Here is a 57,671-nt window from a genome sequence, read left to right as displayed (position 1 = left end):
AAACGCTTCGATCGCCCCCCGATCAATGTCATCGCGCCGCAAACGATAGTTTTCGGGTGGCTCAGGATAAAACCGTACATCTGCAGGCCCCAGAACAACCTCGCGCCCTAAATTCCGACGAGCTTCTTCCGCTCCATCGTTTTGCCCCAAACAGTGGCAGTAGGTAAATTGTAGAAAAACGAGAAATAGAGAGAGTTTTTTTAGCATGATCCAAGACACGCCACGAAGAAGCGATTCTGCTAGATCGACTCGCCATTCGGGGAAGCGTTACGGGGTTGACGTACCCTTACGATCAAGCCCTTCCCTCACAAAGGCTTCAAGGCTTAGTTAGTAAAACTTACTCTATATCTACAGTCATAAGAAATAATCAACCCATGACTATAGTGGTATATGAATACTTTTGAGGCTTTCCTTCCTTTCGTTATCCAGAGCTAAGCTAGAACTGATGAACGAAAACATCACCTTCTTTTACTTCACATGAGAACGAGCGCTATTCTAATACTCCCATTCCTCTCACTTTCCCTGCAATGCTTCATCGCCGTCCCCACGACTTCCGCCAAAGAGCCCAGGCCTCGCCACACCATGGCCCACTCCGTAACCAGTCCCAATTACGAACGGGAGCGACTAGACAACGGAGCTTGGAAAGCTGAAACCTACGCCCTGGCAATGGGCAAGACCATCGATCCCAGCGGAAAAGACGAGTCCCTCAACGCCCTCACCGTAGAAGAAATGGCGGAGATACTAGCCAATGCCCTTCACCGGCAAAATTACTTGCCCCAGTCGGATCCTCGTAAAACCGATCTCATGATCGTCGTCAACTGGGGGAAAACGATCCCCTTCGACGACGGATTGAGCCAGAGCGTCATCCAAAACCTGACCGCGACCATCGACCAGCTCGACAGCCTAGAACTCGACGGAGAAAGCGCAGGAGTCGTCACATTCAGCGCCACCCCGTCGGAAGCGAAGCTAGAGACGATGCTCACCATTCAGTCGATGGCTGAGCGAGCCCGGCGCCAAGCAAACGACTACAATGCTCAACTGCTCGGGTTCGCTCCGGACCTGTTCGAACATTACAAGGACGACACCCTTGGCGGGCCGCAGCGCTTGATCTTCGACGACCTCGTCGCCGAAGTGGAAGCCTCACGTTACTTCGTCATCCTCGTCGCCTACGACTTCAAAAAACTGGTCGAGAAAAAGGAAAAGGAGGTCCTCTGGATCACCCGATTCAGCATGCGAGCCAAAGGGCGAAACTTCGACGAAGAGCTCGCCAACATGGCCCAATCCGCCTCCAAGCTCTTTGGGACCGCCTCAGGTCGAATGCGGCGAAACTTGCTTCCCGGAAAGATCGAGATGGGCGAACTCGAAGTCATCGATACCTCCGAAGACCATAAGGACATCGAGTAAGCTACGGTCGCTGGGCTAGCGAAGGATCTCAGCAGATTCCAATCCCTCGCTCAAATTGATCTCATCGCCCTTTTTCAAATCGAAGCGCCCCCGCTTCTCCCCTAAAACAAAGGTCACGGAGCCGTCCCGATCCGCGCGAACCAGCGCTGACTTCAGTTCTCCGCCTTCCCATGCCATATCTACCGTGAACCCCTTCCGCGTCTTGAACCCTCGGAACGAGCCCGCAGGCCATGAGGCGGGTAAAGCCGGCAGTAGTTGAATCATTGGTACACCTGCCTCATCCTCTAGGTGGGCTTGCAACAGCATCTCTGCGATGCCGTTGGCCCCACCAAAATTACCATCTATCTGGAACGGTGGATGGGCGTCGAACATGTTGGTATAGCAATATCCCGGGCTGATCAAAAGCTCCAGGAGGTCGTGAGCTCGCTCGCCTTCGAGGAGACGCGCCCAGAAGTTTACCTTCCATGCCAAGCTCCAGCCCGTTCCCTCGTCGCCGCGCAACTCCAATGTCCTACGAGCCGCCTTCGTTAGCTCAGGGGTGGTGAGCGGAGAAATCTGGTTGCTCGGGTGCAGCGCATAAAGGTGGGAAATGTGACGGTGATCCATTTCCGGAGCTCCCAAGTCCCAATCGAACTGCCACTCCTGCAACTGCCCGTCCTCGCCGATCTTGAAAGGGCTGAGGCGCAGAGCGGTCGCTTTTACCTCGTCGCGAAAAGCGGCATCCACCTCTAAGACCTCGCTCGCTCGCCCAACCGCCCGAAACAGGTCCCTCAGGATTGCATTATCCATGGTGGGGCCTGCCGCGTTGGTCACCCCTGCGTGGTGAGCATTCTCCGGTGAATTCGAAGGGGCAGTCACCAAGTATCCAGTTCTTGGATCTTCAACGAGCGTATCCAAGAAAAATTGAGCCGCCCCTTTCAGCACTGGATAGTCTTCTCGAAGCGTGGCGATATCCCCGCTAAATTCGTAACGCTCCCACAGGAAGAGGCTCAACCAGGCTCCGCCCATCGGCCACATCCCCCAAAACGCTCCATCGATCGGAGCAGTCGCCCGCCAGAGGTCGGTGTTGTGATGCGTGACCCACCCCGAGGCATTATAGAAATTCCTGGCCGTTCGCTGCCCCGACTCCGAGAGCTCATGCAACATCGCGGCAAGCGGCTCTACGCACTCGCCCAACTGCAACACCTGAGCCGCCCAATAGTTCATCTCCGTATTGATGTTGATCGTGTACTTGCTCCCCCAAGGGGCCGACAGCTTGTCGTTCCAAAGCCCCTGCAAGTTCGCAGGCTGCGATCCGGGACGGGAACAAGAGATCAGCAGGTAGCGGGCGAAGTTGAAGTACATCTCCGCCGTCGCCGGGTCATTGTCCTGCGAGAAAGTAGCAATGCGGGCATCGGTAGGACGCCGAGACAAGTCGGGTCGCGGACTCTCGAGATTCAGCTCCACACGATCGTACAAAGATTGGTAGTCGGCAATGTGTCGGGACTTCAGTTCCTCGTATTCATAGCTAGACGCGGCAGCGATCTTCGCGGCGTTCCGCTCATGCGGGTCGCCGCTGACGTCCTTCCAGTTTACGTAACTCGTGTCCGCAGCCACCAGCAGCGTTACGCTATCTGCGTCACGGATTTTCAAATACCCATCCCCAGGAAGCGCCCAGCCACCCTCTCTCTTGACCGACACTTCCACTTCCCACCGCAAACCTGACTCGATCCCCTCGCTTGAACTGTTTCTACCGGCAATTCTCATTCCCTCGGCCCAATAGGATTGGCGAGCCCCATCGTGCAAGGAGCCCAACTGCAGGGTCACATCCACGCTCGACGGCTGGTCAGCTTGTATTCGAAACACAAGCACACCCTCGGGAGAGCTGGCAAAGCTCTCTCGGGTGAATCGCACCCCATTCTTCACGTAGCTCACCGCAGCAAGGGCTCTACTCAAATCGAGGGAACGCTCGTAGTCGTCAACGAACTCGTGACCGGGCACCTTCATCAGAAGGTCCGCCATAGACTGATAACTCATCTGCCGCATCGGCTTCGCCATGAAGGAACGCTGCACCAAGTCCTGCGCCTCACTGTGCTTGTTTTGAAACAGCAGCTCTCGGATTCTCGGCAACGCTTCTGCCGCCTCGGGATAGCTCGGATCGTAAGGGCCGCCTGCCCAGAGCGTATCGTGATTGAGCACGATTCGCTCGTCCGCCGTGCGCCCCATTACCAGAGCGCCAGCGTTACCGTTGCCGATCGGTAAGCCCTCGGACAAAGGCTCGAACTGACCCGGCTCGTCGTACCGGAGCAAAGTTGAATTTTTTGCTACGAGCAGCGGAGCGAAGCTCGCCAGCGCGAGTGAAATGAGAATTGAGCGATGGGGCATAGTCTTGATGAAAACAATTGATCAGTTCATAGCAAACGCTTCTAGGACGGAAAGCTCTACCGCTCGATCCTCAAGCGATAAAAGAGCACAGGTTTATCGGAATCCAAAGGTATGTTCCAATTTAGCGCCTCTCCCGTTCCCCTCTCGGGCGTTCCGACAGCCTCCCAGTCAGAATCCAAGAGCGTTTCGCAGGTTTCGACCTGATAACGACGTCCTAGAATTGTATCCTTCAGTGTGATACGCAGCTGCGACTGGTCGAAGACAAAGCGAACCTCATTCGCTTCCGCGGGATCAAGCTCAGGCCTCACGTCCTCCTGCATCACCGCCAACACTTCGCCCGCATCCAAGGCCTTGGAATAAATCCGAAAATCATCAACTCGCCCCTCGAGGTAAGGGTCAGGCCATTGCGAGCGCCCTATATAGTTTTGGCTAGTCACACCCAAGCTGGAAGGGTTCAAAGTCATCTCGCCATTGCGCCCGACTTCCTCCCCGTTGACATAAAGGATAGCGAGCGAGCCCTTCATCGTCACCGCAAGGTGCAGCCACTCTCCAAGCGGCAAGGGTTCCGAACCGTCTACCACCTGCTCTCCCGAACCATCGGTGATTGCGAAACGAACCGTGCCGCCTCCGCCATTGGGAGTGAGAAACAGGTAATTGCCCGTGCCTGAACCAAAATCGAAGATCCGGGACCAAAAATGTCGTTCGTCAAGATAGGCCCAAGTCGATATTGTAATCTCATTTAGCTCACTGACGATGCCTTCAGGCAAGAGCACATGCCCATCGCCGCCATGCAATTGAACAGCGTTTCCATCACGCCCGCTGGACCAACTGGCATCTCCAGCAAGCGCACCTTCCCAACCACTCACGGAGCTATCGACTACCGAAGCGCCGCTCGACGCGTCGAAGCCGAAACTGGCGTAGAGGAGCGGCGGACTCGATTTTGCCTCAGCGCTCTCCAAGCTCTCGGCGCCGTTGATCTGAGCACTAACGACATAAAACCAAACATCGCCCTCTTCTACATCAGAATCCACGTAGCTCGTCTGCGTCACGCCTGAGGCGATATCCGTGTAGGGCCCTCCGGATACAGGCGACCGTTTCACCTTGTAACTGCTCGCTCCCTCGGTTGCGTCCCAGGTCAATTGATTCCCCGCACCTACAGTGCCTACGCTCAATCCTAACGGAAACGAAACGGAAGCGTCTGACTGAATTGCCCACAACTGGCTCGCGCTTCCATCGTATACGTGTTGCACCACGGTAGCATCTTCATCAACCGATGCGGACATAGGAACCACCGTTAATCCACTCACCGCGCTGCGGAGTCTGAAAAATCCATTCGCCGTTGAAGTGATCAACACTCGCCGGTTGCGCACCAAGTCCGTCCAAGGTACCACCTCCATCGGATCGTCGTTATCCTGCTCCAGTCCAACGCTCCACTTCAAGTTTTGGTTCGCCCATCTTACATGATAGTTGCCAGCTCCCAGATGCGTGAGTTGCCATTCCTGGCCAGAACCTTGGTAGGTTTCCTGCACGAGCTCGTAGGAACCGAGGTCAACTCCGATCGAGTGGCCGCTCTTTCGATTGACGAAGCGGTAAGTACCATCGGGGACAGGTCCATCGGATGCGGGCGTCAACTCAAACCAATTCAGATCAATCACGCCAGAATCAACCTCTAGGCGAACCTTCTGCTGACCATAGTCGAGGAATACCACAGTCTCAGCCGTCCCCCAAATATTAGAGCCGCCAGTGCTCGGCATCACCATGGATCCCGTGGCATCGATTCGATTGAAGTCCATCCGTATTGTAGAACTCGATACTGCAGCATAACGAACCTTCAAAGCGTAGAGCCCCGGCTCCTTAACGAAAACCGTATACTCGAGCCACTCACCCGGCTCCGCGGACGTTACCGCGAACCAGCTTCCACCGTCACTTACACTGCGGATATCCACACCTTCATCAGGCCGATACTCCCCCTGATTGTTCGCCTTGTCCAAGTCATTGTAGGCAATACCTTGACCTCCGGTATCAAAATCTTCCGCTTCCACCCGCAGGGTTCCCGTAAGCTTGTTGTTTATCCATTCGCCACCAGTCTCGCGCGGCAGTCCTTGGTTTCCAAAGACGCCTCGCTGCACGGGCCATTCTCCGAAGTCCGGAACCCAGCCGAGTCCTGAACGGTTCACGATGTCCGAATAAGCAGTAGGATCGTTAATCGCTTCATTGATAAAATTGGGCGGGACGTGGAGAAAGTTGAGCCATGAAATTCCCAATCGTTCCAGGGATGCCGTCATCTCCAAATCGATGTGGTCCAAACTGTACCCCCACTCCGAAGTTGTGAATTCCGTCATGAACATCGGGTAGCCCGCTTCCAGCATCTTCTCCAATGCGGGAGTGGTTTCCTCATGCCCAGCATATCCATGAAAAGCGACTGCTGCATTGCTCCAGTCGATATCGTCGTGTATTTTAGAAAGATCATTCAGAGCCGCCTCCCAATTCGAAAAGACAGCGTAAGTCATTAGCAGCACAGGCGTATCCGGAGCATGGCTACGTATCGTATCGTAGGCATCCACCTCCATTTCGAGAACCGACCGAGAATAGGGTGGCGTCCAGGCCACCGGTTCGTTTTGGATCTCGAAGATGACGTGCGTTTCGTCGGCGTATCGGGGCGCGTAAAAATCCCAAAAATCGATAATGTAGTCGTAATTGTAATCGCCATTGTTGGCTCCGTTACCAATCGTAATGACAAGGTAAAGCCCCAGCTCACGAGTCATCTCCACCATCTGATCCATTCGCGAAGCAGAATAGCCAGGCCCCTGACTGCCCTCCGCGGGATAGTTTGGATCAAAGACTTCGCCGTAGAGATGCACTGCGTTCAGTCCAAGCTCCTTCAGCTGCGCCAAGTTTTCTTTCGGAGGTGGATTGCCCCACTCCGTTGAGGCAAACGGCCCACGAATCAGCTGACCATTGTCCGCCACGAAGGTGGTACCAGCTTCGTTAAGAACCGCTCTTCCTCTCTGCATGGACAGTTCCGACGCATCGTCCCCCAGTTCGAAAGAATCCACATCTACGTAACCAGCGCTGGGATCGGTCTCCGTGTTGTAACAGAATATCGAATACTTCTGGCCTTGAAACGTGCTGTGCGTAATATCGAAGCCCAGAGTAAATATTCCGCCAAAGCGGGTCCATGTTGCACCGTCATAGCTGTAGGAACAGATTCCCACTTCCTCCTCAAAATCTAGGTCGGCCCGCAGGTAGATGGAATTAGCCTCCACCGCGATGGGCACCGCTCCATCGTGACGACCGACGCCACGATTCTCGAAGCTGCTGCGCAACCATCTGTCGCCTTCGCTATCCACTTCCACGAAAACATTGGCATTCACCTTCCCCAAGACACCAAAGCCCGCCCGGTCACCGCTTCGCAGATTGGAAATATCCAGCTTGACGATACCGTGGCTCTGCGGCCCCTGTCCCTTTTGCGTGAGCGTGTTCTTACCATTCCAGAAGCGATCCGCTCGGAGCGGACGAAGCCTTAAGAAGCCTGGGCGTTCGCTTAAAGACCATTTGCTTTCGTCAGGATTGTGATTCCACTGCCACTGTAATCCCAAGGTCGAACTTGAAAAGTCATCCGAGGTGGCTGGCTCCCTGATCGCCTTTCCTCTAATGGGCTTTTCGACTGTATCCAAAATCACGTTCCGATTATCCGGCGTACCGAAGACTGGCCAATCGTCTTCCCAAAATACGGGCCCTAAGTTTGGAGTTCGACCAACGGCCCCATTGTCTTGATGAACGAATCCATACCAAGAACCATCCTGCAATTGGACAACAGATCCTTGATGCCCACCGGTCGTCGCCGTTAACACCACTCTGCCGGTTTCCCAAGGGCCCGCCAGATTCTGGGATCGGGAACACCGTAGTTGAAAGGGCCATACACTAGGATTCGCATTGAATACGTAATAGTAGTTTCCACGCTTGATCACGTGAGCCCCCTCACCTCCAGCGTCGAAAACACGGTTCGATTGCGAAACCACTTTCGAGTAGTCTTCGCTCAACTCCATAAGCGTCATCTCGGAATGGCCGCTGAAGATATAGCCCTTGCCGTCATCATCGAAGAAGAGACCTGGATCATAGGCAGGGCGATCCAGCTGGTGGTATTGCCAATCACCCTCCACATCATCGCTGTAATAGAGTCTAGCATTTCCAAAAGTCGGGTTCACTAACACATAAAAAATCCCCTCGTTGTAACGCAGACTACACGCCCAATAACCTTCTCTATAAGCGGTGCCGCCCTCCAAGTCATAAGCATCGCCACCATCGACCTCGATCGCGGCATGCCCCGCGATCTCCCAGTTGACAAGATCTTCCGAACGCAGGATTCGAATCCCCGGCACGTCCACAAAGGTGGTCGATACCATGTAAAAATCGTCGCCAACTCGAATTATATCTGGATCGGGATAGTCGGCGTAGAGCACCGGGTTCGCAAACCTGCCATCTCCCTGATCCGCCTGCCAAGCAAGGGCTACCTGAGACGGACTGTGCAAAGCGAGACCGAGAAGGAATACATTTACTAATATGCGTACAGTCATGGGATCTTATGTCGGAATTTGAAGTCCCGAAGCACACGCCTCTAATGCAAGCGAAACCAGGGCAAAAAGAACGCGCGTATGGGGTGTACACAAAGCTTCCCAAGCCCCCTTTGCACAACAAGCCTACAAAGGTAAGCAAATCCCTTTTACCGTAGCTATAGACGTGCCTCCGCCGCCTTTTCAACGCTTCCCTCTACCCGTACATATAACCAAAGACATATGCCATTTTTAGCCAACGCCACCTTGACGGTTCACCAACGCCACACGTTCAATCGGTAGCAGAGAAGGTCCCGGTCGACTCCGGCCCCATGGCACCCTACCCCACTTTACCCTAGCATGAACGCAAACAGTACATCCTCTACTTTTGTCGCTCATAAGCCCGTCCACCCGCTTCAAGCACCCTTCGCAATCAGCCCACTGCCGCCGTCCAACAAGAGGCTGCCTCCCGAGCCCGCTACCCAGCAGGGACGAACAAGACAGAGCCCCACCAGTCGAAGTAAAATTCTAGTCGCGGCCCAGTACGCCAACCAAGACTTCCTGCAGGGCATCGCTCGTTTCGCCAAGGAACGCAACTGGCACCTTATTACGGACATGCTGCACACCGGAGTGCTTCCCAAGCGATGGGATGGCGACGGGATTCTCGCCTTCGTTCCTTACCAATCCGACCAGCCCTCCTTCGCAAACGGCACCAAGGTGCCGAACGTGACCGTCAGCCTGGCCGACGATTGCCGCTCAATACCAAGAATTGAGCCTAACCACTTCGAAATCGGAAAACTCGCAGCAAAGCACCTTATCGAGGTAGGCTGCCAGAACTTCTTGTGGGCTCCCTTTATCGACGACCCTCAAAACCAGGAGCGTTTTGCGGGCTTTCATTCAGCGCTCAAAACCTTCGGATACCCCTGCGGCCAACTCCCTCCTCCACACGCTAAATCATTTCAACCATGGCAAGAGAACTGGACAGAGTGGCGCCAGTCCGTGCTAGAACTGCTTTCCAAGCCCCAAGACCGCATCGGCCTTTTCGCGTTCAATGACTGCCTTTCCGGTGAACTATTGACGATCGCCGACGAGATCGAACTAAGCGTTCCAGACCAAATCGCCATCGTCGGGGCAGGAAACGAAACGGTCGAATGCGAGGCGTCCCACATCAGTCTCTCGAGCGTCGACCCGAACATGGAAGACATGGCGTATCAAGCGGCCGCCCTGCTTTCCGATCTCATGGAGGGCAAACGATGCGAGACCGAATGCATCAGAATAGCTCCCAGGAAGGTGGAAGCAAGAACCAGCACTGAGGTATCTTCTCGAAACAATTCCCGTATCCATCGGGCCATTACATTCATTGCTGAAAATTATTCCGACCCTAACTTAGGCGTCAACCCCGTCTCCGACGCCCTGGGAATTTCTCGACGACAGCTGGAACGCGACTTCCGGGCGGAAAAAGGAAAAACCATTCGCGAGCACATCGAAGAGACTCGCATGAAGGCAGCTACCCGATTGCTCGTAGAGCGACGGGACGACACAGTAGAAGACATCGCTCGGAGCGTGGGCATTTCTTCGCCAGGAAGTTTCTTCAGGACTTTCCGCAAACGTTACGGCCTCACCCCCTCGGAGTTTCGCAGCGGAGCCTAGAAAAGCCGCTCAATCACCCCTCACCAGCCGCGAGGGACGACGTCTGCTCAAGCCGAGCTTTGAGCTCCCGCCGAAGCTCCGACTCGTTCCCCTCGTCAGGAACCAGGCGCAACGCCACGTTCCAAGCCTTACGCGCCTCCTCAAGCTTCCTGTTGCGGAATAGCACATCTCCGTAAACGATCAAGATGCTAGGCCGGTCGCCGGCCGCACTGAGCAAGGCTTGCAAAGCGAGCTCCGCCTCTTGGAACCGACCCGCCTGAACCGCCACTTGCGCCCTCGCCCCAAGGGCATCCATCCTTCGAGGTCGAAGCGCTAAGGACTTTTCGAAGCGTTCCAAAGCCTCGCCCACCTTCCTGCTCTTCACCGCCTCCAGCCCCAGCTCGTAGTGAGCGTCGGACAGGAGCTCGATCGCCTCGTCGTAAAACGGCGCGACCTGATACGACTGCTGCAGAAACGGAAGCGCTTCTCCAAAATGCCCCGCTTCCATGAGCACTAAAGCCGCTCTCACCATGGCCTCCGCATCCATCGGCGCCAGTTGGCGAAGCATTCGCAAGCTCTCGTTCGCTTGATCGATCTTGCCCTTCTTCATGCCCAATCGAGCGCGAGCGAAATGCAGCTCAAGGGAATAAGGGTCCGATTCGATGCCTCGCTCAAGCACCGACAACGCCTCCTCGTAGGCCCCTTGCTCGACCAGCAGTCTTGACCATTCAAGGTTCAACTCTCCGCTGGCGCCAAAACGCTCCGCAGCCGCACGAGCGGTTCGCTCCGCTTCTTCCTTGTTTCCACGAAGGTTCAGAGACTTCACCAATAAAGGATAAAAGACTTCCGCCGCGCCCCCCTTAGCCAAACCTTCGTGAAGCTCCTCTTCCGCTTTCTCGTAGTATCCAAACCCCATATACATCACTGCCCGATAGCGAGAGTATCGTGGGTTTTCGGGATCCAAGGCCTCCATTCGTTCGAGATAAGGCAGGGCTTCCTCAAAACGATTTAAAGTAAAGTAGTCGAGAAAGAGGAAATCCAAGCGCTGCACATCGTATATGGCATCGATCACTTCCTGGAACCAAGGGTCACTCTCCGGAACGCCTGCGGAATACTCGATCGCTTCAGAGGCTTCGTAGGCACGTTTTTCATCGCCAAGCCGAGCGTAAACCTGGGACAGCAAGGCCAGAGCGCTGCTATTGACCGCGTCAAATTCGAGAACGGATTCCAGTTCCTTTACCATTTGCTCGATCTCCCCTCTCCGCTCGAAAACGCGGGCCAAGCCAACATAGGCAGAGGCCAGCTCCCGATCAATCGACTTAGCCTCCTGGAAAAGCTCCGCTGACGCATCGAGACTCCCTTCCTTGAACCTGGCCTCACCCAGCTGCGCCAAAGCCAAGCCATACCCATCGTAGGCTGCGACGGACGCCTCGAGATAGGACATTGCTCCCTCCGAATCCCCTTTTTCCTTCACCAGCTGAGCAGCCAAGTAATTCAAGCGAGCGCGTTCCAAATCGTCCTCGGCAGAAGCGATCAACCAATCGTAGAGGCACTTCGCCTCCCTATCGTATTCGTTGGCATGATACAAGTTCGCAACCATTCGCAGCCTCGTACGGTCTGGGTTCGCCGCGTTCAGCGATTCCAGCAGAGCGCTTAAACGCTCTCCGAGAACCGACTCCCTAGAGAGCTCCTCCGGCAACTCCAAAACGAATCCCAAGTCGCTCGGTTCCATCAAGCTATTCTCCTTTACCTCCGACATCGCTAAGGCGCCGAAGCACGCAAAGACGAAGGCCGATAAACCCCATCCGATCCGCTTCATCTCAGTCTCCTTTGCGAGCTTGATCGCGATCCCAATAAGTCACGCGGCTTTTCTTGTCGAAAGGCGGGTAATACATAAACGCTCCGGTCACGAGTTCCACCTCGCCGTCCTCATCCATGTCAGCTCCGTCCACGGAAATTAAATGAGTCGGCTCTCGAGCCAAAACATGCCTTTCAAAGGCCATCGCTTCCTCCTGCCGATAGCAGACCAAAGACACCGCTTCCGGTAAAGTCCAGTCGTTGAATCCGCTCACCACCACGATATCCCGCTTTCCATCCCCGTCATAATCGACGACCAGAGGGCTAATGGCCCCAGGCAAGTCCGCAATACGCCGGTAATCAAAGTTACCCAACCCATCGTTGCGAAGCCATTGCACTCCATGCCATGAACGAGGGCCTGGCGTGGAGTAGTCCAGCCCATCCCCATTCGTATAGACAATGTCGATACTTCCGTCGTCGTCGACATCCGCTAGACAAATGCCGCTGCTGCCAAAGTTCTTGTTTAAAGATCCGTAAGCCACTCGACCTTGAAACCCGCCGCTACCGTCGTTCTCAAAAACATGTATTTCCTCCCAGTCCTGGGAAACAAGCGCCACGATGTCCAAGTCGCCGTCGCCATCCACATCGCAAACGGGCGCATGGATGGTACCAGATAGGTCGAGCAAGGTGTGGCTTGCGTATTCGCCGTTTCCGAGATCCTCCATCCAGCGAATTTCACCGTCGTAAAACCCGAACATTCCAACCACGAGATCCAGCCTCCCATCCTCGTTCAGATCCGCTGCGGTCACATAGGTCACCCGAGGAACATTTTCTAAGAGAACGCGTTGCTCGAAATGTCCCTCCCCTTTGTTTTCCAAAAGCAGGACCGATCCGATTCTTCCGTTATTCGGCACTACGATCCCCATACAAGCAACCAAGACGTCGAGCAGACCGTCTCCGTTTAGATCAACCGTTTCCGTAAATACCGGTCCAGGAGCCATGCTTGCGATTACGGTCTCTTCGAACCTTCCGGACTCAACCTGTCGAATCCAACTGACCTGATTGAGGCGGCCCTCGCAGACTAACACGTCCATCACGCCATCCTGGTCGAGATCGGCGATATTCACGTTGCTCACCCATGGCTCGCCCACGGCTGCCGACCCGATACTGCGACTCGCAACCGGACGAGCGGGCATGGCTAAAGCGTTTCCGACAAAGAACAACCCCGCAACCGCCCACGAAGCCACCCATATCAATTCTGTAATTGTTTTTCTCATACAACTGAAGCATCCCCAAAAAAACGCCCCTGAACGAATCCAGGGGCGAAGCATTAACAAGATACTTACTATGCTAGAACTTGAAGGTATTCGTTAAGAATATCTGCTGTGGAGCTTTGATACGGTAGGCCGCTGGCGTACCATCAGGCTGCACCGTGATCGGAACGAGCTCGTCGCCCACTCCCACATTGGAGATGTTCATCTGAATTTTCCAATCGACCCTGTCGTTGAAGATCAGCTTTCCATAACCAAGCCAAAGGTCGAAGTCCATCTGAGCGTCATCCTTGTATGGCGTGTCCAAATCGTAGGCGAGGAACTCTCTGCCTGTGAATTCAGACACCTCATAGTATGGCCTGTAAGCCAAGGTGGAAGCCGACTGGTAACGAGCGCTGCCACCGACGCTGAAGCCCTTGAACTTGCCATCGCTAAAGTCGTAGTTCGTTACGAAATTTACGTGCCAGAGACGGTTTTCCGGCACCACGGTACCTTCTTCAGCGAGACGGGCCTTGATGTCGCCGTCAGCGTATCCGTTCCAGTTGTCACGGGCATTGGCAGTACTTCCGGAGCCCCAGATGCGAAGGTCGCCCATAGCGGTAGTGTTCATGCGGTCGTTGAAATCGAGCAGATACTCGATCATGGTCATCTCACCGCCTGGCGCCAAAGTCTGGCCGAGGTTGTCTCGGTAGGACTTGATCTTGGAAGCGTTCATGGTCATGCGCCAGTTGTCGGTGATCTGCGCATGCAATTCGAGCTCGTAGCCTTCCGCCTTGATGTCATCGGTGAAGCGGAATGGGAGGCCTGCTTCCGTGAAGTCGCTTCCGTCCCATGCGAAGCTCCAAGCCTCCGCCATCATCTGTGGCAGAGGAGCCATCTCTTCGAGCCACTGGTCATAGGCAGCGATTACCGCCGTTTCCAAAGCCTCGGCTTCAGCAACCGTTTGGCCGTCGAGCGGCTGGTAGTCGAAACTCCATCTTGGGTTCGGGTTTTCGTCGGTTGGAACCGGCAGGTCACTGACCGTGCCGTCACCGTAAGTAGGACCATTGTTAGGCTGGCTGCGGTACTGGTAGTTGTTTTTGAACTGGTGGTAAGCTTGGGCGTAGATGCCGATGTTGTTACCGTAGAGCCAGAACGAGAGCCCCGTACCAACGTTGTTCTTCACGTCAGATTCGAACTGGTTCAGACGAAGCGAATACTTGCCGTCCTTAGTCGCAACCATGAGTCCGATGTCTTCCGTATTTCCTTCAGGAAGCGGCAATGGCTGACCCCAGTAGTCCACGAAAACCTGACCGGTCTGGAAGTTGTTAGACTTGTTGTAGGACAAGCTCACGTTAACAGGAAGGTTGTCCATCAACCCACCAACGAAAGGGAGATCGTTCATATGAGCAACCACCCCCCAGCTCTTGGACTCTTCCTTGAAGGGGCCGGTTTCGTTAACAGTGTAAGGAATTTCCGTCGGGTACTCCGTAGAGTCGTCCGTGTTCCAAGTGGTACGGACCTGGCCTACTTCGTCGTTGCGAATACCTGCCGTGGCTACGAGCGAACCGTCCCAGAGCTTACCCTGCCATACGATGGCAGTCGCTTCATTGTAACGGTCGTCCCATTCGCGGCTCTCCGTGAGGAAATCGCGATTGCGAGGGTCGGCATCAGTCATGAGCTGAACGTCACGCGTAACCCAGCCTACGTAGTTCGCGGGATTTTCGGACTGAGTAGACTCGATAGGTCCGTCCGCGGTGCCGACTGTTACTTGGTTGTACCAGATGGCACCCGGATCTACATAACCAGCTGCTTCGGGATCAATCGGGCGATTCCAAGTAGAGTCGAAATAGCGCAGGGTCATAGTATCCGAAAACTGAGGAGCTACCATCGGGGGACGGATTCCGAGATCCTGACCAAGCGACGCGCCTTGGAGGTTCGGACCGATATATACGTTTTGCATCGGGACGAAATCCGCCCAGAAGCGGCCGTTATTAGCCTTGATATCTTCGAACTGACCGAGGCCGTAGTAGTCGCCGATGAAAGTGCTGCTGCGCCATCTTTGGCTGGTACGAAGGTAGTCATCCTTGGAGGCCATACCTGTAACGGTATGCTTACCGAGCAGACGTGTAAGCCAGTTGTTGTCTCCCTTATCGAAGTCATGGGATACGAAAGCAGTCGCGCGCCAGCTTTCGCGATCGGTTATAGATTCACCCTTGGCATTGCCAAGGCGTACGAATGGGCGACCAGCGCCGGGATTGACTGTACCATCGGTGTACCAACCGGTTTCAGGCGTATTGGTCCCGTCAGCAAAACGGCTGTTTACATCGATGTGGATCGTATCGGAAACTGGATTATAACCACCTGAGAGGTAGCTTTCCTCGTGGTAACCGATATCGAAGCCCATGGTGTCGCCGAAGAACGTCTGGCTGAGGGAGATGTCGAGGGAATCGAAGTTCTGCCACTCCCGCTTAATGTCGCCGTCCAGCAGGTTGTTGTAGAAATCGAAGATCGCTGGATCCGTGACGAACTTGTCCTTCGTGAGGCTGGCGAATGGCAAACCTTTGTACTGAGCATAGTCGCGGTATCCTGGCAAACCGTGCGGATTCCCGTCGGCCAAGCCAAAAATGTTACCGTCGCGCCCGCCTTCCAAATCGATAAAGCCGTCCTCATCCGCCGCATCTGGAGAGAGGCCCAAGTATGCAACCGCATTGGGAGCTAGGCCGAGAACTGGCTGAGACTCGCCTGGCAGGTAGGAAAAAATCGAGCCACCGAAATAGCCCGCGTATCCCGTACCATTGGTCGCATTGCCGATCCATTCCACGTAGTTCGGATTCGGGTTCGCCGGAGTCTCCCCATCTTGGTTGGCTGCAGCGCCACGACCTGGAATTTGCCAGTGGTTGTCGTTGCCCCAAGCCACGTCGTAGAGTTCATTGTTCAGCTCGGTGAACCAAGGAGAGATGCGGTCGCGCGGTGGCAAGTTGCGCGGTCGATTGCTTTCGCCATCTCCCATTTCGTAGTTCGCCCTCAAGATCGTGCGAGCATTGTCTGAGGTAAGGAAGCTTGGCTCGTACCGAAACGCGAAATACTGCCGCTGGATGTCGTCAAAGGCAGGATCTTGCTTGAACTTGGAGTTGTTGTCCACCGCAGCAAAGCGAACCGATAGCTGATCTTCGATGAGCACGCGATTGATGTCAACCGACGCGCGAACGCTGCCAAACTCGTCGACGCGAATAGCGACCTCGCCAGCATCCTGCCAGCTCGCTTGCTTCATACGAGTATTGATCACGCCACCCGGGCTTCCTTGTCCAAAGAGGATCGCGTTCGGACCGCGCTGGATGTCGACACCGTCCACGTTGTATCCATCCCACGGGATACTGGAGAGGTACAGGTCGCGAGTGTTGTCCGCTCCTACCAAGCCACGAACGCGGTTGGTCGACTGCGGATTCAAAGCCGCGTTGGAGTCAGGATTTGTCCCTCCTCCCGATCCGGAGTAGTTTCCGTATACACCGCCAACCTCAGTACCCAATGTGTACTTCAGAAGCGTGCTGTTGTCCGTAGCGCCGACATCGTCCAAGAATTGTTCATTGTAGACGGATAGAGAGGTACCCAAGTCCTTCAAGTCAGTCTTCAAGCGGTTACCCGCTAGAGTGGCTTGGGTTGAGTAACCGCTATTCGCGTCGCCAGAGATTTCGAAGGGAGACAAGGTAAAAACCTCCTCATCGGATACGTCTGGCTCTGATTGCGAGTAGCCAATCGTAGGCAGCAACACAGAAGCGATGATCGCCCTTGTGCATCTATTTTTTCCAGGTGGTATTTTTATCATAATCAGGTAACAATTTAGTTAGCTTGTAGTTAATTTCTCCCTACAACCCGACAAACGACAGCCAACGCGAACAACAGTAGATGAAACTACCTAAAGCAAACGATTTGGGGTAACATCGCGTTTAGATTCCTGTGATAAAAAAATCTAACTTCGGGTGCAACGAGAGCTTACAGTCTACCAACAAGACAGACCTCCGGTCTACGGGCATTTTGCGACATTGATACACACATTTGCGACCTACCCCAGACAACTATAACCAAGGCTATAGAAGCTTCTATAACCATTGTCCATTTGCCCAGGACGTGCCTTCCATCAACATCCATCCCGCAGCATCCCTCTCCCCTACCCCTACCTATATAATAATAAAATAGTTCAACTATATAATCCCCAAGATACCCATCTATTTTATGAAGCCCCTACTTATTCGCTTATCGCTGCACCTACCTCTCGCCCTTTTCGCCTCAGTACACCAGCTGCACTCGCAGGCGCTAACACAAACCGAATTCTCGCCTTCACCTCCCTCAAACACCCGCAAGCTATTCGAACCCGTACACCCCGAGGAGAGCGGACTTCAAGTCGACAACCAATACGACGATCCACTCATGTGGACCCACCGCTACCGCGAGTTCATGGGTGGAGGGATGGGATCCGGAGTCTGCGCCGCAGACTTCGATCAAGACGGTAAGGTCGACCTTTACGTCAGTACCAAAACCAAACCGGGCAGGCTATTCCGCAATATTGGAAACTGGCGATTCGAAGACGTCACCGACGATGCAGGGCTCTCCGAGAGTTCCTCAATGCTGGGTTGGCTCTCCAGCGCTATCTCCGACGACGAAGCAATATGGCGCCAAGGAGCAGTGTTTGTCGATATTGACAACGATGGCTGGCTCGACCTCTACGTCTGCCGCAACCGAGCCCCTAACCTGCTATACATGAATCAAGGTGACGGAACCTTCGAGGAGGAAGGCGAGAAACGAGGTCTCGGCATTACGGACGGCAGCGTGGTGGGCTCCTTCGTGGACTACGATCGGGACGGCTGGCTGGACGTGCTAGTACTCACCAACCAAGTCGACGGTACCGAATCGCAGGGCCGCCAGGATCGTCTCTTTCGCAACACCGGGAAAGGCTACTTCGTGGAGACTACAAAAGAGGCCGGAATTCAAGGGTCAACCTTCGGGCACGCCGCCACTTGGTTCGACTTCGACGAAGACCGCTGGCCTGACCTCTACATCGCCAACGACTTTTCAGGCAACGACTATCTGTATCGAAACAATCATGACGGAACATTCTCAAACGTATTGCACGAAGTCGCCCCCAGCGCTCCCTACTCCTCCATGGGAGCCGATACGACCGATATCAATAACGACGGCCACATCGACCTACTCGTCGCCGACATGGCCACAACCTCGCGCGAGAAAGATCGACGCGGGTTGGCCGCCTCCCGAAACGATGTACTGACAACCGGCACCACGGAGGGGATTGCTCCCCAATACACACGCAACAGCCTTCTCCTCAACACAGGGCTCGGAGTCTTCGGAGAAGTAGCCTGCTGGGCCGGGATCGAAGCCACAGACTGGACTTGGTCCGTACGCTTCGAGGATTTCGACCAAGACGGCTGGGCGGACCTGCATGTCACCAACGGGATGGTTCGCGAGGCGAACAATAGCGATTTGCTCGCCCGCATGATGCGCGCCCTCTCCGACATGCAACGTATCGCCGTGATGAAGCGGTCTCCGCCCCTCGACGAATCAAACCTCGCTTATCGAAACCTCTCCGGAAACGGTTTCTCCGAAGTCACCGAGGACTGGGGGCTCACGGATATCGGCGTCACCTTCGGGGCAGCCACCGCTGACTTAGACAACGACGGCGACCTCGACCTCGTCTACCTAGACTACAACGGTGGCCTCAAGGCCTTTCGCAACAACGTCGAAAAGCATCGTAGCATCAAAATACAACTACAAGGAACCCAGTCGAACTCCTACGGAATCGGCGCGGTCGTCCGCATCGAGTCTCCGTCCGCTGGACTGCAATCACGCACTCTCACCGTGGCTCGAGGTTACGCATCCAGCAGCGAACCTGTCGCCCATTTCGGCGTAGGTAACGACGCTTTCATCAATAAGCTAATCGTCGAATGGCCATCGGGGAAGCAGCAAGTCTTCAACAATCTCGCAACCAACAGCGCCTATAAAATAGTAGAAGCCCAATCTCCCGAAAGCGTATCCAAACCGGAATCACAAAGCCTGTTCGGTAAGGGCGATACAGCGCTTGGCCTGTCCTTCCACGACAATTCAGAGCTAGCTCTCGCCGACAAAGAGCAGGCCTTCCTCCCTTTCAGAACAGACCGTGCCGGCCCCTCCCTCGTCGTCGCCGACTTCAACGGAGACAAGGTAGATGATGTGCTCTACGGAGCGACGACCGGATCCAAACATAAGCTGCTCACTTCGAACAACGCTTCGTTCCAACCACAAACCATCCCCTCGCTCGCCCAAGTCGAAACCGAAAACGGACCAATCCTAGCCTTCGATGTCGACATGGATGGCGATCGAGACCTCCTCGTCACGCACGCGAGCGCGAACGCAAGCAAGTGGCCGGACCACTTCCGCGTATCCTTGCTGCTCAACGATGGAGCGGGAAATTTCACGCCCGATACCGACTTCCCCAAGCTCAGCGTGAACGCCGGAGCCGCAGTTGGAGCCGATATCGATTCCGACGGCGACCTCGACCTGTTCATAGGCGGACGCTCAATCCCCGGACAGTATCCAGAAACTCCGGACAGCTATCTCCTCATCAACGAAAACGGTACCTTCGTAAACAAAACCAACCAACTCGCGCCCGAGCTGGCCAAGCCCGGTCTCGTCAAGAGCGCCCTCTTCCGCGACGTCGACCGCGATGGACGCCCCGACCTCATCGTGGCCCTCGAGTGGGACTACGTTCGCTACTATAAAAACCAAGGAGGTGGCCAATTCGCCGACTACACCGAATCCGTAGGATTCGAAAGCGGCGGAAAGGGCTGGTGGAACGGCCTCGCCAGCGCCGATTTCAACGGCGACGGATCGCTCGACTTCGCTGTCGGCAACCTCGGACTAAACACCACCTACCACGCCTCGCCGCAAGCCCCTGCCACTTTATTCTACGGAGATTTCGCCCGTAATGGGACACGCCTGATCGCCGAAGCCGTCTACGACAACGGGGTCCTCTACCCCGTTCGCTCCCGCGTGGACATAGGCGCCAAACTCCCCCATGTCCTCCGGACCTTTCCCAAGAACGACGACTTCGCCAAAGCGAACATGGCTGAAGTCTACGGACAAGCCCAGCTCGATTCCTCGCAGCGACTTGAAGCGAACAACTTCGAGTCTGGCGTTTTCCTAAGCCAAGCTGACGGCAGCTACGCATTCACGCCCTTCTCCGCAGAAGCGCAGACTAGCCCCATCATCGGAATGGCGGCCGCAGACCTCGACGGAGACGGCAATATCGACATCGCAGCAACTCAGAACACCGACATTGCCATCCCGCGTTTCCATGGAGGCATGGGCCTCTTTTTGGCTGGAACCGGAGAGGGAACCTTCACTTCGACACCACCCAAAAAGTCAGGAATCCTGCTTCCTAAAAACGGTAGAGCGATCGCCGTTTTCGATGCAAACGCAGACTCGAAGCCTGACTTGCTGGCGATGCAACATGGTGCAAGCAACGCCTACCTGTCTAATGAAACTGAATACGCTAACCAGTGGCTCTCCGTTGAGGTTCAGGGTCCTCGGGGAAACATAGATGCGATCGGAGCCCAACTGGAATTTCAATTCCCCGACGGGTCCACCCTCTACCACGAAATAGGCCTCGGAGGGGGGTGGCACACTCAAGGTTCACACACCATTCACCTTGCCAACTCTGAGGCTTCCCAGTCGCCCACCCTCATTGCGCGATGGCCAGACGGCACCCAAAGCTCCCACGAGGACGCCCCTTCCGCTGGAGCTTGGCGCGTCGAAGCGATCGACCCCTAGCCTCAAAAATTCTGCGAACAAACGACACCATGAACCCCACCCCATTATGGCATAAGGGAGCCGCCGCCGCTGTCATCCTCCTCACGCTCTTTTTTGCTCTAAAAACCGACTACCGATCCCTGACCTGGGCGGAGAAGCTGATCAGCCAAGGAAGCCCCGCGCCCCAGCTAGACAGCGACTCTCCTACCGGCTACGAGCTCGGACAAAGGCATTTCTTGGCAACGCGAAATCACGGCACCACCTACCGCTGGATCGCCTACACACAAGAACTTGTCGAGAATGGCCCATTCAGCTCCACGCTCTACCTGAGCGATGCTGCTCCCACCGGCCGCGTTCAACAGCTTCCCAAACTGTACGCAGGATGGCTAGCGGCGATAGCCGGAGGCATCAGCCTGACCACCGGACACCCACTCCCGATAGCGATAGAGAAAGCCGCCCTGTGGGAGCCAATCCTTTCCCATGCCATCGCGCTCGCTTTCGTCGCAGGCTTCATCGCCCGCCGTTTCAACATCGCTAAGGCGGCAGCGACTACTGCCTTCCTGGCCCTCTTTCCCTTCTTCTCCGCCCAATTCGTTCCAGGTTCCATCGACGCGGACAGGTGGGCGCTCCTTCTGGCCAGCGCCGCCATAGCCATCAGCGTACCGAATCCAAATAGAGAATACAAACTATCCGCTTCGACAGCCGTGCTCGCAGCCCTAGCCCTTGCCGTCTCTCCCACCTTCGGCTTCATTGCAGTCCTCGCCATCGCAGCGATAGCTGCTCTCACGATCTACAGCCAGGGCACAAGCTCCCAATCGCTCTTCAAGTGGTCTTCACTCGGGGCCGGAATCACCGCAATGGCTTGGTTCATCGACCAAAACCCTGTCGCTCTCGAAACAAGCGAACTACGATACAACCACCCCCTGTACGCAATCGCATGGCTCGGGATCGGACTGACCATCGACGGAAGCTTGTCCATCATCGACGGTAAAAACAGTCGTTCATCCACCCTTTGGAAACTCGGATGCGGCATCCCCCTGCTCGGCTCCCTTTTTTACTATCAAATCGCTTACAAGCACTTGGGATGGCTGTACGCTACCCCTGGCTCCCTCCGTCCCTCAGACCTGGACGCACCCCTTGTGTTCAAGAATTCATTTGCCTGGCTGAACGGCGCTGGCCCTCTGGAGATTGTATTCATCCTTTTGTTACCTGCGACAACAATCGCAGCCCTCGGGATAAGTTCCTTCGTTCGCTTCAAGCAAGGCACACGCGAATACAAGACAACTCTCAGCTTACTGTTCGTCTATGTCTCGACCGCAATCCTCGCTGTATTCAAAATACGCTGGGGTATCGCCCTTTCACTCATATCGCTTCCTCTTCTCTGGCAACTCGCCCAGAGGCAGACGCTCGACTCCGGCCGATACACCTGGACCGCAGTGGGCGTGATGCTATTCAGCCTCTTCGCCTGGAACAAGAGCCTTCCCGACCCCCTGCGCCGTCCCTCCGGTGACACTCCCCTGCGCCCCGCCGACCTTCAGGCACTAGTGCAAAGACACCTTTCGCATTGGCTCGCTACCCATAATCCCAGCCGGGAGGTACACGCCCTCGCCTCTCCCGCCCAATCCGATTCTCTCATCTTTCACGGAAACTGCACTGCCTTGCTATCAACTGCGTGGGAATCCTACCCCGGTCAGATTGCGGCCTCTCGCATTCTAAGCGCCCCGGAGAACACCGAAGTGCAAGCGGTACTCGAGAGCCGCGAGATCACTCACATTTTACTCCCCTCTTGGGACGATGTGCTGCCCCAGCTCGTACAGGAGGCCCAAGGTCCTGGCCAAAACACTTTCTTCGAAAGACTGCAAACCTGGGTCCTCCCACTGTACCTGCGAGCGATTCCCTATCACCTTCCTGCCGTTGCGGGATTCGAATCCGAGAAGCTAGCCGTATTCGAAATTTGCCCACAGCAAGACGAGGCCTTATCTATGAGTCGACTCACCGAATACTTCGTTGAAATGAAACGCATGGAGCCCGCAAGCACCGCCGCCCATACGATCGAAGAAGCCTACCCGCAAGACCCAAACGCCTCGGCCGCGCTTTCAATATTCTACAAACACTCGAAAGACACCCTCAACGCCCGCAAGCATAGCGAAAAACTGTCCGACTCCATAAAATCTGGATACATCCCCTTCGACTGGGACCGGAGGGTTGTTCAAGCCATCGCGCTTGCTCTCAACAACAAGCGACAACTGGCACGGGTTGAACTCGAAGCATCCCTGGAGACCATGAACGAAGAGTCACTCTATCAACTAACACCCCTGCAGACATACCAACTTCTAAGCCTTTCCACAACTTTTAGCATGAGCATTCCATCCGACTTGCTGGAGATCGCCCTAAAACGCTGTTCAGAATACCTTTGAAGTTCACTCACCCCTAACAATAAATGCCACGGGCGAAAAGCCCGACTCCCATACCCCAGAGAGCCGGGCCAATGCTACCGTGTGTACTATACATGACACCATGAACAGAGATATAAAAAGCAAAACGCCCCCACCCCAACGGCACGATCGACCAAAGAAACTAGATTAAAAGATAGAACCAGAGGCAAAAACCATTTTCACTATAAAGATATCGTTTTCCAAAAACTGAAAAGAAGACATTGGTTATTAATAGCCTATAGTCCTAGACATAGTTATATTCCGAAAGGGCTTTCCTCCACCACTATCAGCAAGCGAACCGGCGCGATCTCAAGAGATCCAACCCCTTGCAATTTCTTCGTCAGGCATTACTTATCAGATCGCACCCTTTGCTTGGGACTAAACCCCACCTTGCCAATGCCCTCCACCAAACCAAGTCGCTCGCAACCACGCCCCGTCTGAGCCCTCGCCTCAACCAATGCCCTCCTTTCTCGTCCACCTTAGACTCTCCCGACTTGCCTGCCTCGCACTTCTGGCGTTCGGCTCCCAATACCCTTCATGGGGGGCCTCGACCCCTTCCATCGGTCTCCCCATCGCGCGCATCTACTCGATCGAGGAAATAGGTGCCTCCCGCGGACCGCAATTAAGCTTCGATCGCCTCGGGCGCCTCGCAGTCATCAGCGGCGGAAGCTATATCGTCCTTAACGACGATTCCTGGATCGACCTCGCAATCCACAACAACGACATCCTCCCCATGCTTGAACTGGCCGTCGACTCGCGAGGTACCGCCTATTACGGAGCGCTTGCCTCTTGGGGCATCGCTGAAACGACAAACAACGGGTCGCTGCGCCCGACCTCGCTGCGCCCTGCCCAATACCCAGCATGGGTGAACGCCACGAACTTCACCCAGATTCTCTTCACTCCGACAGGCGTTCTCTTCGTCGGCACCACCGGCGTGGTGCACCTGAACACCACAACCATGGAGCACTCGTTCTTCGAGCTCCAAGTAGCCTCCGCCTTCACGCTCGACTCGGAAATCTACCTCTCCTCCGGTACGTACGGCACCGTGAGATTCGATCCACAAAGCCAAGAAACGGAGATGGTCTCCCCAGACATTGGCATATTCAATACAGCCTACTTTGGAGAAAACGGGATTGTAGCCGCCACCACCAACAACCGGCTTGTTTACTTCGACGGGACATCCTTTGTGGAACGCGACTTCGGATTTGGCAGTCGACGCCTCGGCACCATCTCCTCCCTTGAAGGCTTGCCCGATGGCGGATTCGCCGTAGCCATCGATGGCGAAGGACTGTTTATGGTAGACGGCGAGGGAAATCGGAAGATGGCGCTCACCACTACCAACTACCGCCGCATCCTAGACCTAGCAGCTCGCGATAACGGGATCCTCTGGCTAGCCAGAGAAAGCTCCGTCGAAAAACTGCTCTACAACAATCCCGTTTCCGTCGTCGATCATCGTTCAGACGTTGTCATTGGCTGGCCGCAAGTCCTGCAACGCGGAGGGCACAGCCTGATCGCCTCGAACGGCCTACTCTACAAGATGGAGCTCTCAGCTGACTCTTCGCATTACGAATTCGAGTCCTTCGAAAATCTTCCCACTTCAGGAGTCTGGGCAATCGCTACCAACGAGGAGCACCTGATCGTGGGCAACAGCGACGGCGTGTACGCTCAGGTTCCAGGAGGCTTCTCCCCCATCCTCGAGAATATCGACGCCAACCGCGTCTACTTTCAGGACGACAATACCTGCATCGTCGTCGGCAGCACCGAAATCGCAGCCCTCAAATGGGACGGGCAGCGCTGGTTCGAATGCGCGCCACGCATCGAGGGAGTCGGGTTTCCCTCCGTCGCCCACCGCACCGATGAAGCCCTATGGATCGAGCTAGGTCTCGACAGGGTCGGCCGCGTTTGGTTCGAAAGCGGCGAAATTCAACTCGAGATCATAGACCAATTCCCCTGGCCCGAGCCCGTCTGGGTAAACATCGGCGTGCTTAACCAATACATCGCCTTGAGCGGCCCCAACAACCATCGCGTGTACCTCGACAAAGCGACCGCGCGCCCCGTATCCACGCCCCCGATCGAAAGCTCGCTCCAGCAAGCGGAGCATACCGTGCTGCGCGTCACCGAAGATGAAGACGGCGTGATATGGGCCACTCATGCCAAGGGAGTCCTCACCTTCCACCCAAGCGAGAACGGCTACCGTATGGATAGCGAATCTCTCTCAAGCATCAGCGATCAATACCCGATGATTACCTTGATCAACGGTCAACACGCATGGATCGCGACAGAGTCCGTGCTTTATCATGTCGACCAGGAGTTCAAGCCGCTGACAGTCCAACCAAGGCAACCCTTTCTCGTATCCATAGTAGACGGTAAGACCGGCAACCAGCTTTACTCCGCGCACAACAAAAGCGACACCATCACCGAACTTCCCTACTCCCAAAACCATCTCGTTTTTCGGTATTTTTCTGGTGGATACACTCCCTTACAGAAACCCATCTATGAATTCTCAATGCAAAAAGGCTCCGAAAGCTGGAAAGTGTATAGCGAAGATTCGCTGCTAACCCTCCCGAGCCTAGAGGAAGGGAGCTATCGCCTTACTGCGCAGCTCACAGATCGAGACAAGCGGGTCGGCTCCCCCATACTTACATCGTTTAAAATAGCGCCTCCCTGGTACCGCTCTACCCTCGCTTACGTCACCTACTGGAGCGCTGGGGCCCTCTGCTGCCTCGGCATCATGGCCACCGGTTTCCATCGGGCCAAAAGAAAGCAGGAACAACTCGAGATGCTCGTCCAGCAACGAACCCAGGAGCTCCGCGAAACCATGCAAAAGCTCACGGAAGAAGCGAGAACTTCGGCAACCCTTGCCGAACGAAACCGCCTCGCCGGCGAGATTCACGACAGCCTCCAACAAGGCCTTAGCGGCATTGCCCTCCAACTCGACGCCACACTAAAACATGACGATTTGGATACAAATTTACACAATCGCCTCTCGGTCGCTCGACGTATGGTCTCATATACCCGTCAGGAAGTCCAACAGGCAGTTTGGGACCTCGAATCGCCATGGCTTCAAGACGAAAGCCTGCCTGAAGCGCTCCGCAACATCGCCCAAGTCCTCGGAGCTGGTACCGCAAAACTGGATTTCGAAAGTTCGGGCTCATCCTTCGTCATCCCATCCCGCAGAAAGCATCACATCCTGCGCATCGCGCAGGAAGCGATAACCAACGCAGTCAGGCACAGCGGAGCCGCAAATATTAGAATCGCCCTTAACTATTCCGATACGCAACTGAGCCTGGAGGTTAGCGACGACGGCAAAGGATTCGATCCCAACGAGGTATTCTCCGAGGGTCTCGGCCACTTTGGAATGAGAGGTCTTCGGACCCGGGCCAGCAGAATTGACGGAACCCTGAACATAGAGAGCTCTCCCGCAAACGGAACTCGCGTCACCCTCATCGTGCCACATGCCAATGAGGATCAACATCCAAGATCAAACAATGAACGACAAAAAGATTAGAATCCTTCTCGTAGACGACCACGTCGTCCTGCGCATGGGACTTGCGACAGCAGCAAACTGCGAGCCAGACATGGAAGTTGTCGGCCAAGCCGAGAATGGAGAAGAAGCCCTCGAAAAGTGTCGGCTTTTAAATCCTGACGTAGTTGTTCTCGATCTAAGAATGCCAAAAATTGGCGGAATCGAAACGATCAAGCTGCTGAAAAAGGAGAATAATTCAGTACGGGTACTGGTCTTCAGCAACTACGCCAGCGGCGAAGAGGCGACTCTAGCGTATCGAGCAGGAGCTTCCGGTTTCGTAGTTAAGGACATGCCACTCGACAATCTGATAGAAGGCATTCGCAGCGTCTACCAAGGCGACCAATACCTACCCACGGAGATCGCGACACGATTGAGCCGCCAAGCGCTCTCGCATCTCACCAAACGTGAGCTAGAGGTTTTGAGCTACGTCGCCAAAGGCCTCAGCAACAAAGAAATCGCAGCCGAGCTAGAATTGGTCGAAGGCACCATCAAGGTCCATATTACCAACATCCTCTCGAAGCTCGGAGTCTCGGATCGAACCCAAGCTATCCTGACAGCCGTGAAGCGAGGGCTCATTCACATCGAATGACCCTTGCCGCTTGATATCTGGATCTCCCGCTAGCCTACCACTGAACCCTCGGAGCTTTCTTTCCTGGAGGATCAATGGATGAATCCGGGCATAGCATCGATTGAAGAACCCACTAAACAGAGTCTTGTATTCCATGCTTCCAGCATCGCCGACTTGTCGGTATCGGAGTCTCGTTTCGCCACTTCTCGGAACTGGTGTTGAGGCTTGAGTCCTTAGTGGAGTTCTGGTTGACTGGACAAATGAGCGTTGATATTCAGCTACTTAACTGGTTCGATACCAGTCTTCCAAACTGGTTGCGTCGGTTCGATTCCGTCTACCCGCACCACTTTCTAAAAACGCTGTCCTCCCCCGGGCAGCGTTTTTTCATCTGGACCAATTAAGTAGACCAGCTCCGCGCGGAGCCTCCCCTACCTACCGCTCCGCAGAGCCCTAGCCCATCCGCTCGCTTCTAATTGAATCCCACCGCGAGCCAATTTCGCCCTCCCCTAAAGCGGCGCCACTCGTCACCAAATGCTAACTACAGAAAAGCGAGCAAGGCCTTCAACCCAATCGAGCAGCTGCTCCGCCGCATCCTTCCCAATTTACTAGGATCGGTCCCCAAGACTTCCCCCAGAATCCGGCGGCAAGATCCGCTCTATCAGATTGACGTTTCCCCTTTTTCGGACAAACGAATACGCTGCTAAATACCTTAGCGGCCCATAACCCAAATAAATATGAAAACCCTATCCGTTATCCTCATCGCCTGCCTCAGCGCCTTCATCATTCCAGCTCCCGAAGCCTACTCGAAACCGAAGGACGAGAGCAGCGAAACCCAAAAAGGGAAAAAGAAAGTCAAGAAGCTGACCGAAACCCTCGCCTACTCGCAGAGCCAAGTCCATTCCGCAGCCCTCGAAGCGCTCGCCCGAATCGGCTGCAACATCAAGGAAGACACCGGCAAAAAGATCGAAGGCAAACGCCCCAACAAGATCGGCGCCCTGGTCGGCTCGGGAGGCGAAGTCCTAAAGGTCTCCCTCGTATCCAAAGGCGAAAACAAAACTGAAATCACCGTGGAAACGAAGAAGACCGTAGTCGGGATGGCCGGCCAAAAGCTCTGGACCGAAGAGCTTATGGAAGAGATCAAAAGCATCCTCGCCGCACAATGAGCCGGAGCCTTGCCTCCCTGGGACTGCTCGTCCTGCTCCTGACCCTTGGCGCCGGCATGAGCGGATGCGCCACCTCGCGAGGAACAGCCTTCCCCATCGGTGAAATGAGCTACCCCGCCAAGGCAGCCGACTTCCCCATCGCCGTATTCAGCGATTCACTACCCGAGCGCCCCTTCGTCCGCATCGCTCGGCTCAACTACCATAGCGAAAAAACCTTCTTCGCCCCCACCCTCTACCAAGTCGCCCTCGAGGAACTCAAGGAGCAGGCGCGGAAGGCCGGAGCCGATGCCATCATCGAACTGAAGGAGTCGAAGAGCGCCCTCAACGAAACCAAGATCTACAACCTCTCCGCGGTCGGAATCGTCTACGAAGACTGACCGCCCCACAGGGTCCGCCCTCGCTTTAATCCAGCCCCCTCCGGACGCCCCTCCCGCGCCCGGAGGGGGCTTTTTCGTAGCAACTGCCAGCCGTAAAGAGGCTCGAATCGTAACCCGCCCTTCGCCCCGCCGCCTGCCAGCGGCTCTGGAGGGTTCGCTTTCGTCTCGCAAGGGCTCGGACTGTCCGCTACTGTCTCTCGAGTCCCCGCCGCGCTTCGCGAGCCCACTTCGCCCTTCGACTCCCGCCCACCGGAAGCTCCTTACACACGCCCAGACCATGAAAACGCCACCGCACCGTCCTTCCCTTCGCCTGACAACAGGTCGCACTCTTGCGGCCTGCATCGCCTTTTTCCTCCTCGCAATTCCCGCCGTCCCCCAAGACACAGTATTTACCACAGTCGTATCCGAAGGGGAAGCGATCAACTCCCTCGGGCCGCAAACGCCGCCTACCGTTGTCTTGATTGACTACATCGAATGGTCGGACGAAGCGCTCGGGGTCCGCGCCTGGGACGACGTTTCCAACAAGTACGTCGGCTTCTGGTACCCGCATGTCGGCGAACTGGAGTACGTGGCTGGATGGCAGACGCCCTTTCCCCAATTCAGCCCTACCAGCCCCACCGTCAATAGCGAAGGCGATCCTCCCGGAAACCCCATCCTTTCTTCAGCGTGGGGCTTCGTCAACGACGCCGACGAGTTCGTCATGGGGGTCAATATCGACGACAGGTCCACCGACTTCCCCGAATCCTGGCCCACCCTCCTCACTGCAGGCGCAAGCACCGGCATCCAGCAGTTCGCCCAGCGCTTCCTCACTCCAGTCGCCTCGGCGCCCAACCAACACGCCTTCTACGTCACCGGTATCGACCTGGAAGACAATCACGGCTGGGTCACCACCAGCGGCAGCGTCGAGATCCTCGTCGATAGCGACACACCCGTTCCGCCTGCGCTAGAAGACGCCACCCATTTCTTCTGGTCCGAGCCGAGCAAGATCCTCAGCGACCGCACCTCCATCCATGTCGCGAACTACAACGGCGCCCCGGCAGGCTCAGCCATCTACGCCATGTCCCCTTCCTCCGGAATCAAGATCCTACTGGACAGCAACGGGGACGTTCCAGCCCACCCAAGCCTGCCCGATGGCGGAAGCTGGAGCAGCTCCATAACAAGCATTTCGGCAAACGATTCCGGACGCATCCTCTTCTTCTCGGGCGTGAGCAAGCTAGGAGACTTCTCCCGCACCACCCTCTGGAGCATGGACACAAGCGGCCAAGAACCCAGCCTCGAAGCCTCGAGCTTCGTTGCCTACCCCACCCATGCCGACGCTACCGTCACCTTCGACCGCGTTGCAGAAGGCCGTATCGACCACGAAGGCAACATCCTCTTCCAAGCCCGCGTCGACGGCGAAAGCAAATTCGGCGTCTGGAGGAAGCAGACCGACGGAAAATTCATTCGGATCTCCCCGAACACCGACAGTCCCCTCCCGGGTTTCCCAGGCTACACAGCAAGGACCGCCAGTATCGCGGATATGAATACAGAGGGACGCTGCGTAATCGTCGTGCAAGGCGTCGGCCCAGCGACTATCAACGCATACTACCTCGAAAGCTCTACCGGCTCGCTCGCCTACCTCCTCGCCCAAGGCATCCCCTTCGGGCCAGACGAAGAGTCCGTATCGGTGACAAGCCTCGACCTATCGGACTCAGGAAGCGTAGCGATGCTGCTAAGCGTCGAGGTGGAGGGCTCGGCGATCAACGAAGATAGGGTCGTCGTCGCTCGCGATCCAAACGACGTGCAACCCTCCGGCAACAAGTACGTCTGGGACGGCGGGGCAGGCACCTCGAACTGGCACACCGTCGTAGACGGAAGATCCAACTGGGTCGACAACAGCGGAGTCCCCTGGGACTCTCCCCCCAATTCCGAAGACGCCCAAATTGAAATCGGCGTGGAAGCCGTCGTCCAACTGGAGCAAGCCATCCAGCTCTACTCCATCGACCTCGCCGCCGGAAGCCTCGAGCTCGACGCCTCGCTCCAATGCCACGGCATCATCCTAGTCCGCGAGGAAGCAAGCCTCGTCCTCAAAGGATTCGAGCTCGACGCTCAGCAAATCCTTTCGCAAGGGCTCATCCTAAAGGAAGGAGACAACACAGCCTCGCTAACCGGAGAAAGTCTCTCCGTCGAAAACTCCGACTTCATCGTCGAAGGCGGCCTCCTCCGCCTGTGGTGCGAGACCACCCTCGACGGATCCACCCTTCGCGTGGAAGGAGGCACCGTAAACACCGGAAAAATACGCTTCGAAGGCAGCTCTCCTCGAATCGAAGTTCTCCCAGGCGCCACCCTAGAAATCGAATCGCCCGAGCTCACCTTCGCCTCCGATACCACGATCTCCACTACGCAAGGAGGCGCCATAAAGATCGGCGACAGCGATGGGGAATCCACCATCGCTACGAATTTCGAAACGGAATTCGCCGAAGAGCGGCGCGTCCTGGAGCTCATCGGAAAAGGGAGCATCGAACTCTTCGATCCACTCGATATCCCTGCAAACGCCATCGTACGCAATAAAAGCGGTTTCGGAATCGAAGCCGGCCTCGTCGTCGATTCCTACGAAGGAGACAACTTGGAGGATAGCCACATTGACGGCCTCTTCGAAAACTCGGGTGTGATCGCCCTCAAGGGAGGAGGCTTCACCGGAAACTTCAGGAATACAGGCTGGCTCGAAGCCACCCCACGACAAAGCGGGGATCTCCCCGTTTCCCTCAACGGCATAAACAACGGAACCGTTTACCTCAACGCTCGCGGACTCGCCTACGACGATCTGACCTTCGCCCCCTATTCCAAGCTAATCCTAAAAGAAGGTGTATTCAAATCCATAATACCAGCATCCGACCTTACCGAAAAGAGACTTGTATTCCAGAAAGCTTCCTACATCGACGCCCTATCGGGGAACTGGACAATCACCTTCTCTTCCGACGAAAACGCGAACCTAGCCGCTCAGCTTAGCGTCGCAGACGGAGCATCCCTCGCCTTCGAAAAGGCCAATACGGCAGGCACCTCCCAGCTAAAAGCCGCAGCCACCGGAAGCCTTGAGATGGAAGACCTTACCTTCGACCAACTCAAGATCCAATCAGAGGGGGCGGTCACCCTCACCGGCGAAATAAGGGGCGTAAACGACCAGGAACACCGCAAGCTCGCGGTGGAAGCGCGATCCCTCTCCCTAACAGACGTGCGATGCATCGGCAGCGACCAAGAGGGAGCTCTTACTTCTTTCGCTTTCGGCAACTCCCAAAAACCAGCTGGAGAGAACTTCCCGCACCAAGGAACCTTCGAGAACGTCGCATTCGAAAACAACGCTAGCCTCATTATCGAACGATCCGCGCTCGTAGTCACCGGAGGCGACTTAACGATCAGCAGCGAAGCGACCGTACTCGGAAAGCTGATACTCGGCGGCGACGTCCTCGAAGCCCCTTTCATAAGCAAGCCCCTCATATACCTCGGAAACGAATCCACCAAAGCTCACCTTCAGATTTCCTCGCTTCCCGACGCGCCCATCTCGATCGCGCCGATCGTAGAATTCATCAACATCGACTCTACCGTAACCGTAACAACGAATACCGTCGCTTCGCTCATCGCCCGCAAAGAGTTGCTCGTTTCTCCCGTCGGAGTACTCGACTTCGGCAACTGGGTCATCGAAGACCACGCAAGCTGCCAACTCACCCATCTGTCGCCAATACACACCATCGGCAAGCTGGCCAAAATCCAACTCGGCAAGCCGCACCCTTCCCTCGGATCCCTGTCCAACCTGCCCACCTCAAACGTCACCCTCGTCAATCTCGGAACCCTGATCCTTCGCGATACCGCCCTCGACATGGAGGGCAACACCTTCGAGCAACAAGGCACCTTCGAAGGAAAAGTGATCGGCAACGTGCAAAGCGTGCGCAACGACGTCCAAGGTGTAATCCAACTCTCCGGAAACATCGACATCCAAGGTAACCTAACCTTGGATACAAGCCTATCCCTCGGAGCGTCACCAGGAACCGGAAGCGTATCCGGCGACCTCATACTACTCCCCGGGGCCGAGATGATCGTCGAAATCGGCGGCAGCCAACCCGGCGACGAATTCGACTTCCTAGAGGTCGGCGGCACCGCAAGCCTGGATGGCACGCTTCGACTCTCGTTGATCGACGAATACCTGCCCGCTGTCGACGCATCCTTCCCGTTCCTCAAGTTCGGATCGGCCAGCGGCAGTTTCGCCGAAATCGACCAAAGCCATATGGGCAGGCAACGCAGGTTCGACCTCGACACCCTGGCTGACGGACTCACCCTTACGGCCCGAGCCATCCAAATCTCCAGCTACGCAGAATGGCGCAGCCACTTCTTCAGCGAATCGGACGCGGCAAACGATGCCCTGTCAGGACCCGATCAGGACCCAGACGCCGACGGGCTCTCCAACCTGTCCGAATACCTCCACTCCACCTTGCCGCAACAAGCCAATCCTCCCCCCTACGCCTTCGACCTGAGCGACCCCGCTGCGCTTACGGCAGAGCTGCAATGGGCCAAGAACACCCTCGACTACGAATGGAAACTGGAAAGCTCAACCGAGCTCGAAACGTGGACAACCATTCCGTTCACCAGCCAGCAAATGGACGATTTAGGCGACAAAGTCATACATCGTATTCTCTTGCCCACTACAAATTCCAGCTCCCCCGATGTGTTCTATCGCTTTAAAGCCGTAGTGAGCGAATAGCGCCGCCTCCACTTCCCTCGCCCTAAGGTCGAACTAGTAGAAATGGGGGGCCAGCTTTGCTTGCCGCCGCGAGCAGTATGGCCCATCTCTATCTCTCACCGATAGGCATCCCACCAAACAGCGGATGCCAACGCCCCCCCATCATGAAAAAATCCCTCTTAAGCCTCGCGGCCATCGCCCTCGCTTTCTCGTCCCCGCTGGCGAGCCACGCCCAGGACGATGCCATCGACGTCATGCTGCTCACCGGCCGCTCCAACAAGTACCACAATTGGAAGGGCAACAGCGCCGCCATGGAAAAGCACCTGCTCGACGCCGGCATCTTCCGCGTCGACAAGCTCGTCACCACCCCCACCGGCGAACCCCTGGAAGGCTTCGCCCCCGACTGGTCCGCCTACGACGTCATCGTCATGGACTGGGAAGGCGAAGAATGGCCCGAAGCCACCAAGTCCTCATTTGTTGAATACATGAAAAACGGCGGCGGGCTCGTCGTCGTGCACGGCACCGACAACGCGTTTCCCCATTGGCCCGAATTCAACGAAATGATCGGCCTCGGCGGCTGGGGCGGCGCCAGGCTGCACTCCCCGCCGCTCTATCCGGACAATCCCGAAATGCGAGCCGGCCGTGACGCCACCTTCGGCCCCCGCGTCCACTGGCAAGGCTGCCAAGCCGTGCACGAAGAAGGCACGCCGGGCGAAGCTACCCACCCGCCCCGTCATGACTTTATCATGACAAACCGCAGTCCCGAGCACCCCATCATGCGCGGCCTGCCCGAGATGTGGCTGCACGCCGCCGACGAACTTTACTCCCGCCTGCGCGGCCCCGCCAAAAACATGACCATCCTCGCCACCGGATTCGCCAACCCCGCCCTGCGCAACGCCTCCCCCTACAACGAACCGCTGCTCTTCACCGTCGACTACGGAAAAGGCCGCGTCTTCCACTCCACCCTCGGCCACGTCGGCGCCAAGGAGGACCACACCGTACCCTCGGTCAACAACGTCAGCTTCATCACCACCCTCCAGCGCGGCACCGAGTGGGCCGCCACCGGTAAGGTCACCTTACCCGTGCCCGACGACTTCCCGCACGCCTACCAGAGCTCCGTGCGCCCCTCCGACGCCTCCGGCTGGCACGAGCTGATCGATCCGGAACTCAGCCAGTGGGAAACCTACATCGGCGTCCCCCACAGCAGCGTGCAAGGCTTGCCCGAAGGCACCTACCAAAGCGACAAGGTCACCAACGGTACCCCCATGGGCCTCGGCAACGACCCCAAGAAAATCTTCACCACCTACCAGCAGGACGGCGAAACCATCCTCCACATCACCGGCGAAATCTACGGAGCGATCACCACCCACCAGGAATTCGAAAACTACCACTTCCGCACCCTCATGCGCTGGGGCGACAAGAAATGGGAGCCGCGCCTCAACCAGAAACGCGACAGCGGCATCCTCTACCATTGCCACGGCGAGCACGGCGCCTTCTGGAAGGTCTGGAAAAGCAGCCTCGAATACCAAGTCCAGGAGTCCGACCTCGGCGACTTCATTACCCTGGCCGGCGTCACCGCCAAGGCCCCCTTCGTCAAAGAGGAAAAGCGCAGCGTCTACGCCATCGGCCAGAAGTACGAAGACTGGAAGGGCTACCTGCACGCCGCCATCGAGCCCGACAAGCCGCACGGCCAGTGGAACACCCTGGAGCTCTACGTGCTCGGCGACAAAGCCATCCACCTCGTCAACGGCAAGATCGTCATGTCCCTCAGCGAGGCCCTCGACAAGCACGGCCAGCCCCTCACCAAGGGCCAGATCCAAATCCAGTCCGAAGCGGCCGAAGTCGAATACAAGCAAATGCTCATCCGCCCCATCGAGCAGCTTCCCCCCATCCTAGCCCAAAAGACGGGACTCTAAGAGAGACCTGACCCCGGGGCCGCTGCCGCCTCGATGCCTTCCACCGGCTCGCTTGATCGACTCAAGCGAGCCTTTTTGTACCCGATCTCGTCGCCTAGCCATCCCGCTCCAAATAGTAGATAGCCAGCCGCACGTAGAGCGCCTCCTTCTGCTCCTCCGAAGGCAAAACCTGCAAGAGCCGCCCCCAAAGCTGCCCCTCTTCCTCCCTCGTCTCGTACTGGCTGCGCAGCGGATACCAGGTCGCAAGGTCACGACTCACCTCCAGCCCCATCTCCACGTCGACCGCCCCCGCCGCCAACGGAAAGTCAGCCAATAGCAAACCGCCTTCCAAGCTGGGAACCGGAAACAGCTCCGGCCCCAAGGGATCGAAGCCAAAGGCATACTCCGCAAGGTTGGGCAAGCCATCGCCCTCGGGATCGCCCGAGGGCCCCCGGTCCGCCTCTCCCAGAGCGCTCCCCTGGAAGGCCCGCTCCGCCCACTCGCCAAAGCTTTCGCCCGCCGCCCTGCGAAAACGCAAGCCGTCCACCCAGGCGCGGCCTCCCTCCACGCCCGATCCCATGCGGTTCAACATTCGAATCCGGAACTGGAAGGTGCCGCTCGGCACCTCGAGCTCGTACGGAACCCAATCCGAAGTGGAATAACCCCCCCTGAGCAACTTGCCGCTTCCCGTAATCGACAGCTCGTCCTTCCCGCTCGGCGAGTCCATTTTCCAATTCATCGAAAACACACCCGGCCCCGTCAGATCGAAAACAAGATCGCTCGACTCCAACGCTCCCAAGCCATCCACCGCGAGCGAGCGATCCCCCGACAGCGCTTCCTCCGTATCTACCTCCCAAAGCCCATCCCCAAAGGTTCGGATCCTGGTGCCGGGCAAGCCCGCCGCCATGCCAAAACCAGAATCCAGCAGCCGCAGCTCGCTCTCGCTAGAGTCAGCCGGTCCCCAGCCATTGTCCACCGCGAGCTCGTACACTCCTTCACCATCATCGTTCAATCGCGGAACCACCTGGCGAAGCAGGTTCCCCGTCGTCGCGGCGCTTCCGCCCAGAGCCTGCCCAGCCCGCGACCACTGATAGCTAAACGGCGGCCGTCCCACGACCTGCGCCGCAAACAAATGCGTATCGCCCCAATACAGGCCGCCCGAGCGCCCCGACTGCGAAACCACCGGCGCCTCCAGCAACCGGAAACCGGCCAACATAATGTCCGGATCGTACCGCACCCAGTCGCCGCCTCGACGCAAAGTAAGAGACAGGCGATTGACCCCGCTCTTCCCTAAAGGCAGCGTCACTCGCTGCCAGCTCTCCGACTCCAAGATATCGACGTAGCGATCCGAGTTCTCGAAGATTTGCACCAAACTGCTAGGCCCCATACCGTCAGCCCGTATCCAAAATTCCAGTGCGCGTAATTCGCCTAGCGGCACCTCAATGTCAAAAACGAGCGAGCTCAACGAGATGCCATCCCCGGCCTCGAACCGCAAGGCCCCCAGCCCTACCGGCGTCTCGACCTGAACTGGCCTCCAATTCGTTCCTCCAGAAACCATGCTTCCAAAATCCAGCCCCAACGCCTCGTAAAACCCGGTCGTCACCGATACCTCGGCTGCCTTCGACCGTGTCGCAAGCCCCGCCGCATTTTCCGCCACGCAATAATAGCTCCCCGCTATCTCTTCGCTCGCCTCGCTCAAAGTCAACTGCGCCGACCGCTCGCCCGCCAAGGCAACCTCGTCCTTGAACCACTGATACAGAAACGGTCCAGGCCCCACCATCGAAACGCTCAGCGTCGCCGAGCTTCGCTCCACCACGCGCGTATCCTGAGGATGCCGAGCGAATACCGGCTCCTGCAGCAATCGTATATTATCAAGGTAGGCCTCCCGCAACACCCCAGCTCCCGTGCTCCCTTGGTTGAAACGCCACTCGACCCGATGCTCTCCATCCCCTAAATAAACTGCCCTCTGCTCCAGCTCGACCTCGTCGAAGGCCTCAACGGAATCGCTGTAGTAACCCAACAGCTGTCCATCGACAAAAAGCCGCAGCGAAGCGCAGCAACCAGCCGCCCTCATGCCAAGATCGAACACCAAAGCCCCAGGACCGGAGACCACCGCCGAAAGCACCTTCTCCTCCCCGTCAACGACTTCCCCGCTCCGCAAGGCGACATCCCCTCCCGCCAACACCGTGCCGAACCAGGATTGTCCATCGCCCAATTCCAAGGCCACCGTCCCATCGCCCACCTCGGCAGCCAAAGAATCAAAAACCCGCACCTGCATCGTCGAGCTTCGGGCCGCCCCATGCTCACTCGTCGTATCCACATAATAATCACCCTCCGCCAACTCGCTCGCGCTCGAAACCGCATAAACGCTACTCACCGCGCCCTGAATGGGAACTCCGTCCCGATACCACTGATAAGCCAGCGTACCTGCTCCCTTGGCCTCCACCCACAGGGAAGCGTCCTCGCCGCGCTGCAATGCCAGCGATCCCGACTCCGCGTAAATGGCCGGGGCCGGCGAAAGCCGCCCTTGGTCGATCCAAACTCGGCTGTCGATTTCCAACGAAGCTTCGAAGCTTAACCGATGCCGCCCCTCCGGCACCCAAGCCCGAGCTTCGCTCCAGTCCTTCCCCGCGCTTAAGATCGCGGCCGCCTCGCCGTCGACGTAAAGCAAGACCGTCGATGGAATCCACGACGATTCCTCCCGCCAAAAAACCGAGAAGTTCGTCGGCCCCTCCACCTCTGCGAAAACCGATGTCGGAGTCCCGAAAAAGCTGCCGCCCGGTCCCGACTCCAAGGCGTCGACCCCATCCAAGCTAAACTCATTCTGAGCAAAGAAATACCCCGTTCCCTCAACCCTCCAGTCCAGCTCCGGCAGATCGATCGCCTCCCCGATATCACCGAGGACTCGCACTCGAGCCGACGCGCTGGAGGCCACCCCGAACGCATTCCGCGCCTCCAAGTAATAGCTCCCTGCGTCGGCATCCACCGCGGCCTCGCGCACCAGAGCCCTTCCGTTCTCCCCAGGAATAGCGACGCCGTCCTTGAACCATTGATACGTAAACGGAAACGAGCCTTCCACCGCTGCGGAAAGGCGCAGCGTGTCCCCGTTCTGCCAGTAGCCCGATTGCGGTTGCTTCACGAAACGGGGAGCAAGGCTCAACTCCCGCACTTCCAATCGCGCCACCGAGCTCTGCACGGCTTCCTCCATGGCTGCGTTGCTTACCCTCGCCACGTATTCACCCGCATCGGACACGCTCGCAGCAGAAATCGTAAATCGACTCGCATCGGCGCCCACGATCAATTCCCCATCCTTGTACCAACTTATCAAATACGGCAGCGATCCCTCTAGCTCGACCTCGAACGTCACGCTCGCTCCCGCCAGTACCGTCACGCTTTCCGGATGCGACACGATTCGCGCAGGAACGTCACCAACCTCGATTCGCGCCACGGTGCTTGCCGCTTCGCCAAATCCATTGGACACCACTACCGAATAAGCGCCTGCCACCTCCGACGAAGACGCAACAATCGCCAAGCGCTCCGCAACCTCGCCGGCCAAAGCCTCGCCATCCTTGAACCACTGATAGCCAAGGCCCGCCCCCACAGCTTCGACCGACAGCTCGTAGCTGGCGTTCGATCCGACAAGCCCGCCCACTGGCCCACGCAAAATGACTGGCGGCGACTCCTCCGCAGAGCCAAAGGAAACGCCATCCACAAACAGCGCATCCTGCCCGCCCGTGCCGGACCCATCCTTGCGATACTCCCACTCCAAACGATAAGTCCGCGCCTCCGGCAGCGCGACCGACTGCTGCGACCAATCGCCAGGCTCCCTCAAAAGCGCCTTCGCTTCGCCGTCCAATAAAAACGCCCCATAGTCCCAATAGCGCTCGGACGAAAGGCGCCAGCTAAAGCTCACCTGCCCCGGCCCCATCACCTCCGTGTACACCGTAGTCTTTTCGTCGTCGCCAATTTCGCCCGAACGGATGCAATCCGAGCCCAAAACCGAATCAAACCCGTAGCGCTGCCACTCCGCGTCCCCAAAACTGAATACGTCCAAGAACGAAGCATCGACCGCGTCCGCCAAACCGCGATCCGCCGCCAGCACCTGCAAGCTCACGCGAGCTCGAATCTCCCCATCTTGATTGCTCGCCACCACCCGATACACTCCAGCATCCTCCGCTCCCAGGTTCGCAATGCTTAGGCTAGGCTCCTCCTCGCCCTCCAACTTCACTCCGTCCAGAAACCACTCATAGCTCACGGGATACTCGCTCAAAACCGAGACCGACACTTCCCAATCGCTTCCCTCGGACTGGTAGCTCACCCGAGGAGGCCGCTGCGAAAAGACCGGCAACGAGGGAGCTTCCGCCAGCAAGAGCGACCCCTCCAAGCTCGGAATCACACCATAGGCAACCTCGTCCTCCAAGGCCGACAAGCGCTTCCCCCCGTAGTACAAACGCCGCAACTGCTCCTCCAATCCACTTTCTGGATACTGAGCCAAGAGCAAGGCAAGCACGCCGCTCACATGAGGCGTAGCCATCGAAGTCCCGCTAATCACCCGGTACTCCTCCTCGCCAATCCAAGTGGACAGGATGTCCGTCCCCGGAGCCGCCAGGTCCACCGAATTCAATCCGTAGTTGGAAAACACCGACAACTCCCCAAACCGGTCGACGGACGCAACCGCGACCACGTTGTCCAAATCGTAGCTGGCCGGATAGCTCGGCTGCTCGTCGTTGTCGGAGGCTGCATTCCCCGCCGCCGCGACGAACGCGACCCCGCTCTCCTCGGCCACGGCGATAGCATCGTACAAGGCCTGGGAATAGCCCCCGCCACCCCAGCTATTGCTCAGCAAATCCGCCCCCATCTCCAAGGCATATTCGATGCAAACGATCGCGTCCGAGGTCTTGCCGCCACCGTCCGCCGACAGAAATTTCAAGCCCATCAACTGCACGCCCCAAGCCACTCCCGCTACCCCCTTGCCATTGTTCCCCTCCGCTCCGATCGTCCCCGTGCAGTGCGTCCCATGCCCATTATCGTCAAAAGGATCGCCGCTCCCCACCACCACATTGATTCCATGCGCGTCGTCGATCCAACCGTTCCCGTCGTCGTCGATTCCGTTGCCCGCAATCTCAAGCGAATTCACCCAAACATTGGGTACGAGATCGGGATGCAGGTAGTTGATTCCCGTGTCGATTACCGCCACCACGACCTGGCCCGCTTCGGAACGCAAGGCCCAGCCCTCGGGCCCGTCGATATCTACATTCGCCAGGCCTCCCTCCTGCCCCGAATTATCAAGCGCCCACTGGCTTCCGTCCAAAAAGTTGGGATCGCTCGGATCCACCATCGTACGCACGATGTAGTCCGGTTCCAAATACACCAGATTCGCTGCCATCGCAGACGAACGCGCCGCGGCCAACCCCTGCGGCACCGCATCCAGCTCGCCCGACGGAAGCAAAACCTCGAAAACGCTCTCCCCCATGAGGCGACGCCCCAAACGCATCCCGAGCCCAGCCAACTCCGTCCGCAGCTCCTCCAGCTCCACTCCCGCCTCGAAACGCCCGATCAAACGGTCCGCCGCCATTTCAACGCTTTTCAAGACCTGCTCCTCCCCCGAAACCGGATCCTTCAGAAGCTCCTGCTCCACCCGCACCGGATAGCCCAGCCCCGGCACCGCGAACACCTGCTCGCGCAGCGCGGTCCCCTTGGTCGCCCCCTGCGAGAGCCGCTCATCCAACAGCTCCAAGTCATCCCCCAGGAAGCCCAAGGAAACACTTCCCTTGCTCGCCGGCTCCGCTCCCTCGCCCAGCGCCAACGGCGCGGAGTAAACGGCAACCGCAGCCTGCGGTTCCTCAGCGACCGGTCCGACAACCGCCCCATCGCGAGGCCAAAGCCAAAGGGCCAGCCCTGCTAGGAAAAGCAATCCCAGCATCCCGCAGCCCTTCCACCCTAGCTTGACCATGCACCCTCCATCTCTTGATGCAACGACCTTGCCTTACCCACGCCCAGAGTCAAATCCACAGCCCAGAGGCCAAATCCGCGCTCATCCGCCCCATCGACCAGCTTCCCCCCATCCTAGCCCAAAAGACGGGACTCTAAGCGGCAGCGAAGTTGAGCGGGCGCAAACGAACGAAGGCCTCGTCTCCGAGAGACGAGGCCTTCCATTTTCTTGGCGAAGCCAGTCAGACTTCACCGAGAGATCCAACGCTCACGCGTTGCGATCACAAGCTCGCCTGCTTCCGGCCGGCATCGTAACGGAAGGAGTGCACTCCGGACTCGTCCGCATCCCTGAGCAGGGAATTTTCGTCGATATAGCCCGCCGACGCAAACGCTTCGTCGCTGACCGATAGCACCAGACCGCCCTCGCTGACTCCCACGATACGATCCGCGCTCACAGCGTAATAGTCGAATCCCTGGCCTGTAGGGCTCGCGAAAGGCGGGGCTTGGCGAACAATGACATAGGGGACGTCTCCCGTCTCCATGTCCACGATCCAGTCATGTACTTCGCCATGGCTCTCGCCACTCGTTCCTTCCACGCGACGTCCCACCAGATCCATCATCGCGAACTCGCCCGAGCGAACTTCCGTTTCCGGATCGCGTTCGGTCTGCAAAGACTCCTCGTCGAGACGGGGGTACTTCTCCAATTCCTCCGCCGCGAGCGACGTTGTCAGGTTGAAGCGATCATGGTTCGAGATCGAGATGTCGTCGAACCCGATATAGTGTTCGCTCCCTCCCAGTCCTAAGAAACCGGTGCCTACCGATAAACCTACGATCTCCTTCTCTTCGGTCGAAAACACGAGTTCGTTGATCACGCCCGCCTCTTCACCCGATTTCAGCTTGAAGTCCATACCCTCGATGCTGCGGGCCGTCATCGCGGTCTTGGCCGCATCCTGGCTCCCTTGGGCGGACCGTCGAGCATCCTCCGAATTCCCGGCAAACAGGGAACTGGCCGCCAACAAGGCGACTGCGGTCAGGGCGCCCTTAGTCATATGAGTTCGTTTGGCTGTCTTGTATTTCATCATATCCTCCTTGGTTTAGGTTCAATGCCGAGCCGCAACGACCGCGCCACCGCAGTCAAAAAAACGGAGCAAATCGGCCTAAGCCCTTGGTTTTCCGGATACTATAAAACGCAATTTTTCCGGGCCTTTCTCGAAAGCAAAACGTCTCCGTCTATAAGCGCCCATCGCATTTGCAGAAGTCAAAGCGCGCCTGTGCATCCTGCACCTCACTTTCCCGCCTCGCCACCAAGCCCCCTTCCGGTACGACAAAAACGCCATCGCTCCGCCCAACGGATACAGGCCAGAACCCCGTATCCGCCCCAAGACTACTCGAAACGGATTACTCTTATTAAAGTGTCAATCCTTACCTCTTGCGGTCCAACCGTTAGCGCAATCGCAGCGAGGTTCGCCGCCCCTTTTCCTCCACCTCCCTAAAGCGTTCCTCAAAAACTCAACCTCGCCAACCGAGACGCGGCTCGGCAATCTCCCCCAACTGGCCGCCCCTTTCGCCAGAACAAATTCCACCCAACTCCCGCCCCGCCCCAACATGCCCGCTTTCGCCAATCCCTTCGTCGCGCTCGCCACCCTGCTTGTCGCCACTCTCCCCCTCCGAGGCGACGAATCCCCGTATCCAAACTACAACACAAGCCCCCAGCCCGCCGACTCCAGCGGCATGGAGAACCTCGCCCCCCAGATCGCCAGCAAGATCCAAGCTGGCTGGAACCTCGGCAACACCCTGGAAGCAGTTTGGTGGGACGGAGCCACCCCCGACCCCGCCACCGGCGAAACCATCTGGGGCAACCCCATCGTCACCAAAGAGCTGATACAGCTCGTCAAAGCCAGCGGCTTCCAGGCCATTCGCCTTCCCTGCAGCTGGGACCAATACTCCCACCCGGAAACCGCCGCTATCGACCCCGCCTGGCTCGAGCGCGTCGAAACCGTCGTGCAGCACTGCATCGACGCCGACCTCTACGTCCTGCTCAACATCCATTGGGACGGAGGTTGGCTCGAGCGAAACGTCACCCCCGAAAAGCAAGACGCCAACAACCACAAGCAACGCGCCTTCTGGGAACAGATCGCCACCCGCTTCCGCGACTTCGACCAACGCCTCCTCTTCGCCAGCGCAAACGAACCCCACGTCGAAACCGCCTCGCAAATGGCCGTGCTCGACAGCTACCACCAGACCTTCGTCGACGCCGTACGCGCCACCGGCGGACGAAACGCCTACCGCGTCCTCGTCGTGCAAGGCCCCCTCACCGACATCGAGCGCACCGAGGAGCTCATGGACACCCTCCCCGTAGACACCGTGCCCAACCGCCTCATGGTCGAGGTCCACTACTACACCCCCTACAACTTCGCTCTCATGACCGAAGACGAAAGCTGGGGAAAACAATCCTACTACTGGGGCGCCAACTACCACTCCACGACCGACCCCAGCCGCAACGCCACCTGGGGCGAAGAAGCCCTCCTCGACGACTTCTTCGGTCGCATGAAAAGCAAGTTCGTCGACCAAGGCATCCCCGTTATCCTCGGGGAATTCGCCGCCATCCGCCGCAGCCACCTCACCGGCGACGACCTTGCCCTCCACCTCGCCTCCCGCGCCTACTACCACGACTACCTCGCCGAAAAAGCCAACCAGCTCGGACTCATCCCCTTCTACTGGGACACCGGAACCCTCGGCAACCACGGCTCCGGCATCTTCGACCGTAGCGCCCACACCGTATTCGACACTCAACTACTCGAAGCCCTCACCCAGATCGAAACCGTACCCTACTGGGAAATCGCCGCCCAAGCCTACGACACCGCCTCCAACCCCGACGGCGACTGGGCCACTACCTTCATGGAGAGCTTCCTCGGCAGCGATCCCCACGACGCCAGCTCCATCCCGCCGCCCCCCAACTTCGCTCCCGACCCCGAAGGCCGCCTCACCTACACCCTGCACCGCTTCTCAAAGAACCCCGGCCAAATCAGCTTCGAAGGCTCCGCCGATCTCATAAACTGGACGATACTCGAGATGCAGCTCACCGAAGACTCCGAAACGCGCCTCAGTTTCGTATCCACCCATCCACTACTCGAAAGCGAGACGCGCTTCGTCCGCCCCAAGCTCGCCAAAGAGTAGAGGCGAGGTTTACCCCTCGTCCCGCAACGCCCCCCATCCATTTTCTGGGAACGAGAGCTTGCGCCTAATGGCAACTACTCATTTCGTGTAATTGTTCACAACAAGCGCCCATCCTCTAACCCACTCCTCCCTCTCATGTTACTCCGCATCGTCCCCGCGCTCCTGCTCGCCCTCTCCCTCCTCAGCCCAGCCCACGCCTACAAGTGGGAAGACATATCCCCCGACGACCTCGCCGCCACCGAATGCGAGCTCGATCCCAGCGCCCCCGCCGAGGTCCTCTACAAGGAAATCATCTACGATCTCACCGACAACAACATTCGGATCATCAAGTTCCACATCCGCACCAAGATCTACGACAAGAGCGCCCTCGACCAAGCCCGCCGCACCAAGTTCTGGTACTTCAACTACTACAAAGCCGCAAACATCGACGCTCGCGTCATCAAGCCCGACGGCAGCTACATCGAAGTCGAGGAGAAGGACATCGTCACCCAAACCGAGAGCCGCAAAAACGGCGACACCCTCCGCTCGACCACCATTTCCATTCCGCAAGTCGAAGTCGGCGACATCGTAGAGTACCGCTACCGCAAGATCATGGACGAGTACTACTACCTGCCCAAGGACGAAGTCTCCTTCCAGGAGGAATGGCCCATCCGCAAGCTTCACCTCAAGATGAAGCCCTACGTCTACCGCGGCGACGGCTTCAAGTGGACCTCCAACCGCACCGGCAAGCCGCTTGAGAAAAGCAAAGGCGGCTTCTACGAAATCACCCTCGAAAACCAGGAAGCGTATCCAGAAGAGCCCTACCAAGCCCCCGATAGCGACGCCCGCTCCTGGTTCGCCTTCTACAACGTGACCTCCCTCAAAAGCGGCGACGACTTTTGGAGAAGCGAAGGCAAGCGCCTCTATCGCGAAATGCTCTCCAAGACCAAGGCCGACAAGGACATCGAAGCCAAAGCCAAGCAGCTCGCCGCCGGCAAGAAAACCGAGGAAGAAAAGCTGCGCGCCTTCTACGACTTCTGCCGCTCCGAGCTGATCAACGCCTACCACGGCGCCGCCGACCGCCTCACCAGCGAGCAGCGCGACGAGCTCGACACCAAATGGTCCGCCAGCAAGACCCTCTCCAAAGGCTACGGATACCCCCTCAACATCAACACCGTCTTCTGCGCCCTGGCCCGGGCCGAAGGCATCGATGCCCGCCTCGCCTTCGCCGCCGACCGCAGCGAGTACCGATTCACCAAAGTCATGGAACAGGTGGACATCGCCCTGCCGCACTCCCTCGTCGCCATCAAGGACGGGGAACTCTGGACCTTCCACAACCCCGGAGCCAAATACATGCCCTTCGGCCAGCTCGACTGGATACACGACAGCGTCGGCGCCCTCGTCCCCGACAAGAAGGAGCTCATCCTGATCCGCACCCAAGCCGCCACCCCCGAGCAAAACACCGCGACCACCACCGGCGAGCTCGAGCTCAGCCCCAACGGCACCCTCTCCGGCTCCCTCACCCTCACCGCCACCGGCAACAACGCCCTGCGCTTCAAGCAAGCCATGGACCAACGCAGCGAGAACGAGCGCAAGGAAGGCATCGAAAAAGCCCTCCACGAAATGTGGCCCAACGCGGAAGTCGAAAACGTCGCCATCGAAAACGCCGACCACACCTTCGCGCAGCTCAAGATCACCTGCGAAATCCAGATCCCCAGCTACGCCGAAGTCGTCGGCGACCGGCTCTTCTTCCAGCCAAACGTCGAACAACGCTACGCCGAACCGGAATTCCCCAGCCCCACCCGCAAGACCCCCATCTTCTTCGACTTCAAGTACCGCGAAGTAGCCGAGATCTCCATCAAGCTCCCGGACGGCTACGAGCTCGAGGCCCCCAGCGCCCCGCGCCCCTTCGAGATTCCCGGCTTCATGGACTACTCGCCCAAGCTCGCCCTCAAGAAGAAGAGCAACGTCATCGTCTACAACCGCACCCTCGACTTCATCGGCGATAATTACCCGCCCGAAGCCTACCCCGCCATCAAGAAAGCCTTCGACGACCTCATCGCCCAGGACCACCACGCCCTCACCCTCAAAAAGGCGGACCACCACGCCGACAACAGCTAGCCCAGTCCCCATGAGATTACCGCGACCCATCGCGCTCGTCCTCCTCTCCACCCTCGCCCTCTGCTCCACCGCAGGGGCGAAACCCAAGTACCCCGACTGGCTCAGGCAAGCCGCAGAGCAGCCCGCCCCGCCCCGCAGAGCGGACGAAAAGCCCACCTTCGAAGTCCTCTGGGACGAGGCCCACTACGAGATCCTCGAGAACGGCCGCGTCAAACAGACCATACGCTACGCCATCCGCATCCTCGACCTCCAGGAACGCTGGCGCGCCAAGGCCAACTGCTCCTACTACTCCTCATCCGCCACGCGCCCCAAGATCAGCGCCTGGACCCTGCACCCCAACGGCGACGTCCATAAGTACAAAAAGTCCGACGAAAAGGAACGCAGCAACTCCTCCTACCTCACCCTCGAAAGCGAAGTCCGCACCGTCACCGTCGACGGTTGGGACGAAACCCGCACCGGCGATGTATTCGCCTACGAATACACCACCACCGAATCCACCATCTTCACCCAATACTACTGGGGCTTCCAGAGCAGCGGACCCGTGGCCCTCTCCCGCATCACCGTAAGCGCGCCCGCAGGCTGGACCATCGACCAGACCTACTTCGACGCCTCCCCGCAAAAGACGCGCGACGGCAACACCGTCACTTGGGAACAGAAAAACATCCTCTCCAAGAAATGGGAGCCCCACAGCCCCAGCTCCGCCGCCAAACGCGAGCACATGCGCATCGTCGTCGCCCCGCCCCCCGACTCCCGCCTCCGCTTCTCCAGCCTCAACTTCGAGACCTGGGCAGACCTCGCCGCCTTCCAGGCGAAGGTATCGGACCCCATGGCCGAACCCACCGCCGAAATCGCCGCCAAAGCCCAAGCCCTCACTCAAGGCGCCGCCAGCGAATGGGAGAAGATCCAAGCCCTCGGCGAATACGCCAAAGCTATCAACTACGAGCACGTCGGCCTCGAGCTCGGCAACGGCGGCGGCTACACCCCGCGGCCCGCCAGCGAAACCTTTCGCGTCGGCTGGGGAGACTGCAAGGACAAGTCCACCCTCCTCCGCGCCCTCCTCTCGGCCGTCGGAATCGACTCCTACGTCGTCTCCCTCAATGCCACCGACAACGACTACGCCGACGCCACCCTTCCCGGCCCCTTCTACTTCAACCACTGCATCACCGCCGTGCAAGTGAGCGACGACATCCAAGCCCCCGCCGTATACGAAGACGAAAGCCTCGGCCGCCTCCTCTTCATCGACCCCACCTGGAACAACAGCCCCATCGGCGAAATCCCCTTCGAAGCCCAAGGCGGACTCGCCGTCGTCGGCAAGCTCTCCCCCCAGCCCCTGGTCCGCCTCCCCCTCACCACCCCCGAACAAAACAAGATCAGCCGCAACATCGTAGCCGAACTTTTCGACAACGCCAGTATGCTCGGCCGCGTCGCCACCACCCGGCACGGCCAGTCCGCCGTCGCCGAACGCCGTCTGCTCAGCCGCCTCGACCGCAAGGAATACCTCGAAAGCGTCGCGGAGCGCTACGCCTCCAGCGGCAACCCCAGCCCCGTCGTCAAGGTCATGGAAGAAAAGGACAACCTCCTCGGCGACCGCAGCTACCAGACCACCACCGACTTCGCCTTCCCCGGCTACGCCAAGCAGATGCGAAACGTGCTCATGATCTTCAAGCCCGCCCTCCTCGACCGCATCGTCGACAACCCCTTCAGCGAGACCGAGCGCACCCTCCCCGTGCGCCTGCGCGCCCGCATGCTGGAAGAAACGGCCAAGATCTATACGCCCCTCGGCTACGTGGCCGACGAATTCGTTCCAGAGGTGAGCATCCAGACCGACTTCGGTAGTTACAAAACAACGACGCAGTTCGACGAAAACGACAGCCAAATCATCTACACCCGCAGCTTCGTGCAAAACGACTGCGTCGTCCCCCTCGACCGCTACGCCGAACTCAGCGAATTTTTCGCAGCCATCGTCGAAGCCGAACAGACCCCCGTAGTGCTCGCCCGAAAGTAGGGGTGTTCATCACCCTTTTTGCAGGGAGACGCTCTTCGAGCGTAGGGCTGGGGCCATGGGAGGCGTAGCTCGGAGAGCGAAGGCTGCTCCCGCCTCAACGCGGAACGAACACCATAGTTCGGTTCGGCAGCTTCGATTCGTCGATCTCCGAACCGGACACGATCGCGCCATCCGGGAACCGATAAAAAGTCGTCGCAAGGTTCCAGCGCGGCCCCACCGCGTCGTAGGCGCTGCGCGCCCTGCTCAGGAAGCCCCCATCCAAATAGCCCACCAACATCCGCGTCCCCGCCGGCAAGGTATCCAAATTGTCCCGACTCAACTCGTTCCCCTTGCGAACCCTTCCGTCCAAAAGAAAATAGATCGTATCCGCGTCGTTGTAGGCCCCCGCCGCGATTTCCCAGGCGTTCTTCCCGTCCTTCCCAATCTCCTGGACGCGATCGCTTCCGCCTTCCCGCTCGGAATCGCGATTCGCGATCGTCACCCGCGTCCCCGCCGGCAAGGAGCCCCAATCCCTAATTTCGCTCCCCTTACGAGTCGTCCCATCCGGAAAACGGTAGATCGTACCCGCCGCATTGTATTGCTCCCGGGCGATATCCCAGGCGGAACGCCCCGCACGGATCACAGCAGAGTCATTCGTATCCACCGCTACACTACTCGTCCGCGACTTCGAAGCGGCAGGATCCGGCCCGTACAGCACCCGCTCCAAGGCCGCGTCCGCGACCACCAGCCGTCCCGCCCGCACGTCCGGATCGAAGGACGGCTTCTCGTGCAAGCCAATCTCCGCCCGCAAGCTCTCCCGACCCAAATACATCGCGCACCGCTTGCGCCCGCGATGCGGCTTCGGATGCCAGCGGTTGGGCCGCCCATAGGCGACCATCGAATGCGGCAGCACCCTGCTGTCCGGCAGCTTGTACACGCTCTGCAACTGGCGCAGCAGCTCCTTGAGCGCCGTCTTCTGCGCCGCAGTGATCGGCCGGTCGTGGTAGCCCACGATCTCGATCCCCACCGATACCGCATCCAAGTTCGCCCGCCCCTGCCACATGCTGCGGCCCGCATGCATGGCGATCCGCTTGCGATCGATGATGCGGTAGACCGTGCCATCCGTATCCACTAGGTAGTGAGCTTCACCATACTTGCGCAGCTTGTCCAAGCTGCCCTTCCCCGGCCCCTCCGTAGTGTGGAGGATGATGTACTCCGTCGCCTGACGCGGAGACCGCTCCTTGTTCAAGGGGCTGTAGCGATTGACCAAGGTCAAGCCCGGCAACGAAGCCCCCGCCACGAAGCAGAAAGCCCCCAGCAAGGCCAGCAACCGAAGCGCTCTTAGCTTCCCATACCACATAAGGCCCCCAGCCTAGACGCCCCGCCCCGCATTAAAAGGAAAAATCGTGTTCAGCTACGTCCCGACGATGCAACCACGCAGGCGAACGCTTGCCCGCCCGGGGCTTAGCTAAATCGAAGTATTTCTTGCCAAGAACGCTATACCCGCTGGGTATCCGACAGAGTGGATTGAGATCTCAGAGAATCCAGCCTCCATAATATAAGTCCACGCATCTGCACCGGACTCAGTTTGCACAGCGAGGTTCATATTTCAACATAACGTGAAGGTCAGCGGAACTGGCCCGCGTTGCAACAAGCGCTTTGCTCGCTCCTAATCATTTCTTCCAAACGTATTCAAAATCTTCAGCTACGATTTTCCATATCGTACCATCGTCCCATTCGATCTCATGTCGAAAACCGTCACCTGCGACTAAGAACTGATCGTATCGCCAATCACCGTGCGAATCTCCGACACAACTTAGTTCATAGTTTTTAACCCCTTTGTAGGCGATCTCAAGATGTCCGTCATGGTATGCTCCAAGAAGTCTGAGGTAAATATCTACGGTCCTCACATCTTCTTTCCTTCCTTCTTTAATCTTTAACTCTTCGACCCAAGAATCGTGGGGACATCGATGATCTCGAAAGTCGAACCACCAACCCTCCCTAAGGAGAACGTTGATAGTTGCGGGAAGACGTTCCTTCGAAGCAACAAGGTAACTTTCGTATTTATCGAAGGCCGCTGCGCAATCAACATCACGTTGATCTGAAAGAATGTAACTCATTTATTATTAGCAACGCCGAGCTCAAGCGACAAAAGCTAAGCTATCGTTTGAATTATGTATGTGGTTATTTTCAATTGGTTCGCAATGAGAGAGGCGGGCATTTTCCGAAGTAGCCTGCGCCTTGTTCGCACAATTTTTGAGTTTTTAAGCTCGAAATTTCCAAGCTCGATACGAATCCTTTCGCCCCACTGTTATTCCGTCGATCAAGGTAGAGCTACCCGCTTCCGGGTAGCGCCTCGACGATTTCTTTCCTGCGGTTTTCATACACAGGTCTCCCCTGCCGGGCCGCGCGGTCGCTTCGACGAAGCGTCGTTTATGGTGAGGGTTTCAGATGGCATTGCTCGGGTAACGGGTACTTTTCTATGATCTTAGAATTGGATATGTCTAGGGTTTTCCACATCTGCTTGAACCTCGCCCAATCGCAGCCTTTCTTCCGGCTGCCCTCGTCAAGCGCTCGGTAGTCGATCCAGCCCACAGCGTTGAAGCAATGGCTAATCATGGGCAAGCTGCTGATCCCCCCGTGATCGTTGACGTGACCTCGAAGCCTAGCCCGCAGACTCGAGGCAAGCCACTTCCGGGGCGTACTCCTTTCCTGCCGCATCCAGTCCTTGGACGCCCTCAAGGCGCTCTGGAACTTTGGGTTCGCGCTATTTCTGTCTGTCGAATGTTTCAAATTCTAATCCCGAAATATTTTCATTCTCGACCAAGTAAGAATGATTATCGCCTCCCTTCTGGAAGGTTGCGTCTATTCCATTCAGAGCTTCTGTAACCTCTTCCATCGGCAGGTCCGAACACTCGACTCGAACGATGACCTTCTTTCCTTTGGCTTTTGGCTCCTTCTTTAGCAGGTAGCCTTCCGTTGCGTAGAGAACAGTATTGTACACTCGCTCCTGAAACCTCTCGTACTCCAGGTCAAATCGGTTTTCTGTCCATGGACCATATTCGATGATTTTCAGTATCACCGTGTCATGGTTCATGAGCGTCTCATTTATGGTGACCGTTGGTTTCATTTCTCTGCGAATCTAGCTCAGCCGACTATCGCTTGTGCTCGTTGCCGGCTTCTTGTTCGACCTAGTTCGTTTCTCCATTTTCGTTTCACCATCGACTTCTGATACTTTTACGAATCCGTACCGAGAGTAGAAACCCAAAGCCTTCTTGTTCGTTTCCGCTATGCTAGCGAAAACGCGACGACATCCTACCTGCTCCGCCCATTCGAAAACCGTATCCATGATCTTCGTTCCGAGTCCGGCCCCTCTCTGCTTCGAACAAACCCACACTTGGAAAACTTCAGCGTCTTCCATCTTTTCTTTATCGCGGTAAATCGCTGCAATGCCCGATGGCTTACCGTCACTGAAGGCTATGAAGATCGCTTGTGCGTCTCCTTCTGATGCATCGTCGGCCTGTCTCTTCCAACTCTTGTCCGAACGCTCGAGCGCAACTTCAAACTTGGTGCTGAATGCGCAGGGAGCCTCCTTCAAGGAGCCCAGCCTGACCTCCCTGTAGAGGTTCCATTCCCCAAGCTTCACCCTACGAATTGTTATCATCTTCTTTTTCAACGACTAGCTCTCAGCGCGTGGAGCTGTGCTTGTTGCGAGCAGCGCCTTGATACGCTTTGATCTCTTGATTGAGCAAGTCGGTATACTCACCATCTTCAGCTTACCTCGGTAGGGATTCTGGCATCTTTCCTGTCTTTAGAAATTCTTGATGTCTCCACGCTCGATGAGTCCAGTTCAACGCGTAGTCTTTATGCTTGCCGTCTCGGATTTCGTTCAGAGCAAACTCCATCGCTTTTAAAAGATCCGTTTCAGCCCATTGAACAACGATTTGGGAATACACTCGATCTTTTAGGTCTCCATCTTTTAGGGTAGACGCCCAAGCAAGGGCCTCATCTAGATCTTTTCTCGCAAGGTTCTTTGCAGAATATGCGACCAACCGATCACGTTGTATTCCTGGTTTCATCGCTTGAGATAAATCGAGCGCATCTTGAGGGTAGTCTCTAGAGATCGTATTGATGATAGTTCTTATACCTTCGTCGAATTCTTCGCTCGGAAGCTGGCTTAGCCAATCTATGGCGGCATGCGGATCGCTCTTTGCGATCGATCTAACGATCCGTCTCCTCGCATTCTGATCAAGGCTTGAGGGGGCAACTTTTCTGCCGTCGACAATCCGCAGCATTGGTCCAGACGAATCAACAAACTCGTATTCTTCCAACCAACGCTCTTTGCTACTTTGACCTAGGGAAAGGCTTTCAACGCTTTCACTTGTAGGTAGGTTCTGGCTTTCATGGTCCTTACTGATTGTTTGCTTGGAGGGAGCGAAAATGGTTAGGACGCCGATAAAGGAGCTGAATATGAGAAAATAAATCCACCCGATCTTTGTTTTGTTTCGTTTCACTTCGTCTTGCGTCTAGCTCAGACAACGAGCGCTTGCACACGTTGCCTGCGGCTTCTGACCCCTACTGGTTCGTCTTATCTGTTTGGTTTTTTAATGAACTCCATTTGTTTTGGATGTCTTTGAGAAAGGTCCCAAACCGTACTGATTACCGCTGTCAGTAAGGAACCCGACAGGCTCTCTAAAGACCTCAGTTCTTCGTAGTTAAAGTGGAGACTATATTCATAGAACGTTTTGGGGACAAATAAGTTCTTCGGATCGTCAAGTTCGAATGCTCTAATACGGAAGTCCATCTTCTCTTCATCGGAATGTGCAATGAAATCATTTCTCACTGAATCGACTTTCTGAAATAATAATTTATCGTTCTCGTTGAGTTTGATTCCAATGCTCTTTTTACTCAAAGTAGTTCCATTGCGTGACTTAGTGAAAGGACGCATGAAACTAATCACCATGGAAGCTTCGAAGCACCTAAGTTTTCGTAGTTCTAGTTCGGTGTACTCTTTGTCCGGGTCCCACTCTTCGAGGAGCCAGGTCAATGCCGACATCGAGAACTGTAGATCATCCTGTGATTGTAAGACTCTTAATAGTTGCGATCGGTTTTGGATCAGTCCGTCAAGAATACGCTCTCTTCTTTCATCTTTCATTTATTTGACAACGTCGAGCTCAGACGACGAGCGCTTGCGCTCGTTGTCTGGAGCGCCTGGTTGGCATCTTCTTTCTTCGTGATTTTTAGCCTCTGAAGCTGGTTCTTCAGAGCCTCAATTTCATCGATATCATTTATCTTCCCTACAAAATAAGCATTGAGATCCATAAATCTGATATGAACTGTTAGTCGACCGTTCTTTTCTTCTTCGACTAGAAGTCTACATGCTTCTTCGTCTACTTTGAAGTTCTCGTTTGCTGCGAGCCTTTCTTTGTATTCATCTGAGATAGGCAGTGAGCTGAAATCGTATAGGTCACCGATTGTATAGCGAAAGGTGCATTCCGATTCGCTTAGTTTTATCTTGATCCTCCCATGCCTAGAACCCTCTGTTCCATTCTTTGTTTTCTTGTGTTGAAAATCGGTTGGGAACTCAATTCTCATGTATCCATAGTCTCGTGTCTTTGAGATCGCGGTGAGGCTAAATGAAACAGCTAGAATGTAGAGAAATGCTATCTTCATTTTCTGCCAACGTCAAATCCACACGATGGCGGCTTTGGCCGAGGTTCCAAGTCTGTTGAGGTTGATTTTCATCGGGTCGTTACGTAAGAGGCGAGCGTTTGCCACCATTGTGTTCGATGCTTGGTTAGCACTAGATTCTATACCATTTCTTCAGCTCCTTAGACCTTTCTTCGTTCTCATCAATGATTCGTTTCATTCCATAAGGAAGCTCGGTCGTATCCGACAAATGTGCCAGCTGGTTAAGAAGGTAGAAATAGCCCTCGAGGTGCTTTTCATCTTTTCTTACTTCTTCGTATTTTCTGCATACTTCTTCTAAGAGTTCGAATCTTTCGAAACCCTGTCCTTTCCTAACCAATACAAGATCAAATGCTCCTGACGTGAAACACTCGTTGTGCTGATAAGGCGGAATCTCGCCATAGCCGATAGATTTTGCGATGCCGAGGAGCTCTTCTATTCTTTCTTCTTCCACCATTTCTTTGCTAACGTCGAGTACACGCGGCGAGCGTTTGCGCTCGTTGCCTGCTACGACTATTGTTCTAATTTTTCATTCTTTTGAATCAGCTTCTTCGTAGTCCGGAAGTCCCAAAAGCTGAAGCAAACCCCTTCTTTCTTCTACACTGATTTTTGTAAGTCGATTTGTTGAAGCTCTTCCCTCAACATTGTTTCGTCCACCTAACCAGTTGAAGCCAATCCAAACAACCAAGTTCGTTCCATTGTTGTCCTTGAATCCGATCGTATGTGTTGGAGTTGGGTACGTAGAAAATAGAAGCTCAACCATTCCCTTATTCAGGTCGGACAGAAAATTAGTAAATTTTTCGATTTTTATTGGGTCTGTAATGACCACCTCCTCACGGTAACCGTCTATTTTTGTGTCGTACGTATTTTCGACATGGGCTTCGATCCGTACTATTTCGTTCGGTTTTGGAACGGTTAGGCTTCTCATTGGTACACATCCTAGCAGAGAGGCCGAGAGGACCAATACGATAAGGAGTGCACAATGTGTCGTTCTCATTGGTGATTTCGAAGTTCAGTTTTTCTCTCTTCTTAGCGTGAAAGCCATACGCGTAGGTCATCGCGGAGCGATGGCCGGAGTTGTATGGGCTGCCTGGTTGAGCTTATTTTTTAATAGTTTCTGAGAATTCCTTTTCTTTTCTATTCGAAAGATCATCTAGGTCTAGTTCCGCCATCAATCTGTATCTGATCTCTATCTCACCTTCATTTTCAGAATGAGAGTGTGAGAAAATTGCAGTCACGCTCAAACCTGGAGGACCACATATGATTCTGCGTTGATCGGGTAGGTTGTTGTATCCAACGGCTACCGCTTTGTATGGAAGCTTATTCTTTCTGTTCATGTAATGAAGGGCTTCATCATGGTCTAGAAATCGGTCTATCCAATATTGCTCTACAATTTCTTCCATTTGTTGGTTCGATTTCCGCGACGAGTACACTTGGATGAGTCGGGGTTCACCTCCTTTGTCGCTGTAGACGAACCAGATATTCTTCTTTTTCATTATTTGCTCAACGCTAAGGTGATACGCGGCGACTTGTCGCCGATGTATCGACCGCCTGGTTCTGCTTGATTCTTCGTATGTCGTGAAGGTAGTAGAATGTATCAGGTTTTATCGGGATATCATCGTAACTAGTAATTCCAATGCTAGCGAGTAAGTCGCGGGGAAGGAGAGTTTTCGGAGGTAGATCAATGCTTAGTTTCTTTTCGGATCTTATGGCTTTGATGGAATTCGAAAGCTTACCGTCGAGAGTCAAAAAGATGTCCATTTCATTTCGGCGTGCTGTCCATACATGAAATGCATCAGGCAAATTTTCTTTGCTTCTTAATTTTGAAGACAACGCTCGGAACCAATCTAGGTCGCCTAAGCTCTCTACTTCGAAGTTCGTGAGATTCAGCTCTTTTTTATACTTCGGAATTAACTCTACCGATCTAGGTTCAAGATCAACCAACCAAGACATGAACCCAATTTGGGTGAAATCTGAACCCCCCTTTTTTCTGTCTTTTTTTCCGCCTTTGGAAATAGTCTCTTCAAAGTTGATCGTCGATCTGAACTTGCTCCTGTATAAGGCAGGCGGGCAATCGGAAAACTCACAACCTTCAAATGCGTTCAAATCCGGAGTTCGCATCCTTCCTCTCATCAGTTCGATCTGTATCTCATGGCTTGAGTAAGCCTGGATCCTGCCTTCACGGATGAGTCGACCGATTGTAAACAAGGCATCTATTTCTGATTGCTGCTCTTCAGTGCTACCGGACTTCTTTCGGACGTATCCGACAACTGGATGAGAAACTCTTCGGTCGCCCCACATCAACGAGTGATCTATTGATGCTCCTTCGAGAAGGTCAGAGTGTACTCTGGCTCCGGAATCGAAGAGAACCTTTAGTGGTGCAGATTTCATTTCTTTGCAGAACCGTGTTAGTACATGTAACTCAGTTTCAGGTATCGTGAATTTTGCCTTTGGGTTTGGGGCTGGAGGAGGTCAAAGAAACGTGACTTTTTTGCATTTGGGTTTCGGTGGGCGTTGGGGAGCGAAAAGAGCTTAGGTTTTGCAGGTAAGCTATTTGTGGGAAGGATGGACTTGTGGAATCTGGCTTCTCCTTGAGCGATACCTGAAATGGGGAGCGATTGGCGCTTTGGGGAAAATGCGAACCTGCGTTCGGGGCTTCCGTGGCTGAGTTTCGCTTTTGGCGCAGGGGGTAGTCTGGTTCCTAGGCCTGTGGCGCGGATCGGCGTTGGCGTACCGTTTTTAAATCGCTGGAAGTCGATGGATATTGGATTTTGGTAGAGCTATGGATTGCAGGTTACGGGAAACGGGGCTCTAGGGATTAATCACGAACCCTCCAGGTTTAAGAAACAATTCATCGGTATTGGGTTAGGGGACCAATTGCAAGATGTACTTAGCCATCTGGATCCATATCCAGACGGGAATAGCGGGATGGGGAGAAGCATTGCGGGGTGGGGTTGGAGGATCCTGCAATGCAGGTGGGGCTTCCGCCGTTCGCTAAAGCATACGCCTTCGGGCAAGGCTTCCGCCTTCGCCAAAGCTTCCGCCTTCGCCAAGGCTTCCACCTTCGCCAAGGCTACTGCGGACATGGCTGCGGACAGTTCTGTGGACAGGTCGGCGAGAGCAGGGCTAGGAATTGAGATGGGGCTAGCCTAAATTATTCATGACAATTCTGCTGCGCGACCACGAATCCCGCCCGGAAGTGGGGTTGCCTTGTTTCGCGACCAAAGCGGGGTTTCAACCCAGCCTCGCCCGCGAACCAGCGTCAAACCCACTTCCGTACTGGGCTCGCGAACGCTCGCTACGAATCTCATGAATAATC

At 56.2% G+C, this 57,671-nt stretch carries 32 protein-coding genes (1 of these 32 running past the window's edge); 13 read left to right on the top strand and 19 right to left on the bottom strand.

Features of this window, described 5'->3' with window-relative positions; all coding sequences use genetic code 11:
* Positions 1-207 carry the beginning of an alpha/beta hydrolase-fold protein gene (locus QEH57_RS22350; RefSeq protein ID WP_309009021.1) on the bottom strand. 702 nt of this gene lie to the left of the window's left edge, so the window shows 207 of its 909 coding nt (coding positions 1-207); its start codon is at positions 205-207; the stop codon falls past the left edge of the window.
* Between the two features lie 375 nt (positions 208-582).
* On the opposite strand from QEH57_RS22350, the gene QEH57_RS22345 reads away from it, so the two are divergent.
* Positions 583-1,404, top strand: coding sequence for a hypothetical protein (locus tag QEH57_RS22345; protein WP_309009020.1), 822 nt, complete (start codon positions 583-585; stop codon positions 1,402-1,404).
* A 15-nt stretch (positions 1,405-1,419) separates the two neighbouring features.
* Here the strand turns inward: QEH57_RS22345 and QEH57_RS22340 are convergent, their stop codons facing one another.
* Together QEH57_RS22340 and QEH57_RS22335 are read right to left on the bottom strand one after the other, a co-directional pair.
* The gene (locus QEH57_RS22340; RefSeq protein ID WP_309009019.1) at positions 1,420-3,768 is read right to left on the bottom strand and encodes a glycoside hydrolase family 95 protein; all 2,349 of its coding nucleotides are present in this window, start codon (positions 3,766-3,768) and stop codon (positions 1,420-1,422) included.
* Positions 3,769-3,824: 56 nt separating this feature from the next.
* Positions 3,825-8,345, bottom strand: a complete 4,521-nt coding sequence (locus QEH57_RS22335) for a family 43 glycosylhydrolase (protein ID WP_309009018.1) — start codon at positions 8,343-8,345, stop codon at positions 3,825-3,827.
* A gap of 336 nt (positions 8,346-8,681) precedes the next feature.
* Here QEH57_RS22335 and QEH57_RS22330 point away from each other — a divergent pair, with 336 nt between their 5' ends.
* A complete protein-coding gene (locus tag QEH57_RS22330) occupies positions 8,682-9,971 on the top strand; it encodes a helix-turn-helix domain-containing protein (protein WP_309009017.1) in 1,290 nt (429 codons plus the stop codon).
* 13 nt (positions 9,972-9,984) lie between these two features.
* Here the strand turns inward: QEH57_RS22330 and QEH57_RS22325 are convergent, their stop codons facing one another.
* The 3 genes from QEH57_RS22325 to QEH57_RS22315 all read right to left on the bottom strand — a co-directional run bounded on the left by QEH57_RS22325 (position 9,985) and on the right by QEH57_RS22315 (position 16,769).
* Positions 9,985-11,769 (bottom strand): tetratricopeptide repeat protein, encoded by a 1,785-nt coding sequence (locus QEH57_RS22325; RefSeq protein WP_309009016.1) that lies wholly within the window; start codon positions 11,767-11,769, stop codon positions 9,985-9,987.
* A gap of 1 nt (position 11,770) precedes the next feature.
* On the bottom strand, positions 11,771-12,943 hold the full coding sequence (locus QEH57_RS22320; protein ID WP_309009015.1) for a VCBS repeat-containing protein: 1,173 nt from the start codon (positions 12,941-12,943) through the stop codon (positions 11,771-11,773).
* Between the two features lie 154 nt (positions 12,944-13,097).
* The gene (locus tag QEH57_RS22315) at positions 13,098-16,769 is read right to left on the bottom strand and encodes a TonB-dependent receptor plug domain-containing protein (RefSeq protein ID WP_309009014.1); all 3,672 of its coding nucleotides are present in this window, start codon (positions 16,767-16,769) and stop codon (positions 13,098-13,100) included.
* A gap of 461 nt (positions 16,770-17,230) precedes the next feature.
* Between QEH57_RS22315 and QEH57_RS22310 the strand changes: the two genes are divergently transcribed.
* The 8 genes from QEH57_RS22310 (at position 17,231) to QEH57_RS22275 (ending at position 35,493) form a co-directional block, all read left to right on the top strand.
* Positions 17,231-20,818 (top strand): FG-GAP-like repeat-containing protein, encoded by a 3,588-nt coding sequence (locus QEH57_RS22310; protein ID WP_309009013.1) that lies wholly within the window; start codon positions 17,231-17,233, stop codon positions 20,816-20,818.
* 29 nt (positions 20,819-20,847) lie between these two features.
* Positions 20,848-23,214 carry a hypothetical protein gene (locus QEH57_RS22305; protein ID WP_309009012.1) on the top strand — a complete coding sequence of 789 codons (2,367 nt, stop codon included), beginning with the start codon at positions 20,848-20,850 and terminating at the stop codon, positions 23,212-23,214.
* Positions 23,215-23,689: 475 nt separating this feature from the next.
* A complete protein-coding gene (locus QEH57_RS22300; RefSeq protein WP_309009011.1) occupies positions 23,690-26,740 on the top strand; it encodes an ATP-binding protein in 3,051 nt (1,016 codons plus the stop codon).
* Entirely contained in the window at positions 26,721-27,347 is a 627-nt protein-coding gene (locus QEH57_RS22295) for a response regulator transcription factor (protein ID WP_309009010.1), read from the top strand. The genes QEH57_RS22300 and QEH57_RS22295 overlap by 20 nt, the downstream gene beginning before the upstream one ends.
* Positions 27,348-28,060: 713 nt before the next feature.
* Positions 28,061-28,489, top strand: a complete 429-nt coding sequence (locus QEH57_RS22290; RefSeq protein ID WP_309009009.1) for a hypothetical protein — start codon at positions 28,061-28,063, stop codon at positions 28,487-28,489.
* Positions 28,486-28,866 (top strand): hypothetical protein, encoded by a 381-nt coding sequence (locus QEH57_RS22285; protein ID WP_309009008.1) that lies wholly within the window; start codon positions 28,486-28,488, stop codon positions 28,864-28,866. The genes QEH57_RS22290 and QEH57_RS22285 overlap by 4 nt, the downstream gene beginning before the upstream one ends.
* Before the next feature lie 277 nt (positions 28,867-29,143).
* A complete protein-coding gene (locus QEH57_RS22280; protein WP_309009007.1) occupies positions 29,144-33,598 on the top strand; it encodes a hypothetical protein in 4,455 nt (1,484 codons plus the stop codon).
* A gap of 143 nt (positions 33,599-33,741) precedes the next feature.
* Positions 33,742-35,493 (top strand): family 16 glycoside hydrolase, encoded by a 1,752-nt coding sequence (locus QEH57_RS22275; protein WP_309009006.1) that lies wholly within the window; start codon positions 33,742-33,744, stop codon positions 35,491-35,493.
* 94 nt (positions 35,494-35,587) lie between these two features.
* On the opposite strand, the gene QEH57_RS22270 is transcribed toward QEH57_RS22275, so the two are convergent.
* Positions 35,588-41,425 carry a S8 family serine peptidase gene (locus tag QEH57_RS22270; RefSeq protein WP_309009005.1) on the bottom strand — a complete coding sequence of 1,946 codons (5,838 nt, stop codon included), beginning with the start codon at positions 41,423-41,425 and terminating at the stop codon, positions 35,588-35,590.
* Positions 41,426-41,684: 259 nt separating this feature from the next.
* Positions 41,685-42,452 carry a PRC-barrel domain-containing protein gene (locus tag QEH57_RS22265; protein WP_309009004.1) on the bottom strand — a complete coding sequence of 256 codons (768 nt, stop codon included), beginning with the start codon at positions 42,450-42,452 and terminating at the stop codon, positions 41,685-41,687.
* 556 nt (positions 42,453-43,008) lie between these two features.
* On the opposite strand from QEH57_RS22265, the gene QEH57_RS22260 reads away from it, so the two are divergent.
* The 3 genes from QEH57_RS22260 to QEH57_RS22250 all read left to right on the top strand — a co-directional run bounded on the left by QEH57_RS22260 (position 43,009) and on the right by QEH57_RS22250 (position 48,685).
* Positions 43,009-44,580, top strand: coding sequence for a glycoside hydrolase family 5 protein (locus QEH57_RS22260; RefSeq protein WP_309009003.1), 1,572 nt, complete (start codon positions 43,009-43,011; stop codon positions 44,578-44,580).
* A 135-nt stretch (positions 44,581-44,715) separates the two neighbouring features.
* Positions 44,716-46,680: a DUF3857 and transglutaminase domain-containing protein gene (locus tag QEH57_RS22255; RefSeq protein ID WP_309009002.1), complete on the top strand. Its 1,965-nt coding sequence runs from the start codon at positions 44,716-44,718 to the stop codon at positions 46,678-46,680.
* A 10-nt stretch (positions 46,681-46,690) separates the two neighbouring features.
* A complete protein-coding gene (locus tag QEH57_RS22250) occupies positions 46,691-48,685 on the top strand; it encodes a DUF3857 domain-containing transglutaminase family protein (RefSeq protein ID WP_309009001.1) in 1,995 nt (664 codons plus the stop codon).
* A 94-nt stretch (positions 48,686-48,779) separates the two neighbouring features.
* On the opposite strand, the gene QEH57_RS22245 is transcribed toward QEH57_RS22250, so the two are convergent.
* From QEH57_RS22245 to QEH57_RS22195, 11 genes are all read right to left on the bottom strand, one after another.
* Positions 48,780-50,024 (bottom strand): N-acetylmuramoyl-L-alanine amidase, encoded by a 1,245-nt coding sequence (locus QEH57_RS22245; RefSeq protein WP_309009000.1) that lies wholly within the window; start codon positions 50,022-50,024, stop codon positions 48,780-48,782.
* Between the two features lie 313 nt (positions 50,025-50,337).
* Positions 50,338-50,784: a hypothetical protein gene (locus tag QEH57_RS22240; protein ID WP_309008999.1), complete on the bottom strand. Its 447-nt coding sequence runs from the start codon at positions 50,782-50,784 to the stop codon at positions 50,338-50,340.
* A gap of 647 nt (positions 50,785-51,431) precedes the next feature.
* Positions 51,432-51,794, bottom strand: a complete 363-nt coding sequence (locus tag QEH57_RS22235; protein ID WP_309008998.1) for a hypothetical protein — start codon at positions 51,792-51,794, stop codon at positions 51,432-51,434.
* A 12-nt stretch (positions 51,795-51,806) separates the two neighbouring features.
* Positions 51,807-52,340, bottom strand: a complete 534-nt coding sequence (locus QEH57_RS22230) for a GNAT family N-acetyltransferase (RefSeq protein WP_309008997.1) — start codon at positions 52,338-52,340, stop codon at positions 51,807-51,809.
* Positions 52,341-52,440: 100 nt separating this feature from the next.
* Entirely contained in the window at positions 52,441-53,178 is a 738-nt protein-coding gene (locus tag QEH57_RS22225) for a hypothetical protein (protein ID WP_309008996.1), read from the bottom strand.
* Between the two features lie 74 nt (positions 53,179-53,252).
* Positions 53,253-53,819, bottom strand: a complete 567-nt coding sequence (locus tag QEH57_RS22220) for a hypothetical protein (protein WP_309008995.1) — start codon at positions 53,817-53,819, stop codon at positions 53,253-53,255.
* The gene (locus tag QEH57_RS22215) at positions 53,816-54,337 is read right to left on the bottom strand and encodes a hypothetical protein (protein WP_309008994.1); all 522 of its coding nucleotides are present in this window, start codon (positions 54,335-54,337) and stop codon (positions 53,816-53,818) included. The genes QEH57_RS22220 and QEH57_RS22215 overlap by 4 nt, the downstream gene beginning before the upstream one ends.
* A gap of 130 nt (positions 54,338-54,467) precedes the next feature.
* On the bottom strand, positions 54,468-54,809 hold the full coding sequence (locus tag QEH57_RS22210; protein ID WP_309008993.1) for a hypothetical protein: 342 nt from the start codon (positions 54,807-54,809) through the stop codon (positions 54,468-54,470).
* 72 nt (positions 54,810-54,881) lie between these two features.
* On the bottom strand, positions 54,882-55,280 hold the full coding sequence (locus tag QEH57_RS22205; RefSeq protein WP_309008991.1) for a hypothetical protein: 399 nt from the start codon (positions 55,278-55,280) through the stop codon (positions 54,882-54,884).
* A 172-nt stretch (positions 55,281-55,452) separates the two neighbouring features.
* Complete coding sequence (locus QEH57_RS22200; protein ID WP_309008990.1) at positions 55,453-55,848, bottom strand: hypothetical protein; 396 nt, start codon at positions 55,846-55,848, stop codon at positions 55,453-55,455.
* A gap of 13 nt (positions 55,849-55,861) precedes the next feature.
* Entirely contained in the window at positions 55,862-56,743 is an 882-nt protein-coding gene (locus QEH57_RS22195; protein WP_309008989.1) for a hypothetical protein, read from the bottom strand.
* Positions 56,744-57,671: the final 928 nt, after the last annotated feature.

The sequence above is a fragment of the Pelagicoccus sp. SDUM812005 genome, from assembly GCF_031127875.1.
Taxonomy (GTDB): domain Bacteria; phylum Verrucomicrobiota; class Verrucomicrobiia; order Opitutales; family Opitutaceae; genus Pelagicoccus.
This window is presented reverse-complemented; position numbering and strand designations above follow the sequence as displayed.

Bases quoted from the DNA above. Each gene is read 5' to 3' on its own strand.
- QEH57_RS22345 (WP_309009020.1), top strand. From the start codon at position 583: ATGGCCCACTCCGTAACCAGTCCCAATTACGAACGGGAGCGACTAGAC.
- QEH57_RS22340 (WP_309009019.1), bottom strand. From the start codon at position 3,768: ATGCCCCATCGCTCAATTCTCATTTCACTCGCGCTGGCGAGCTTCGCT.
- QEH57_RS22335 (WP_309009018.1), bottom strand. From the start codon at position 8,345: ATGACTGTACGCATATTAGTAAATGTATTCCTTCTCGGTCTCGCTTTG.
- QEH57_RS22330 (WP_309009017.1), top strand. From the start codon at position 8,682: ATGAACGCAAACAGTACATCCTCTACTTTTGTCGCTCATAAGCCCGTC.
- QEH57_RS22325 (WP_309009016.1), bottom strand. From the start codon at position 11,769: ATGAAGCGGATCGGATGGGGTTTATCGGCCTTCGTCTTTGCGTGCTTC.
- QEH57_RS22320 (WP_309009015.1), bottom strand. From the start codon at position 12,943: ATGCCCGCTCGTCCGGTTGCGAGTCGCAGTATCGGGTCGGCAGCCGTG.
- QEH57_RS22310 (WP_309009013.1), top strand. From the start codon at position 17,231: ATGAAGCCCCTACTTATTCGCTTATCGCTGCACCTACCTCTCGCCCTT.
- QEH57_RS22305 (WP_309009012.1), top strand. From the start codon at position 20,848: ATGAACCCCACCCCATTATGGCATAAGGGAGCCGCCGCCGCTGTCATC.
- QEH57_RS22300 (WP_309009011.1), top strand. From the start codon at position 23,690: ATGCCCTCCTTTCTCGTCCACCTTAGACTCTCCCGACTTGCCTGCCTC.
- QEH57_RS22295 (WP_309009010.1), top strand. From the start codon at position 26,721: ATGAACGACAAAAAGATTAGAATCCTTCTCGTAGACGACCACGTCGTC.
- QEH57_RS22290 (WP_309009009.1), top strand. From the start codon at position 28,061: ATGAAAACCCTATCCGTTATCCTCATCGCCTGCCTCAGCGCCTTCATC.
- QEH57_RS22285 (WP_309009008.1), top strand. From the start codon at position 28,486: ATGAGCCGGAGCCTTGCCTCCCTGGGACTGCTCGTCCTGCTCCTGACC.
- QEH57_RS22280 (WP_309009007.1), top strand. From the start codon at position 29,144: ATGAAAACGCCACCGCACCGTCCTTCCCTTCGCCTGACAACAGGTCGC.
- QEH57_RS22275 (WP_309009006.1), top strand. From the start codon at position 33,742: ATGAAAAAATCCCTCTTAAGCCTCGCGGCCATCGCCCTCGCTTTCTCG.
- QEH57_RS22270 (WP_309009005.1), bottom strand. From the start codon at position 41,425: ATGGTCAAGCTAGGGTGGAAGGGCTGCGGGATGCTGGGATTGCTTTTC.
- QEH57_RS22265 (WP_309009004.1), bottom strand. From the start codon at position 42,452: ATGACTAAGGGCGCCCTGACCGCAGTCGCCTTGTTGGCGGCCAGTTCC.
- QEH57_RS22260 (WP_309009003.1), top strand. From the start codon at position 43,009: ATGCCCGCTTTCGCCAATCCCTTCGTCGCGCTCGCCACCCTGCTTGTC.
- QEH57_RS22255 (WP_309009002.1), top strand. From the start codon at position 44,716: ATGTTACTCCGCATCGTCCCCGCGCTCCTGCTCGCCCTCTCCCTCCTC.
- QEH57_RS22250 (WP_309009001.1), top strand. From the start codon at position 46,691: ATGAGATTACCGCGACCCATCGCGCTCGTCCTCCTCTCCACCCTCGCC.
- QEH57_RS22245 (WP_309009000.1), bottom strand. From the start codon at position 50,024: ATGTGGTATGGGAAGCTAAGAGCGCTTCGGTTGCTGGCCTTGCTGGGG.
- QEH57_RS22240 (WP_309008999.1), bottom strand. From the start codon at position 50,784: ATGAGTTACATTCTTTCAGATCAACGTGATGTTGATTGCGCAGCGGCC.
- QEH57_RS22235 (WP_309008998.1), bottom strand. From the start codon at position 51,794: ATGAAACCAACGGTCACCATAAATGAGACGCTCATGAACCATGACACG.
- QEH57_RS22220 (WP_309008995.1), bottom strand. From the start codon at position 53,819: ATGAAAGATGAAAGAAGAGAGCGTATTCTTGACGGACTGATCCAAAAC.
- QEH57_RS22215 (WP_309008994.1), bottom strand. From the start codon at position 54,337: ATGAAGATAGCATTTCTCTACATTCTAGCTGTTTCATTTAGCCTCACC.
- QEH57_RS22210 (WP_309008993.1), bottom strand. From the start codon at position 54,809: ATGGTGGAAGAAGAAAGAATAGAAGAGCTCCTCGGCATCGCAAAATCT.
- QEH57_RS22205 (WP_309008991.1), bottom strand. From the start codon at position 55,280: ATGAGAAGCCTAACCGTTCCAAAACCGAACGAAATAGTACGGATCGAA.
- QEH57_RS22200 (WP_309008990.1), bottom strand. From the start codon at position 55,848: ATGAAAAAGAAGAATATCTGGTTCGTCTACAGCGACAAAGGAGGTGAA.
- QEH57_RS22195 (WP_309008989.1), bottom strand. From the start codon at position 56,743: ATGAAATCTGCACCACTAAAGGTTCTCTTCGATTCCGGAGCCAGAGTA.